This is a genomic window from Halomonas sp. 111 (genome assembly GCF_052379685.1).
Lineage (GTDB): Bacteria > Pseudomonadota > Gammaproteobacteria > Pseudomonadales > Halomonadaceae > Vreelandella > Vreelandella citrativorans.
Window position 1 is genome coordinate 57,313 of sequence record NZ_JBQSYV010000004.1, and the last position, 56,731, is coordinate 114,043.

General features: G+C 57.0%; 55 protein-coding genes and 2 pseudogenes (1 of these 57 cut by a window edge). 35 read left to right on the forward strand and 22 right to left on the reverse strand.

Annotated elements, in window-relative coordinates; genetic code table 11:
• Window positions 1–694 carry the 5' portion of an ethanolamine ammonia-lyase subunit EutB gene (locus ACT3T7_RS04285; RefSeq protein WP_444630180.1) on the reverse strand. Its footprint begins 722 nt before the window's first position, so the window shows 694 of its 1,416 coding nt (coding positions 1–694); its start codon is at window positions 692–694; the stop codon falls past the left edge of the window.
• Between the two features lie 270 nt (window positions 695–964).
• Between ACT3T7_RS04285 and zigA the strand changes: the two genes are divergently transcribed.
• The 6 genes and pseudogenes from zigA to ACT3T7_RS04315 form a co-directional block, all read left to right on the forward strand.
• On the forward strand, window positions 965–2,191 hold the full coding sequence (zigA, locus tag ACT3T7_RS04290) for a zinc metallochaperone GTPase ZigA (RefSeq protein ID WP_444630181.1): 1,227 nt from the start codon (window positions 965–967) through the stop codon (window positions 2,189–2,191).
• Window positions 2,192–2,342: 151 nt separating this feature from the next.
• Window positions 2,343–2,564 carry a helix-turn-helix domain-containing protein gene (locus tag ACT3T7_RS04295; RefSeq protein WP_444630182.1) on the forward strand — a complete coding sequence of 74 codons (222 nt, stop codon included), beginning with the start codon at window positions 2,343–2,345 and terminating at the stop codon, window positions 2,562–2,564.
• A 63-nt stretch (window positions 2,565–2,627) separates the two neighbouring features.
• On the forward strand, window positions 2,628–2,756 hold the full coding sequence (locus ACT3T7_RS04300) for a hypothetical protein (RefSeq protein ID WP_444630183.1): 129 nt from the start codon (window positions 2,628–2,630) through the stop codon (window positions 2,754–2,756).
• Window positions 2,757–2,955: 199 nt separating this feature from the next.
• Window positions 2,956–3,183: a hypothetical protein gene (locus tag ACT3T7_RS04305; protein ID WP_444630184.1), complete on the forward strand. Its 228-nt coding sequence runs from the start codon at window positions 2,956–2,958 to the stop codon at window positions 3,181–3,183.
• 429 nt (window positions 3,184–3,612) lie between these two features.
• Window positions 3,613–4,672, forward strand: a pseudogene (locus tag ACT3T7_RS04310) (IS110 family transposase).
• Between the two features lie 16 nt (window positions 4,673–4,688).
• Window positions 4,689–4,963 (forward strand): annotated as a pseudogene (locus tag ACT3T7_RS04315) (IS3 family transposase); the annotation flags it as partial.
• A 196-nt stretch (window positions 4,964–5,159) separates the two neighbouring features.
• Here ACT3T7_RS04315 and ACT3T7_RS04320 read toward each other — a convergent pair.
• On the reverse strand, window positions 5,160–5,861 hold the full coding sequence (locus tag ACT3T7_RS04320; RefSeq protein WP_444630185.1) for a GntR family transcriptional regulator: 702 nt from the start codon (window positions 5,859–5,861) through the stop codon (window positions 5,160–5,162).
• Between the two features lie 132 nt (window positions 5,862–5,993).
• On the opposite strand from ACT3T7_RS04320, the gene ACT3T7_RS04325 reads away from it, so the two are divergent.
• From ACT3T7_RS04325 to ACT3T7_RS04380, 12 genes are all read left to right on the forward strand, one after another.
• Entirely contained in the window at window positions 5,994–6,968 is a 975-nt protein-coding gene (locus tag ACT3T7_RS04325) for a Bug family tripartite tricarboxylate transporter substrate binding protein (RefSeq protein ID WP_444630186.1), read from the forward strand.
• Between the two features lie 34 nt (window positions 6,969–7,002).
• The gene (locus ACT3T7_RS04330; protein WP_444630187.1) at window positions 7,003–8,457 is read left to right on the forward strand and encodes a sulfatase-like hydrolase/transferase; all 1,455 of its coding nucleotides are present in this window, start codon (window positions 7,003–7,005) and stop codon (window positions 8,455–8,457) included.
• A gap of 30 nt (window positions 8,458–8,487) precedes the next feature.
• A complete protein-coding gene (locus tag ACT3T7_RS04335; protein WP_444630188.1) occupies window positions 8,488–8,961 on the forward strand; it encodes a tripartite tricarboxylate transporter TctB family protein in 474 nt (157 codons plus the stop codon).
• On the forward strand, window positions 8,961–10,484 hold the full coding sequence (locus ACT3T7_RS04340; protein WP_444630189.1) for a tripartite tricarboxylate transporter permease: 1,524 nt from the start codon (window positions 8,961–8,963) through the stop codon (window positions 10,482–10,484). The genes ACT3T7_RS04335 and ACT3T7_RS04340 overlap by 1 nt, the downstream gene beginning before the upstream one ends.
• A 34-nt stretch (window positions 10,485–10,518) precedes the next feature.
• Complete coding sequence (locus ACT3T7_RS04345) at window positions 10,519–11,484, forward strand: YncE family protein (protein ID WP_444630190.1); 966 nt, start codon at window positions 10,519–10,521, stop codon at window positions 11,482–11,484.
• Entirely contained in the window at window positions 11,477–12,472 is a 996-nt protein-coding gene (locus ACT3T7_RS04350; RefSeq protein ID WP_444630191.1) for a 4-hydroxythreonine-4-phosphate dehydrogenase PdxA, read from the forward strand. The genes ACT3T7_RS04345 and ACT3T7_RS04350 overlap by 8 nt, the downstream gene beginning before the upstream one ends.
• Before the next feature lie 133 nt (window positions 12,473–12,605).
• Window positions 12,606–13,664: an L-rhamnonate dehydratase gene (locus ACT3T7_RS04355; RefSeq protein ID WP_444630192.1), complete on the forward strand. Its 1,059-nt coding sequence runs from the start codon at window positions 12,606–12,608 to the stop codon at window positions 13,662–13,664.
• A complete protein-coding gene (locus ACT3T7_RS04360; RefSeq protein ID WP_444630193.1) occupies window positions 13,661–14,572 on the forward strand; it encodes a dihydrodipicolinate synthase family protein in 912 nt (303 codons plus the stop codon). Before ACT3T7_RS04355 ends, ACT3T7_RS04360 begins: the two co-directional genes overlap by 4 nt.
• A gap of 2 nt (window positions 14,573–14,574) precedes the next feature.
• The gene (locus ACT3T7_RS04365; protein WP_444630194.1) at window positions 14,575–16,080 is read left to right on the forward strand and encodes an aldehyde dehydrogenase (NADP(+)); all 1,506 of its coding nucleotides are present in this window, start codon (window positions 14,575–14,577) and stop codon (window positions 16,078–16,080) included.
• Between the two features lie 69 nt (window positions 16,081–16,149).
• On the forward strand, window positions 16,150–17,973 hold the full coding sequence (locus tag ACT3T7_RS04370; RefSeq protein WP_444630195.1) for a SulP family inorganic anion transporter: 1,824 nt from the start codon (window positions 16,150–16,152) through the stop codon (window positions 17,971–17,973).
• Between the two features lie 34 nt (window positions 17,974–18,007).
• Window positions 18,008–18,766: a cytochrome b561 domain-containing protein gene (locus tag ACT3T7_RS04375; RefSeq protein ID WP_444630196.1), complete on the forward strand. Its 759-nt coding sequence runs from the start codon at window positions 18,008–18,010 to the stop codon at window positions 18,764–18,766.
• The gene (locus ACT3T7_RS04380) at window positions 18,754–19,674 is read left to right on the forward strand and encodes an SMP-30/gluconolactonase/LRE family protein (protein WP_444630197.1); all 921 of its coding nucleotides are present in this window, start codon (window positions 18,754–18,756) and stop codon (window positions 19,672–19,674) included. The genes ACT3T7_RS04375 and ACT3T7_RS04380 overlap by 13 nt, the downstream gene beginning before the upstream one ends.
• A gap of 193 nt (window positions 19,675–19,867) precedes the next feature.
• Here ACT3T7_RS04380 and ACT3T7_RS04385 read toward each other — a convergent pair whose 3' ends face one another.
• The 3 genes from ACT3T7_RS04385 to ACT3T7_RS04395 all read right to left on the reverse strand — a co-directional run bounded on the left by ACT3T7_RS04385 (window position 19,868) and on the right by ACT3T7_RS04395 (window position 21,820).
• The gene (locus ACT3T7_RS04385) at window positions 19,868–20,095 is read right to left on the reverse strand and encodes a hypothetical protein (protein WP_444630198.1); all 228 of its coding nucleotides are present in this window, start codon (window positions 20,093–20,095) and stop codon (window positions 19,868–19,870) included.
• Entirely contained in the window at window positions 20,092–20,244 is a 153-nt protein-coding gene (locus tag ACT3T7_RS04390) for a helix-turn-helix domain-containing protein (protein WP_444630243.1), read from the reverse strand. Before ACT3T7_RS04390 ends, ACT3T7_RS04385 begins: the two co-directional genes overlap by 4 nt.
• Before the next feature lie 181 nt (window positions 20,245–20,425).
• Entirely contained in the window at window positions 20,426–21,820 is a 1,395-nt protein-coding gene (locus tag ACT3T7_RS04395; RefSeq protein ID WP_444630199.1) for a PepSY-associated TM helix domain-containing protein, read from the reverse strand.
• Between the two features lie 256 nt (window positions 21,821–22,076).
• On the opposite strand from ACT3T7_RS04395, the gene ACT3T7_RS04400 reads away from it, so the two are divergent.
• Complete coding sequence (locus tag ACT3T7_RS04400) at window positions 22,077–22,643, forward strand: DUF2946 domain-containing protein (protein ID WP_444630200.1); 567 nt, start codon at window positions 22,077–22,079, stop codon at window positions 22,641–22,643.
• Window positions 22,644–22,905: 262 nt separating this feature from the next.
• Here the strand turns inward: ACT3T7_RS04400 and ACT3T7_RS04405 are convergent, their stop codons facing one another.
• Window positions 22,906–23,964 carry an SDR family oxidoreductase gene (locus tag ACT3T7_RS04405; protein ID WP_444630201.1) on the reverse strand — a complete coding sequence of 353 codons (1,059 nt, stop codon included), beginning with the start codon at window positions 23,962–23,964 and terminating at the stop codon, window positions 22,906–22,908.
• A 173-nt stretch (window positions 23,965–24,137) separates the two neighbouring features.
• On the opposite strand from ACT3T7_RS04405, the gene ACT3T7_RS04410 reads away from it, so the two are divergent.
• Together ACT3T7_RS04410 and ACT3T7_RS04415 are read left to right on the forward strand one after the other, a co-directional pair.
• Window positions 24,138–25,088: a LysR family transcriptional regulator gene (locus tag ACT3T7_RS04410; protein ID WP_193055242.1), complete on the forward strand. Its 951-nt coding sequence runs from the start codon at window positions 24,138–24,140 to the stop codon at window positions 25,086–25,088.
• A gap of 148 nt (window positions 25,089–25,236) precedes the next feature.
• Complete coding sequence (locus ACT3T7_RS04415; protein ID WP_444630202.1) at window positions 25,237–26,352, forward strand: metallophosphoesterase; 1,116 nt, start codon at window positions 25,237–25,239, stop codon at window positions 26,350–26,352.
• On the opposite strand, the gene ACT3T7_RS04420 is transcribed toward ACT3T7_RS04415, so the two are convergent.
• The 4 genes from ACT3T7_RS04420 to ACT3T7_RS04435 form a co-directional block, all read right to left on the reverse strand.
• A complete protein-coding gene (locus ACT3T7_RS04420; RefSeq protein ID WP_444630203.1) occupies window positions 26,343–28,346 on the reverse strand; it encodes a RecQ family ATP-dependent DNA helicase in 2,004 nt (667 codons plus the stop codon). The genes ACT3T7_RS04415 and ACT3T7_RS04420 overlap by 10 nt on opposite strands.
• An 81-nt stretch (window positions 28,347–28,427) precedes the next feature.
• Entirely contained in the window at window positions 28,428–28,646 is a 219-nt protein-coding gene (locus ACT3T7_RS04425) for a DUF1653 domain-containing protein (RefSeq protein WP_172118579.1), read from the reverse strand.
• Window positions 28,643–29,536, reverse strand: coding sequence for a tRNA cyclic N6-threonylcarbamoyladenosine(37) synthase TcdA (gene tcdA, locus ACT3T7_RS04430; RefSeq protein WP_172118578.1), 894 nt, complete (start codon window positions 29,534–29,536; stop codon window positions 28,643–28,645). The genes ACT3T7_RS04425 and tcdA overlap by 4 nt, the downstream gene beginning before the upstream one ends.
• A gap of 12 nt (window positions 29,537–29,548) precedes the next feature.
• On the reverse strand, window positions 29,549–30,322 hold the full coding sequence (locus ACT3T7_RS04435) for a pseudouridine synthase (RefSeq protein WP_193056466.1): 774 nt from the start codon (window positions 30,320–30,322) through the stop codon (window positions 29,549–29,551).
• 171 nt (window positions 30,323–30,493) lie between these two features.
• On the opposite strand from ACT3T7_RS04435, the gene sodC reads away from it, so the two are divergent.
• The 6 genes from sodC (at window position 30,494) to ACT3T7_RS04465 (ending at window position 38,087) form a co-directional block, all read left to right on the forward strand.
• A complete protein-coding gene (gene sodC, locus ACT3T7_RS04440; RefSeq protein WP_172118576.1) occupies window positions 30,494–31,042 on the forward strand; it encodes a superoxide dismutase family protein in 549 nt (182 codons plus the stop codon).
• 201 nt (window positions 31,043–31,243) lie between these two features.
• On the forward strand, window positions 31,244–32,707 hold the full coding sequence (locus tag ACT3T7_RS04445; protein ID WP_172118575.1) for a carbon starvation CstA family protein: 1,464 nt from the start codon (window positions 31,244–31,246) through the stop codon (window positions 32,705–32,707).
• A gap of 240 nt (window positions 32,708–32,947) precedes the next feature.
• Window positions 32,948–33,787, forward strand: coding sequence for an ATP-binding cassette domain-containing protein (locus ACT3T7_RS04450; RefSeq protein WP_444630204.1), 840 nt, complete (start codon window positions 32,948–32,950; stop codon window positions 33,785–33,787).
• A complete protein-coding gene (locus ACT3T7_RS04455) occupies window positions 33,787–34,662 on the forward strand; it encodes an ABC transporter ATP-binding protein (protein ID WP_444630205.1) in 876 nt (291 codons plus the stop codon). The genes ACT3T7_RS04450 and ACT3T7_RS04455 overlap by 1 nt, the downstream gene beginning before the upstream one ends.
• A gap of 127 nt (window positions 34,663–34,789) precedes the next feature.
• Window positions 34,790–36,310: an ABC transporter substrate-binding protein gene (locus ACT3T7_RS04460; RefSeq protein WP_444630206.1), complete on the forward strand. Its 1,521-nt coding sequence runs from the start codon at window positions 34,790–34,792 to the stop codon at window positions 36,308–36,310.
• Between the two features lie 13 nt (window positions 36,311–36,323).
• Window positions 36,324–38,087, forward strand: a complete 1,764-nt coding sequence (locus ACT3T7_RS04465) for an ABC transporter permease subunit (protein ID WP_193056462.1) — start codon at window positions 36,324–36,326, stop codon at window positions 38,085–38,087.
• Window positions 38,088–38,176: 89 nt separating this feature from the next.
• On the opposite strand, the gene bfr is transcribed toward ACT3T7_RS04465, so the two are convergent.
• The 5 genes from bfr to lptF form a co-directional block, all read right to left on the reverse strand.
• Entirely contained in the window at window positions 38,177–38,662 is a 486-nt protein-coding gene (gene bfr / locus ACT3T7_RS04470) for a bacterioferritin (RefSeq protein ID WP_172118571.1), read from the reverse strand.
• 178 nt (window positions 38,663–38,840) lie between these two features.
• Entirely contained in the window at window positions 38,841–39,047 is a 207-nt protein-coding gene (locus ACT3T7_RS04475) for a bacterioferritin-associated ferredoxin (protein ID WP_087109929.1), read from the reverse strand.
• A gap of 164 nt (window positions 39,048–39,211) precedes the next feature.
• Window positions 39,212–39,661 carry an RDD family protein gene (locus ACT3T7_RS04480; RefSeq protein ID WP_172118570.1) on the reverse strand — a complete coding sequence of 150 codons (450 nt, stop codon included), beginning with the start codon at window positions 39,659–39,661 and terminating at the stop codon, window positions 39,212–39,214.
• Entirely contained in the window at window positions 39,654–40,718 is a 1,065-nt protein-coding gene (gene lptG / locus ACT3T7_RS04485; RefSeq protein WP_087109933.1) for an LPS export ABC transporter permease LptG, read from the reverse strand. Before lptG ends, ACT3T7_RS04480 begins: the two co-directional genes overlap by 8 nt.
• A complete protein-coding gene (gene lptF, locus ACT3T7_RS04490; protein ID WP_444630207.1) occupies window positions 40,718–41,791 on the reverse strand; it encodes an LPS export ABC transporter permease LptF in 1,074 nt (357 codons plus the stop codon). The genes lptG and lptF overlap by 1 nt, the downstream gene beginning before the upstream one ends.
• A gap of 122 nt (window positions 41,792–41,913) precedes the next feature.
• Between lptF and ACT3T7_RS04495 the strand changes: the two genes are divergently transcribed.
• The 6 genes from ACT3T7_RS04495 (at window position 41,914) to ACT3T7_RS04520 (ending at window position 50,465) form a co-directional block, all read left to right on the forward strand.
• A complete protein-coding gene (locus ACT3T7_RS04495) occupies window positions 41,914–43,431 on the forward strand; it encodes a leucyl aminopeptidase (RefSeq protein WP_172118568.1) in 1,518 nt (505 codons plus the stop codon).
• A 153-nt stretch (window positions 43,432–43,584) separates the two neighbouring features.
• Complete coding sequence (locus ACT3T7_RS04500; RefSeq protein ID WP_172118567.1) at window positions 43,585–44,694, forward strand: branched-chain amino acid aminotransferase; 1,110 nt, start codon at window positions 43,585–43,587, stop codon at window positions 44,692–44,694.
• A gap of 69 nt (window positions 44,695–44,763) precedes the next feature.
• Window positions 44,764–45,195 (forward strand): DNA polymerase III subunit chi, encoded by a 432-nt coding sequence (locus ACT3T7_RS04505; RefSeq protein ID WP_444630208.1) that lies wholly within the window; start codon window positions 44,764–44,766, stop codon window positions 45,193–45,195.
• An 81-nt stretch (window positions 45,196–45,276) separates the two neighbouring features.
• Window positions 45,277–46,314 carry a PDDEXK nuclease domain-containing protein gene (locus ACT3T7_RS04510; protein WP_444630209.1) on the forward strand — a complete coding sequence of 346 codons (1,038 nt, stop codon included), beginning with the start codon at window positions 45,277–45,279 and terminating at the stop codon, window positions 46,312–46,314.
• Between the two features lie 53 nt (window positions 46,315–46,367).
• A complete protein-coding gene (locus tag ACT3T7_RS04515; protein ID WP_444630210.1) occupies window positions 46,368–47,558 on the forward strand; it encodes an MFS transporter in 1,191 nt (396 codons plus the stop codon).
• A gap of 63 nt (window positions 47,559–47,621) precedes the next feature.
• Complete coding sequence (locus tag ACT3T7_RS04520; protein WP_444630211.1) at window positions 47,622–50,465, forward strand: valine--tRNA ligase; 2,844 nt, start codon at window positions 47,622–47,624, stop codon at window positions 50,463–50,465.
• 152 nt (window positions 50,466–50,617) lie between these two features.
• Here ACT3T7_RS04520 and ACT3T7_RS04525 read toward each other — a convergent pair whose 3' ends face one another.
• On the reverse strand, window positions 50,618–51,088 hold the full coding sequence (locus ACT3T7_RS04525) for an META domain-containing protein (RefSeq protein ID WP_444630212.1): 471 nt from the start codon (window positions 51,086–51,088) through the stop codon (window positions 50,618–50,620).
• 19 nt (window positions 51,089–51,107) lie between these two features.
• A complete protein-coding gene (gloA, locus tag ACT3T7_RS04530) occupies window positions 51,108–51,548 on the reverse strand; it encodes a lactoylglutathione lyase (protein WP_087109952.1) in 441 nt (146 codons plus the stop codon).
• Between the two features lie 276 nt (window positions 51,549–51,824).
• Here gloA and ACT3T7_RS04535 point away from each other — a divergent pair, with 276 nt between their 5' ends.
• The gene (locus tag ACT3T7_RS04535) at window positions 51,825–52,895 is read left to right on the forward strand and encodes a metal-dependent hydrolase (RefSeq protein WP_172118561.1); all 1,071 of its coding nucleotides are present in this window, start codon (window positions 51,825–51,827) and stop codon (window positions 52,893–52,895) included.
• A 54-nt stretch (window positions 52,896–52,949) separates the two neighbouring features.
• On the opposite strand, the gene ACT3T7_RS04540 is transcribed toward ACT3T7_RS04535, so the two are convergent.
• From ACT3T7_RS04540 to ACT3T7_RS04555, 4 genes are all read right to left on the reverse strand, one after another.
• The gene (locus tag ACT3T7_RS04540; RefSeq protein ID WP_444627619.1) at window positions 52,950–53,675 is read right to left on the reverse strand and encodes an MliC family protein; all 726 of its coding nucleotides are present in this window, start codon (window positions 53,673–53,675) and stop codon (window positions 52,950–52,952) included.
• 41 nt (window positions 53,676–53,716) lie between these two features.
• A complete protein-coding gene (locus ACT3T7_RS04545; RefSeq protein WP_444630213.1) occupies window positions 53,717–54,229 on the reverse strand; it encodes a DUF3087 family protein in 513 nt (170 codons plus the stop codon).
• Between the two features lie 69 nt (window positions 54,230–54,298).
• Complete coding sequence (locus ACT3T7_RS04550) at window positions 54,299–55,384, reverse strand: 3-deoxy-7-phosphoheptulonate synthase (protein WP_444630244.1); 1,086 nt, start codon at window positions 55,382–55,384, stop codon at window positions 54,299–54,301.
• Between the two features lie 2 nt (window positions 55,385–55,386).
• Window positions 55,387–55,542, reverse strand: a complete 156-nt coding sequence (locus tag ACT3T7_RS04555; RefSeq protein ID WP_172118479.1) for a hypothetical protein — start codon at window positions 55,540–55,542, stop codon at window positions 55,387–55,389.
• 244 nt (window positions 55,543–55,786) lie between these two features.
• Here ACT3T7_RS04555 and ACT3T7_RS04560 point away from each other — a divergent pair, with 244 nt between their 5' ends.
• Window positions 55,787–55,930 carry a hypothetical protein gene (locus ACT3T7_RS04560; RefSeq protein ID WP_193055219.1) on the forward strand — a complete coding sequence of 48 codons (144 nt, stop codon included), beginning with the start codon at window positions 55,787–55,789 and terminating at the stop codon, window positions 55,928–55,930.
• A 12-nt stretch (window positions 55,931–55,942) separates the two neighbouring features.
• On the opposite strand, the gene ACT3T7_RS04565 is transcribed toward ACT3T7_RS04560, so the two are convergent.
• Window positions 55,943–56,680: an NAD(P)H-flavin reductase gene (locus tag ACT3T7_RS04565; RefSeq protein ID WP_193055218.1), complete on the reverse strand. Its 738-nt coding sequence runs from the start codon at window positions 56,678–56,680 to the stop codon at window positions 55,943–55,945.
• Between the last annotated feature and the right edge of the window lie 51 nt (window positions 56,681–56,731).

Genomic DNA, 56,731 nt, shown 5'->3' on the forward strand with positions numbered 1-56,731 from the left:
TGGTGACGTGGGTCAGTACACAAGACTGGGTGGGAATCTGGTACTTCTGAATCACGTCATCCATTAAGCGCATCAGCTTCACGCTTTGAGCCACGTTATCGGTGGCCGGATTAATCCCGATGACCGCGTCGCCGCTGCCATAGAGCAGGCCATCCAGAATACTCGCCGCAATGCCGGTGACATCGTCCGTCGGGTGGTTGGGCTGTAGCCGGGTAGAAAGCCGCCCGGGCAGGCCGATGGTATTACGAAAAGCCGTGGTAACTCGGCACTTTCTGCCCACCAGAATCAGATCCTGATTGCGCATCAGTTTGCTGACCGCCGCGGCCATTTCCGGCGTAATACCAGCGCGAACGGCGGTGAGCACTTCTGAGGTTGCCTGATCCGAGAGCAGCCAGTTACGAAAATCCCCTACCGTTAAATGCCGAAGGGGCGCAAAGGCCTCGGCGTCATGCTCATCGATAATCAGCCGGGTGATTTCATCGTCTTCGTAGGGGATCAGTGCGTCGTTCAAGAAAGTAGTCAACGGCAGTTCCGCCAACACCATCTGTGCCACCACACGCTCCTCAGCGCTTTCGGCGATCACACCCGCTAAACGATCGCCCGAGCGCGCGGGGGTCGCTTTGGCCATCAGTTCGGTCAGGCTTTTAAAGCGGTAGTGGCGGCTACCTACCGTCGTTTGAAAGGTCTGGGCCATGGTGTTTACCTGCCGCGCGTTGGATGTTCTGAATTCACCATAGCGCTTTTGAGATCGTTACGCCCAATGCATTCCCCCCTTCTTCCGCCTTCAAGGTAATAACTAACTGCTCCAAACAGCGTGCCTTAAACGCCAAATGGGCTGCGCAGCTACTGCGTCTACTCAATACAAGCGCTGAAATTTTTCCTGGCTGAATTAATGCACGCTTTCTAATCGCCTTCATATTGTTATATTATCACATAACATAAACCATTTAGAGGTGTGCTAGTAATGACTGCGTTTTCTCCCCTGCCCGTTACCGTGCTGTCGGGCTTTCTGGGTGCTGGTAAAACCACCGTGCTCAATCATATCCTCACCAACCGTGAAGGCCTTCGTGTGGCGGTGATTGTGAACGATATGAGCGAGGTGAACATTGACGCCGCGCTGGTGCGCGGTGGCCCAAGCGAGCCAACGCTTGAGAGCGAAGTAGCGCTTAATCGCTCAGAAGAACGCCTTGTTGAGATGAGCAATGGGTGCATTTGCTGCACGCTGCGCGAAGACCTGCTTATCGAGGTCAACCAGTTGGCAAAGGAAGGAAAATTCGATTATCTGGTTATTGAGTCGACCGGTATTTCCGAACCCTTGCCAGTGGCTGAAACGTTTACCTTTGAGGATGAGGACGGCCAAAGCCTTTCCCATATCGCCCGGCTGGATACGCTGGTAACGGTCGTTGATGGTACCAACTTTCTTGCCCAATACCGTGAAGCGCAAAGCCTGGCGGAAGCAGGAGAAAGTCTCGGCGAAGAGGATGAACGTAACGTTGCCGACCTGCTGGTGGATCAGATCGAGTTCTGCGATGTATTGCTGATTAGTAAAACGGATTTAATTAGCGAAAAAGAGCTGGAGGCACTAAAAGCCATTTTGCACTCCCTCAACCCCGATGCCGAGCTGGTGCCTATTCGTCAAGGCGGCGTGCCGCTTAATAAAGTGCTAAATACTGGCAGGTTTGACTTTGAGCGCGCTCAGCAGGCGCCGGGCTGGTTAAAAGAGATGCGTGGCGAGCACGCACCCGAAACTGAAGAGTACGGCATCGGAAGCTTTGCTTATCACGCCCGTCGCCCATTTCACCCGGCCAAATTTCACGACCTGCTGCATTCCGAGTGGTTTGGCGAGGGTTTATTGCGCTCGAAAGGTTTTTTCTGGCTGGCCACCCGCCCCCAGTGGGCCGGGCAGTGGAGCCAGGCAGGCGGCATCGCCCATCACGGCATGGCCGGTATGTTCTGGAAGTCGGTTCCTGAAGAGCGCTGGCCAACTGACCCGGAGTACCGCCAGTTCATCACCGAGAAGTGGGAAGAGCCGTTTGGGGATATGCGCCAGGAACTGGTGTTTATCGGCCAAGGGCTGGATAAAGCCCGCATGCGTGAAGCGCTGGATGCCTGCTTACTCAACGAAGGCGAGCTACTGGAAGGCATGGAGATGTGGAAAACGCTGCCTGACCCCTTCCCCGCGTGGGAATAAATCTGCTTGCAAGCGCCAAGGCCTCAGGTATCTGAACTGCACCCCAAAAGTTGGACACCCAATCCCAACTTCGGGGTGCTCTATGAGCAATCGAAACGATGAGGGATTCGAGCTTCTGGTGCTACAGTAGTGTTTGCACAATGCCACCAGCTTGAGGGAGGTAGCTCGCCAGCATGGCCTAGACTATTCCTTGGTACGGAAATGGCGGGACAACTACCATCAGCATGGCGTGATGGGGCTACGCAAGAAATATACCCACCGCAGCGTGGCTTTCAAGCTGGAGGCCCTTGAGACGATGTGGCGAGAAGGCTTGTCGCGTCATCAGACGGAAGTCCTGTTCGATATTCGTGAGTGCGGCGTCATTGGCAGATGAGAGCGTCAGTACCATAGTGGTGGTCTGGCTGGATTAGAGCCAAAGCGCAAGGGACGCCGCCCGATGGCCAAGAAGCCACCTTCCCCACTCCCCTCTCCTGATGATGAGCACCATTATGAAGATCTGCTCGAAGAGTTGGTGTATCTGCGTGCCGAGAATGCCTACCTAAAAAAGCTCCATGCCTTGGTCTGAAAGAAGAGAGCCGCGACGCGGGGCAAAAGCCCGGGGCGTCCCAGGATTAAGGTATGGACCTCCGCTAGCTCTGCTGCTGCGTGCGGCCGAGCTGCCGCGCAGCACGTTCCACTATCAGATCAAGGTTCTGGGTGCTGGTGACCGGTGCGTGTCCCTGAAAGCGTCTATCCAGGCAATCTAAAATCCCACAAGGGCCGCTATGGCTACCGCCGCCCTTCGGCAGGCAGGTGAGACGATCAACCACAAGACCGTGCAGTGGTTGATACAACAGTCAGGCTTGAAGTCCCTGGTTCGCCCTAAGCGGTATCGTGCCTACCGAAGCGCGGAAGGCTACGCCGCCCCGCATACGTTGCAGCATCGATTTCAGGCCCAGCGTCCCCATCAGCGGTGGGTGGCGGACATCACCGAATTCCAGGTCAACCTGTAACCAGTCATGGATCTGTATAAAGGGAGATCTCTGCCTTCCAGACTGGGCCTCGCCCGGTGTTCGATCTGATGAAGGGTGTGTTGAAGAAAGCATTTGGCAGGCTGACCCCGGGGGATCGGCCGCTGCTCCATTCGGATAGTAAGACTACAAGGTGCCAGGTGTTTCTGGGTGATCCGGCACTTATAGTAATCGATCTATTCTGAAGACCTGGTGCCGTGAGGGCTCCCGGGTCTCCTGACCCACACTCCGATCGACCCCGGTAGTGTGTCTTTCCCTGGACCTGTCGGTGACCCGGGAGCACTAGTGGCGAGGTTTCGCCTCGTCGAAGCATGTGATTCAAGAAGGGCCTGACAGCCTGTCTCATTACTGTCGTGTCCAGGCTATCGAACTCGGTGAAGCCATCCTGAATCAATAGCTTGGAGATCCACCATGAGTCAGCAACCCAGTGATCGCTCCGTCATTATCGGCGGTGTTGATACCCACAAAGAGCTGCATGTGGCCGCCGTCGTGGATGCCCATGACCGTGTGCTTGGCACCGCCAGCTTTCCTACCACCCGGCATGGCTACAAGACTATGCTGACCTAGATGCGCTCCTTCGGCGAGCTCAGCCGGGTGGGGATCGAATGCACCGGCACCTATGGAGCTGGCCTGCTGCGCTACTTACAGCGCGCAGGCATCACTATCCTGGAAGTCACGACACCCGATAAGACCGTACGGCGCAAGCGCGGCAAGGATGACGCAATCGATGCAGAGAATGCCGCTCATGCGGATATTCGCACTGTCACCCCGAAGACACGTGACGGGATGATCGAGTCCTTGCGTGTCCTGAAGGTTTGCCGAAAAACTGCGGTCGCGGCTCGCCGTGCGGCCCTCCAGATGATCCAGACTCAAGTGGTCTCGGCGCCAGAGGAACTGCGCGATCTGTTGAGGAACATGACGCGAATGCAGTTGCTTCGGACACTGGCGGCATGGCGACCCGATTTGAACGGGTACCGGGATGTCACGATGGCTTACCGCATCGCCCTGAAATCCCTCGCGCGCCGCTACCTGGAACTGCACGACGAGATTGCCAATTTGGACGTCATGATCAAGGCTATCGTCGATGAGCTGGCACCAAAGTTGGTGTCGCGAACGGCAGTAGGCTACGAGACGGCCGCACAGCTACTGATCACGGCAGGCGACAATCCGGATCGCCTTGGCTCAGAAGCCAGCTTTGCGGCGCTATGTGGCGTTAGTCCTATTCCTGCCTCGTCAGCGGCACCGGCTCAACCGGGGTGGCGATCGCGCCGCCAATAGTGCGCTGCATATCATCGCCATCGGGCGGCTACGTCTGGATGCCGATACTCAGGCATACATTGCCCGGCGGGTGGGAGAGGGCCACTCCAAACTGGAAGCTATCCGATGCCTGAAACGCTATATTGCCCGGGAGCTCTATTATGTGCTGCGCAGCCGTCATCGGGAGGTCAATCAGACGCAAATCGCCACTTGACACTTAGAAGGGCGTCCAGGGCTGGCATTATCGCCACCCTCGCTATCGCTGCCTGGTGGTGGAGAAGCGGATACTCCACAGCATGTCACGGAAATGGACAATACTGCGATGGAGAGCTTTTTCGGCACCCTGAAGGCTGAATACTTCCATTTGAATTGGTTCGACACTATTGAGTAGCTGCAGCAAGGGATCGACCAGTACACCCATTACTACAACCACGAACGCATCAGGCTGAAACTAAAAGGCCTGAGCCCTGTGCAGTACAGGACTCAGGCCTTGAGTGCCGACTGAATGAACCGTCCAACTATTGGGAGGTGCAGTTCAGCGGCGGATCCTATTTGTGCCATGCAAGCTACTGCGAACGCTATCAAGTGCATTCGCGCTCTCAGAACGACTTGGACAGTTCAACCTCAAGCAGTGGGTTCCGCGTTGCGGCCGAGGCCGCTGGTTAAACGCAGGCGCCTCTGACGAGGCGGCTCAAAGGGTGTCAGGGCAGGATGGGTATGTATTCGTCGATGGCCAGCGAAGCCGCAGAAAGATGATCAGACATACTCTTTGCCGCTGCCTCTGGGTCGCCCAGTTCCAAGGCTGCAATGACCTCCAGATGTTCGGCTTGGGAGTCTGCGCGTCGGGCGGCTGAGCGGAACGGCAGCCTCTGGAACGGGGCGATGCGTAGGCGGCAGAACTCCACCGCCTCGGCCAAGTCTTTGTTGTGCGTCGCGTCGATGATCGCGCTGTGGAACTTGCGGTTCTCGCCAGCGTAGCCATCGGCATCGTCTTGTTCGTGAAAGCTTTCACAGGCAGCATAGATCTTTTTCAGGCGGGCAATCTCGACGGCTGAGATGCGCGTTGCCGCGAGCCGGGCGCATAGGGATTCAAGCAGCACCATCGCCTCGCACAAAGAGGCGACGCGAGCTGGCTCAGCGCCTTTCACAACAGTTCCCGAACGGGGTTTGCTTACCGCCAGCCCGGTGAGCACGAGTTGCTGCAGGGCTTCTCGGACAGGTGTCCGCGATACTCCAAAATGTTCAGCGAGTGCCCGCTCCTCAAGGCGCATGCCAGGGGCGTACAGTCCCGAGAGGATATCGTCCGCCAGTCGCCGTCGTAGCACGTTTGCTAGCCTATCCCCTTTCTCGACATGTCCCCCCTCGACGGGGTCTTTCTCAGTCATAACGCTGTCCACTGTCATATTGCCACCCCTCTTCTCGTATACAAAAATTATCTCAAGTTGCCGTCGGTATTGCAATGCGGTCTCTGGTATGCCTAAAATTGAAAGTGCATACCAGAAAGAAGTTAACTAATAACAAATAGGAGCAAAACAATGACTACCTGCAGATTCGCCGTGAAGGTGCTTGGATTGGCGACCATATCCCTGGCCCTACCCGCTTCGAGCTATGCGCAAGGCTTTCCGGACAAGCCTGTCACCGTCATAGTCGGGTCCGGCCCGGGATCAGCCCCGGACACGATTACGCGCATCGTGGCGGACGGAATGAGCCAGATCCTCGGCCAGCCCGTCGTGGTCGAGAACCGTCCCGGAGCAGCTGGCAATATCGGCGCCAGTGCGGCGGCCAAGGCCGATGCCGATGGCTACACATTGATGATGATGACGGCAGTTCACTCTATCTCGCCCAGTCTGCAGACCAACTTGAACTACAGCTTTACAGACGATTTTATCCCCGTCGGAATGGTTGCCGAGGTGCCGCTTATGATGGTTGTGAACAACGACCTGGGTGTGTCCGACATGCCCGGCTTCATCGAGCGCGCCAAGGAAAGCGACATTTTCTATTCGACCCCAGGCGTCGGCACACTGCAGCACCTGTCGACTGAAGAGTTCGCCCGAATGAACGACATCGAAATGATGATGATTCCTTACAAGGGGGGCGGCGCGGCGACACAGGCGGTGATCTCGAACGAAGTCGAGATGTTCTACGCAGGTATGCCGCCAGCTCTGCCGCAGGTGACGGCCGGTGCGTTAACGGCGCTTGGTGTCTCATCTCAGGAACGGTCGCCCGCAGTGCCCGATGTGCCGACCTTCATCGAGCTCGGCTACGACGACTACACGGTAGACAACTGGCACGCAATCTATGCTCCCGATGGCACTCCGGACGAGGTCATCGAGACTCTCTCTTCGGCGCTGAACGAGGTGCTTGAACGCGAGGAAACGGCCGAGCAGTTCCTCAACGTCGGTGCCATGCCCCATCCCAACACACCGGACGAGCAGAAATCCTTCGGCGAAAGCGAGTTCGCCCGCTGGGCGAGGGTGATCAAGGACAACGGCATCACGCTCGAGCAATGAACTACGACATCCGAAAACTGAATGAAAGGTGCTCATGAAACCGAAGAACCTACTGATCGTTATGGTCGACCAGATGGCTGCCAAAGCGGTCGGATGCTATGGGCATCCGACCGTCCAGACTCCTCATATCGACCGCCTTGCCGAGCGTGGCGTGCGCTTCACCAATGCCTATGCGACGTCGCCAATCTGTATTCCTGCGCGTGCCTCGATGGCGACGGGGCGATACCCGCACGATACGCGCTACTGGGACAATGTCTTTGCCTACGACGGTAAAATTCCCGGATGGGGGCATCGGCTCCAAGCCACAGGTCACCGCCATACGACCATCGGTAAGCTTCATTACGAGGATGAATCCTGTCCCACGGGCATCGACGAGCAAATCTACCCGATGCATGTTTATGGCGGCGGCGACATCTTCGGTCTCGAACGTGAGAATCCTCCAGCCCGTCCGCAAAGTGCTTCGGTGGCGCGCGAGGTGTTGGTGGGTGACAGTCAGTACACACGTTATGACGAAAAGATTACCGATATGACTGAGGGCTGGTTCGCCGGTTTGAAATCCCCCGCAAATGGCAAGCCTTGGGTGACCTTCACCTCGTTCATCGCGCCGCATTTTCCACTGACCGTGCCTCAGCGCTACATAGATCTCTACGACCAGTTCGATATCGAGCTGTATGACAAGGCACTAAACGCCGATGGTCCCTTGGCGGAATGGTGGAAGCTGTTCAAGTACGGCTATAACTTCGACAGCTACTTCGACAATGACGACCATCGTCGCAAGGCCCTGCTGCACTATTTCGCTCTGTGTTCCTTCGCAGACGAGAACGTGGGCCGGGTGATAGCTGCGCTGGAGAGCAGCGGTCAAGCCGAGGATACGATGGTGCTGTTCCTGTCGGATCACGGCGACCACATGGGCGCGCGGGGGCTGTGGGGGAAATCGACGATGTTCGAGGAATCCGCCAACGTACCGATGATCCTCGTAGGAGAAGGCCTGTCGGGCGGGACCGTCTGCGAGACGCCCGTCTCCCTGATTGATGTCTACCCGACCGTGCTTGATACGGTTGGTGAGCCACTCACCAAAGAGGAGCACAATTTGCCAGGGAAGTCGCTGCTTCAAATCGCATCCGCGCCCTACGATCCAGAGCGTGCAGTGTTCTGCGAGTACCATGCGTCCTGCGCGCCGACCGGCCTGATGATGCTGCGCAAGGGTCGATACAAGTACATCCACTATACCCATCACGGTGCGCAGCTTTTCGACCTGGTGGCGGATCCCGAAGAGACCTGTGACCTTGCGGCTGATTCAGCGCATGCCGGGGTACTGTCGCAACTCGAGGCCGAACTGCGTGAGCTTGCCGATCCGGAGGCCGTGGATGCCGCTGCGAAAGAGGATCAGCGCCGCAGGTTAAACGAGCTCGGCGGAATCGACGCCATCGTGGCGCAGGGTGGCGTAACGCACACGCCACCGCCCGGCGAGTCCGCTAGCGTAATCTGAACACACGCTTACTCCTGGGGAGGAGGAAACATGCAGCATAAAAAAACAGAAACGCGCGAACCTTCTCTGAGTCATCGCAACCGGATCACCGCTTGCGTGATCATGCTCACCGGTGCCTATGTCATCTGGGAATCCATGAACTACGGCATAGGTAGCCCCGTCAGGCTGGGACCAGGGGCGCTTCCGCTAGCGCTCGGAGTGCTGTTCTTGATCCTCGGGCTGGTCATAGCGCTCGTGGACGAAGACGGAGAAAAAAGTGTGGTCCCGATGGTCTGGCGCCCGATGGTGCTTGTGCTGGTCTCGATCCTAGCCTTTGCCTTGCTGATTGAAAGTGCCGGCCTTGTGGCTGCAACTGCAGCGCTTGTGCTGATCTCCGGGCTGGCTGACCCCTCCCACACTTGGAAAAGTCTGCTCGGCCTCTACGTGGGGCTCTTGCTTGCGGTCTACGTGGTATTCAAAAGTCTGCTTGGCATTCCCTTTGAACTGATCGCGGGGGTGGTCTGATGGAAGTGCTTTCCAACCTAGCCCTCGGTTTCGGCGAAGTACTGTCGCTGCAAACGTTGTTCTACTGCTTCGTCGGTGTGTCTGTAGGCATGCTGATAGGCGTGTTACCGGGTATTGGCGCGATGGCCGCCATCTCAATGCTGATGCCGGTAACCTTCTACCTCGAGCCAGGGCAAGCCGTGATCATGCTTGCCGGGATCTATTACGGCGCACAGTATGGCAATTCCATTGCCTCGATCTTACTGAACACGCCGGGCACTCCATCGAGCGCCGTGACCGCGCTGGACGGCTACCCGATGTCGCTTCAGGGCAAGGCGGGGCCTGCCATCTTCATTACTACCATCTCGTCGTTCGCTGGCAGCTGCTTTGCAATCGTGTGCCTCGCTGCTTTCACGCCGCCAATTGCCGCCTTCGCGATGAAATTCGGCTCGGCCGAGTACTTTGCCATTATGGTCTTCGGACTGATTGCTGCCTCAGCACTCTCTCAGGGTTCGCAGCTCAAGGGGCTGGCGATGGTTGTGCTGGGCCTAATACTGGGTCTTGTCGGGACTGATGTAACGTCAGGCGCGTTCCGCTTCACTTTCGGCATCCTTGATCTGGGAGATGGGCTGAACCTGGTTGCCGTGGCCATGGGCTTATTCGGCACTGCCGAGGTAATCAACAACCTCAGCCGAAAAACCGAAGAGCGAGCTACCAAAGCCAAGCTGACGATGCGCGAGCTGATGCCAAGCCGTGAGGATATGCGTCTGACCGTGAAGCCAATGATGCGGGCCGCACCGATCGGGACATTCTTGGGTATCCTGCCCGGCGCGGGAGCGACGATTTCCGCCTTCGTCGCCTATGGGCTCGAAGCTCGCGTTGCTAGAGACCCCAGCCGCTTCGGGAAAGGCGCGATCGAGGGGGTCTCCGCCCCTGAAACCGCCAACAACGCCGCCGCACAAAGCGGATTCATTCCCACTCTGGCCCTTGGAATCCCGGGCGACGCGGTCATGGCGCTGATGTTGGGCGCCCTGCTGATCCACGGGGTCAGCCCCGGTCCGCAACTTATCACCGATCACCCCGATATCTTCTGGGGGCTGCTGGCCAGCTTCTGGATTGGCAACCTGATGCTGCTGGTGATGAATATCCCGATGATCGGGCTTTGGGTAAAAATCCTCGCGATACCCTACAAATATCTCTACCCGGGTGTCCTGATGCTGATCTGCGTGGGCGTCTACAGCGTTTCCAACAATGCTTTCGACCTGCTGGTGGTCTTCGTTTTCTCGGTGATCGGTTACGGCATGTCGTTGGCCCGCCTGTCGCCAGCACCCATGCTGTTGGGGATCGTCCTAGGCCCGATGATGGAAGAGAACTTCCGCCGCGCCCTGCTACTTTCGCGGGGCGATTACACAGTGTTCCTGCAAAAACCTATCAGCGCGACGCTATTGGCCCTAGCGGTGCTTCTTCTACTTTGGCCGCTGATCCGTCGGGCGCTTCATCTTGCCCAACACGGACGGCGCAACTGCTCTGGCGGGACCGAGTGACGCCGGTCTGCCCTATAAACCAAGGAGACAGACAATGTCGCAATCGATGATGATCGTTGAGAAATGCAGCCATTGCATGAGCTGGTACGACGTCGCGACCGGCACCCTTCAGGGTCGGCTCGATCTTCCCGAATTCCCCCATGAATTCGTCGTCGATGCCGAGAACCGCTATGCCTATGTCGGACAGTACGGGGTGCAGAACTCTGGCATTGATGGAACAGAGGGCCGCTCGGTCGTGGTCGTGGATATCCACCGTCAGAAAGTGGCGCATGTCTATGATCTTGGCGAGCATGCCCGGCCACACGGCATGGCGATGGATGCGCAGGGATGCCTTTACGTACTGTCGGAGTGGACAGGGCATCTGTTGGTGAAGGAGAACCCTCGTGCTTTCGACCAATGCTGGGACCACGTCACGCCAGTAGGCGGTGAGAAGCCGCACCTCTTCGCGCTGACCCGCGATGGGCGAACGGCCTATTCGATGAACCTTGTCTCGGGCGATGTGACAGTGTTCGACCCCTACGATCCGGCAGTGATACCGGTTGCCATCCGTACCGGCAAGAAGCCCGAGGGACGCTGCCTCCGGGAGGAGGCGGGCCTCCTCTACACTACGCAGCGCCTCTCCAATACCGTCGCGGTGATCGATACCGCCACACTCGAGATCCTGCGCAGTTTTCCGACGCCGGACGATCCCTGTCGGATCTACTACGACGGCAAGCGCAACAGGCTGATCACGATGAACCACTTGGGCGGCAGCTTTTCGGTCTTCGACGAAGCGACCGGAGAGATGCTGCACGAGCAGAAGACGCCCGCGAACCCCCTGGCTCTGTGCATCGACCAGAGCGAGGACTTTGCTTACGTCGCCATCGACTGCGAACAGGTACAGCGCGTGTCACTGGACACCTTCGAGGTCGTGCAGGTCTTCGCGACAGGGCAGGAGCCCGATGTCATGCACATCCTGCCCGACGGATTTTCCGAACATTGGGAGACGAAAGATGACTGATAAACCCCGCATTGCCATCGTGCCAGGTGACCCCTCCGGCATTGGGCCGGAGCTGATCGCCCGCCTTCTGAGCGAAGAGGGGGTCCGCGACGCTGCCAACATTATGCTGGTGGGCGACCGCCACCTTTGGGAACAGGGCGCGGCGCAGTCCGGCTGCCCCGTTCCATTGAGTGAGGAGGGTGTGCAGGGCGTGTCGTGGCTGTCGATGGACACCATCGGCGAAGACGAGGTTCGCCTTGCCAAGGTCACCGTTGCCGGCGGCCGCAGCAGCCTGCGCTGTCTGGACCGCGCGCTTGACCTTGCGATCGCGGGACAGGTCGACGGTGTCCTTTTCGGGCCGTTTAACAAGGCCGCGATGACCTCGGCAGGGTTGAACGCCGAGGACGAGCATCGCTACATGGCCCGCTACCTCGGGTTCAGCGGCTACCATGGTGAGATCAACGTCCTGGACGATCTAATGACAACCCGCGTGACCAGCCATATCGGCCTGCGCGAGGTCGCCGAGGCGATCACGCCGGAGGCGGTACAGGAGGCCGTAAATCTAGCTGAAGACACGCTACGCCGGGCTGGCAATGAGCGGCCCCGCATCGCCGTCGCGGCGCTCAACCCGCACGCGGGCGACAACGGCAAGTTCGGACGCGAGGAGATCGCAATTCTTGAACCGCTTGTGCGCCGCAACCAAGAACGACAGCGCGATGTGAGCGGCCCGTGGCCCTCAGACACGGTGTTTCTCAAGGCTATGCGGGGCGAGTTCGACGCGGTGGTGACGATGTACCACGACCAAGGCCAGATCGCGATCAAGCTGATGGGCTTCGAGCGCGGCGTCACGGTAGCCGGCGGCTTGCCGATCCCGGTGGTGACACCCGCCCATGGCACTGCCTTCGATATCGCCGGCAAAGGGAGGGCAAATGTCGGAGCGACATTGCAGGCCTTCCAACTGCTGGTCCGCATGGCCCAGACCCACCGAGCCGCCTACAGCGCGATCTAAACAGGAAAAATAGACGATGACCAAAATCAAATCTGTTCGTACCCGGATCTGGAACTGGACTGGACCAACTGTTCCACCCTCGGGGAACTTCTGCACCAACGCCTCGGATGCCCTATGGACAAAGGGTGACACAATGGCGTCCTTCCGTTTTCACCAGTGGTTGACCTGCGAGGTCGAATGCGAGGACGGGACAATCGGCATCGGCAACGCCGCACTGGCGCCGACGGTGGTCAAAAAGGCCATCGACGACTGGTATGCACCGTTGGTGATTGGCGAGGATCCCTTCGACTACGCCTATCTATGGGAAAAGATGTACCGCCGCAGCCACGCTTGGGGACGCAAGGGCATTGGCATGACCGCGATCTCAGCCATCGACATCGCGATCTGGGATCTGATGGGCAAGCTGACCGGTAAGCCGGTGTTCAAGCTTCTGGGCGGACGCACGAAGGAGAAGATTCCGGTCTACTATTCCAAGCTTTACGCAGGTCCGATCGAGGACATGCAGCGTGAGGCGGAAGAGGCAATGAAAGGCGGTTACACCGGATTCAAGTCGCGCTTCGGCTACGGTCCGAAGGACGGTATGCCCGGCATGCGCGAGAACCTCAAGCGGGTCGAGGCGGTGCGCGAGGTGATCGGCTACGACAACGATCTCATGCTGGAATGCTACATGGGCTGGAACGTCGACTACGCCAAGCGGATGTTGCCCAAACTCGAAAAGTACGAGCCGCGCTGGCTGGAAGAGCCGGTGATCGCCGATGACGTGGCGGGCTACGCCGAGCTGAACGCGATGAACATCGTGCCGATCTCAGGCGGTGAGCACGAGTTCAGCGTCATCGGCTGTGCAGAGCTGATCAACCGTAAAGCTGTCTCTGTGTTGCAGTACGACACCAACCGCGTGGGCGGCATCACTGCGGCCCAGAAGATCAACGCCATCGCAGAGGCTGCGCAGATACCGGTGATCCCGCATGCAGGTCAGATGCACAACTATCATTTGACAATGGCAAACGTGAACTGCTCGATCAGCGAGTACTTCCCGGTCAGCGACGTCGAGGTCGGCAACGAGCTGTTCTACTACATCTTTGAGGGTGATCCCGTGGCAGTGGACGGGTTCCTTCAACTTGACGACAACCTGCCCGGTCTGGGTATTTCGATCACCGACAAACATCTCAAACATTTCGAGATACAAGAATGATTATCTATTCTGGAATCTGGCCCGTCGCGCCCACGCCGTTCAACGATGACGGCACGCTCGACCTTGAGGGTATGAAGCGCGCGCTGGACTGCCTTATCGACCAGGGTGCGGACGGCATTTGCATCCTGGCCAACTACTCCGAGCAGTTTCTGCTCTCGGATAACGAGCGGGAAGTGCTGATGCGGCTCAGCATTGAACATGTGGCGGGCCGGGTGCCCGTCATCGCGACCATAAGCCATTATGCCACGCGTATCGCGGTCGAGCGGGCAAGTCTGGCCAAGGCGCTGGGCGCGCACAGCGTGATGATGATGCCGCCCTATCATGGGGCGACTCTGAAGGGCACGCCGACGCAAACCTTTGAACAGTTCCGTGCGGTCGGCGAAGTAGGCATCCCAATCATGGTGCAGGACGCACCGTTGTCCGGGGTTGACCTGCCGGTGTCACTGTTGGTGCGCATGGCGCGAGAGATCGAGATGGTGAAGCTGTTCAAGATCGAATGTCCTCAAGCCGCCAACAAGTTGCGCCTACTGATCGCCGAAGGTGGCGACGCCATCGAGGGCCCGTTCGATGGCGAAGAAGGGATTACCCTGCTCGCCGACCTTGATGCCGGGGCGACCGGGACCATGACCTCGGGCATGATCGTCGACTGTATCAAGCCAGTTCTCGAGTTGCACCGTAGTGGCGACCTTGCCGGGGCGACCGAAGCCTATAGCCGCGTCGCCATGGCTATCAATCACGAGAATCGGCAAGGTGGCTGGCGCTCGTGTAAGGCTGCGATGGTGGAGGGGGGCGTCATCGCTTCGGAATTCTGCCGTCACCCGATCGAACCGCTGCACCCGGCCATCCGGTCGCGGTTGATCGATCTGCTGAAACCGCTGGACCCACTGGTCCTGCGCTGGGGGAAATAACCATGCTAACGGGCAAGAATCTCATCGCCGGACAATGGGCCGGATCCAACCAGATGGTGCCGAGCGCGGACCCTGATGGTATCGCGTTCGCACAGGCCACAGAGGCGCAAGTAGACGAGGCCTGCCGGGCCGCCAGGAGCGCATTTCGCGAGTATGCCGCGCTTCAGCGCACCAAGCGTGCCAAATTTCTACGCGCCATCGCCGAAGAGATCGACGCGCAAGCTGATACGATCAATGAGATCGGCCCACAGGAGACTGGCCTCCCGGTTGGCCGATTTGAAGGCGAGCGGGGCCGGACCATGGGCCAGTTGCGCATGTTCGCAGATTTGATCGAAGAAGACGCTTTTCTCAACGTTCGACACGACGAGGCGTTGCCGGAACGCCAGCCGTTGCCTCGCCCGGACCTGCGGCTCACCCACCGGCCGATCGGCCCGGTCGTGGTTTTCGGTGCCTCGAACTTCCCATTGGCCTTCTCGACGGCTGGCGGTGACACAGCCTCGGCGCTCGCCGCAGGCTGCCCGGTTATAGTCAAGGGCCACCAAGCACATGCTGGTGTTGCCGAGATCGTGGGCCAAGCGGTGCAGCGTGCGGCTGAACGGACCGGTATGCCAACCGGCACCTTCCAGATTTTACAGGGCTCAGGTCGGGTAGTCGGACAGGCGCTAGTTCGACACCCGGAAATTCGGGCCGTCGGGTTCACAGGTTCGCTGGCTGGTGGGCGCGCCCTATATGATCTGTGCCATATGCGCCCGCAGCCGATCCCGTTCTACGGTGAGCTAGGATCAGTCAATCCCGTGTTCCTTCTGCCCGGAGCCATGGCGACAAGGGCGGATGAACTGGGCCGCACCTGGGCCGAATCCTTGACCATGGGGGCAGGTCAGTTTTGCACCAATCCCGGCATCGTCATCGCCCTGCGCGGACCCGAGCTTGATGCCTTCTGCGCGGCAGCGGCCACAGCGCTGAGCGAGGTGCCCGAACAGAAGATGCTGACCGATGGCATCCACACTGCGTTCGTCTCGGGCGTCGGCAAGCTAGCCGATGCAATCGACAAAATCGGCGGCTACGATACGTCCGGCACACCACGTATGGCCGGGCCGTCCGTCTTCGTCACCGACACTGCGACCTGGCTGGCAAAGCCGGAACTGCACGAAGAAGTATTCGGCCCGTCTGGGATCGTGATTTCCTGCGCTGACGTGGATGAGTTCGAGACACTGGCAGAGGCGCTCGACGGTCAACTGACCGTCACTCTGCAACTTGACGACGACGACCATGCGCTGGCCGCACGCCTGCTGCCTATCCTTGAGGAGAAGGCAGGTCGCATCTTGTGTAACGGCTTCCCAACTGGGGTGGAGGTATCGTCAGCAATGATGCACGGGGGGCCCTATCCTGCCAGCACTGACGTGCGCGCGACCTCGGTAGGCACTCTTGCCATCATGCGCTGGCTGCGCCCGGTGTCGTACCAGAATGTCCCTGAGACCCTGCTACTTCACCCCGAGCTGCAAGTCTAAGCCCGGTCCTGCACCCTGTCCGTGCGCCGTCCCGAACGGCGCGCGGATCCCGTCTCCAGAGGCAGATACATGCGCAATACCTACCAGAGCATCGTGCGAACGATTTCACCTGTCCGACCTTGGATGAGCCAGGTGACGGCAGGAACGGCTCGGTCGGATGCCTTGGCCGGGTTTACCAACGCGGCCATCGTTCTACCGCAGGGGGTAGCTTTCGCGGTTATCGCGGGGCTGCCGCCGGAATACGGTCTGTTCACGGCGATGATCGCCCCGGTCATTGCTGGGATCTGGGGGGCGTCCATGGTCATGGTCTCCGGACCGACCGTGGCAATTTCGGCGGTCGTCTTCGCCTCGCTGTCGCCTCTGGCAGAACCGGGAACCGCCGAATACGTTTCGCTGGCTCTAATCCTGACAATCGCAGCGGGACTCTTTCAACTGCTCGCAGGTGGCCTTCGGCTTGGCGCACTGATCGCTTTCATATCCCCATCGGTTATGGTGGGATTTACCACTGCGGCGGCGCTGATGATCGGCGTCTCGCAACTAGGCAGCGCCCTCGGGGTCGAGACCTCGAGCGGCGGCATCATCCTCCAATTGCAAAGCCTTGCCGCAAACATCGGCCAGTTCAAACCGCTGGCGCTGGCGATTTCGGCCGTAACGATCACATCGCTCGTGCTGGCGCAGATAATCAGCAAACGCATTCCAGCTTATTTCGTCGCGCTGGTCATCGGGGGGCTCGCCGGAGCTGTCTTCGAGGCGCGCGAGGCCGGAATCGAGATGTTCTCGACGCTGTCCTCGGTCGTTCCGCGTTTCGATCCTCCGGCATTCAATACACTGCAGATCTCGGAAGTGATTCCAGGGGCCGCGACAGTGGCCTTTGTCGGGCTCATGTCGGCGATCAGCATCGGTCGCTCGTTCGCCATGCGTCGACACGAGCGCTACGATGCCAACCAGGAAATCGTGGGACAGGGGCTGGCCAACTCGATCGGCGGGCTTTTCCAGTCCTTCGCGGCGTCGGGGTCGTTCACCCGTTCGGCGCTCAATGCGGATTCGGGCGCTCTTACTCCGCTGTCCGCGATCTTCTCGTCAGGCTTTCTGATGGCGCTGTTGTTAGTGATCGCGCCGCTGATGAACCGCATCCCGGTTCCGGCGATGGCTGGTATCATCATTTACGTTGCGTGGCGGCTGGTGGATCTGGGCGAGATCCGCCACATCATGCGAAATGCCTCTAGCGAGACGCTGATCCTGTCGCTCACTTTTTTCTCGAGTATCCTGACCAAATTGGATATCGGGATCGTCGTCGGGGTTGTCGTGTCACTAGTGATTTTCCTTAGGCGCAGCGCGCACCCGCACCTCGCAGTAATGACGCCAGCCATCTACAAGGGCCAGAAGTCGATGCGCGGCGCCCTGTATTACGGCCTGCAATCGTGCCCACAAATCAATTTTCTTAGACTCGAGGGGCCACTGTTCTTCGCTTCCATCGAACATGTCGAGCGCGAGTTCCGACGAACTGAAAAGCAGTTTCCGGGCCGCAAGTTTCGGATTCTATCCCTCAAGGGGATGGGCCGGATGGACCTCGCGGGCGCCGACCTTCTAGCACAGGAGATCCATAATACCCGCGCAGCAGGGGGAGACTTTCATATCGTCGCGGCACATTTCACCATCGTCCGGGCGCTGAAAGCCATGTATTTGGGCCGCCAACTGGGATTCGATAACCTGCACCCCTCGAAGGGGCACGCCATCGCAGCGACGGTGGCGCAGGTCGATCCAGAGATTTGCCGCACCTGCAAGGTTCGCGCCTTCACCGAGTGCGCGGGCAAGCCCGCGCCCAAAGGCGTGGCCCCGGACTGCGAGGCGCCCATTGTTAAGGATGTCTACATCGAAAGGAGCGACTGGTGACCCATAATAACGCACCATACGCGGAGGCGACACAATGGACAGCCTGATCGCGTGGATACTGCAGGTTGTAGACCCCTCGCGGGCCCACGAGGTCGGCCCGATGCTGTCCTGGCATGCACGGCTTATGACGCTCTCCTGGGGCTTTCTTGCTCCGTCTGCAGTGCTGGTAGCGCGGTATTTCAAGATCCTTCCAGGGCAGGATTGGCCACGCAAGCTCGACAGCCCCGTCTGGTGGCAGCTGCACCGAGGCATGCAAATCGCGGCGGGGGTGCTTTCCCTGCTGGCGCTGGGGCTTGTCCTGTGGGCGCCACGTGGGCTGCACGATGCGTATTGGCACAGTGTGTTCGGCTGGCTTGTCCTGTGCGGCTGCGTTGCGCAGATCCTGTCTGGTGTCCTGCGCGGCAGCAAGGGCGGCCCGACAGCCCGAGCCCCCGACGGTACGCCGCGTGGCGATCATTATGACATGACCCGGCACCGGCTGCTGTTCGAGGCTCTGCACAAGATCGTAGGATATGGCCTACTGCTCGCCGCCGTGGTGTGCATTGCCCTGGGCCTGTGGTCCTCTAATGCGCCGCGCTGGATGTGGATCGTCATTGTCAGCTGGTGGATGCTGCTGACCCTTGCCGCTGTAGTGCTGCAGCGACGAGGGCGTGCCTACGATACTTATCAGGCCATCTGGGGCCCGGATCCCGCGCACCCAGGAAACCGCATAAGAAAGCAGGGTTTTGCCATGACACGCCCGGGCGACGTACCGGAACGTTGGAAAAAAGGAGATGAGACATGTTCGGAGTGATCGAAGGAACTGGGTACGAGATTCTGGATGACGAGTTCGGCGCGTGCATTATCGGCCATGCTAGGGTCGAGCGCCTCTGGTCCGGCGCACGTTGGTCCGAGGGGCCGGCGTGGTTCCCGGCTGGACGCTATCTTGTTTGGTCGGACATCCCGGAAAACCGTCTGATGCGCTGGGACGAAACTGACGGCTCGGTTTCGGTTTTTCGTCAGCCGTCGAACAATACCAACGGCAACACGGTAGACGGACAGGGCCGACTGGTCAGTTGCGAGCACCTGTCTCGTCGTGTCACCCGCACTGAACACGACGGTACCGTACAGGTGATCGCCTCGGATTGGGAGGGCAAGCGCCTAAACTCACCCAACGACGTGGTGGTGAAGTCCGACGGATCAGTCTGGTTCTCGGATCCCAGCTACGGGATCATGATGGACTATGAAGGCAATCGCGCCAAAAGCGAGATCGGCGCTTGCCATCTCTTTCGAGCTGATCCCGAGAGCGGCCTCGTTGAGGCGATGGCGACGGATCTGGTCAAGCCCAATGGACTTGCATTCTCGGCTGATGAGCGAACTCTTTTCGTTTCCGATACCGGCGTGACCCATACGCCGGGCGGGCCGGCGCATATCCGCAGGTTCGCCGTTGCGCCCGACGGCACGCTGGGGGCGGACGAGGTCTTCGCGGAGTGTAGCTCGGGTGTGTTTGACGGCTTCCGGCTGGATACCGGAGGCCGAATCTGGAGCTCAGCTGCCGACGGCGTGCATTGCCTTGCACCGGACGGGCGCCTGATCGGAAAGATCCACATTCCTGAGATCGTAGCCAACGTCTGTTTCGGCGGAGCAAAGCTGAACCGCCTGTTTATCTGCGGAACGACGTCACTATATTCAGTGTACTTAAACGTGAACGGGCTACGCTGAACCAGCGGGGGGCGTAGATGTGTAAACCCGCCAAGTTGTTCGCGGGAAGCCTCCGTCGGCTGACTGGAGGGTGATAGTCCAAACTGACATGTGTACGTTGCCAATTGTACTGGTGCAGCTAGGTCGGGATGCTGGCCTCGCTGCTCCAAACTCTCTTAAACGCGCGCATACGCTCACTCGCGCAGTGCGGTTTTTATGAACCGATGCGCTTTACCGCCGGTGCGAGGGCTGTACGCTGGGTCCGACGGGGTTCAGCCTCAGACGCTGGCACAGGCGCTGGAAGCGACCGAACCGCCAGACGATTCAGTCCCTCTCGCTTGAGAAGGCGCGCCACCGTGCTCTGGCCAATTCCCCGCGCTTGGGCAATCTGGCGATAGGTCTGCAGCTGCTGACGACGCGTGACAACCTGTTCTACGATCACGGAGTGTGCCGCGAAGGGGCTTCGAGTGGGGCGCCCGTGTCCTCGCGGAAGCGATATAGCCACTTGTAAACCGTCCTCACACTGACACCCAAGACTTGAGCCACCTCTTTTGGTCGCAGCCCTTCATCAATGATACAGGCTATCAGCAGGGCTCGACCAGTATATCCACTACTACAACTACGAACATATCAGTCTATAACCAAAAGGCCTGAGCCCCGTAAAATACAGGATTCAGGCCATGGCCGCAGGCTGAGAGAACCAACCGTCCAACAAATGGGGTCAGGTTCAACCTACCTGAGGCCTTTTCTATTGTGCTTATTATCAGCGTTTTTACACGCTTCGGGGCTTTCTGGAAGCCGCCCAGCGCAGCGCATCAATAATCGCAATAATGATCAAGCTGCCGCCCAATACCGGTAAGGCGAACCCTAAAAGCGTTAGGATGGCGAGCAGGCCCAACTGAGCGGGCAAGCCCAGCATGATAAACAGCGCGGTCATGGTTTGTGCCTTATTCACCGTGGTGTTTTTAACGCGCTGCCACCACATCCGATAACCCCACACAATAAGAAACACCAGGGCCGCTGCAAATAGCGCCAGCACCAGCTGGTTAAGCAGGCCAAACAGTACGCCCATATGTAAATCAATACCCCAGCGCGTTAGCTTTGCCGCCAAGGGAAACGTTGAAAAATCCGTTTGCTCAAGAATACGCATATCGCTTGGGTTCAGTGCGACTTGGTCTACCTGAGTAGGCCAGCGGCGGTCAATTTCAGTCACACGCCACGCTCGGCCTTCGCTGGCAGGCGGTTCTAGCTGAATTCTACCTGCCAATAGTCCTGCGCCCCTGGCTGCCGCAAGCGCTTGGTCGAACCCTTCCGGGCTTACAAAATCTCCGGCTTCGGGGGCGCTGCTCACACCATGGTCGGCATGCATGTCGTGATGGGCATGGGAATCATGGCTCACTGCATCCCCTAGCGCGGGAAGCACGGTCGATACACTCGGCGTACCCCAGCCCCACGCCTGTCTTAATTCGCCAATATTGCCACCGGCCCATTGCGACCAGGTAAGCCCCGTGGCTGAAAAAAACAGCAGCCCGACGAGCGCAAAAACACCTACGGTTGCGTGCAAGCGCCGTGCCGCCATACGCGGGCTTGGGCTTTTAAGCGTTTTACGTCGCGCTAACCAAAGCACCAGGCCCAGCAGCGCAATGATCCATAACCATGACGCCGCTAGTTCGCTGTACAAACGCCCTATATCACCTAACAGCAAACCACGGTGAAACTGATCAAGCGCCGTGCGAAACGGCAATATGCCGCTGGTGCCGTACACCGTCATGTCGCCTTTTACGTCAAGCGTTGCCGGGTCTATAAAAATAGCCCGATGCTCGGAGGGTCCAAGCGCTGGGTCAGCAAACATAACACGCGTGGTACTGTGCGCATCCGGTGCGGGGCGAACCGCGGCGGGTAGCGTGTCCTGGCCTACCACCCACTGCGCCGTTTCAATTTGCCGTGCCAGCGGCTGCGGTGCATCTTGGGTACTTACTGTTAAGGCATCACGGTAAAGCCACGATTCCACCGAAGGTGTTAAAACGTAGACAATACCACTTAAGGCGGCCACCAGAATAAAGGGACCTACCAAAAGCCCCACATAAAAGTGCATTCGCATTAATAGCGCAAAGAGAATTTTTCCATTTCGCCGGGGCAGCGTTGGATCGGTTTTTTTTGAGGACATGCTTATCATTTCCCAAGAGATATTAAACAACGTGCTTTATCGACATGACGTATATGCAAAGGATTATTAATCTTTAAAAAGCTAACGATTAAAACGCTACAAACATCTTCTTAAATCATTCATATAAAGAGAGCGACCATAGGACGCATAAGGCTTAGCGATTTAAGGAATCTACCGTTAACGGATAATTTTATGGTTACACAGTACCGGGCTGGTACAATCACGCTTCTTGTTAACCCCGTGAGGGCTGAATTTGATGCCACTGTCTCGCTCAGCACGCTTACCCTACTATCGCGTTACATTAGCGATGGCGTGGGTAGCCATGTGCCTGTTATTTGCGGGGCCGCTCATTTCTCAGTTCCAGGCCAGTCATCACGACCATGGCCACCATGCTCACAGCCAGCTCCACAACCACAGCAGCAGCCATCACCACAATGCGGATGCTGAGCATCACCACCCTACGGATGAACACGCCGAGCACCCTGTAGCACACTCCCCCCCACCCGATACGGCTACTGCCCGCGCGCTTTCCAGCACGTTGTCAGACTGGCACAACCAGTGTGGCTACTGTGAGCTGTGGCAACACAGCCCGTCGCTCTCTATTGCATTACCCGCCCTTGCCCACGAAGCCTTCGTTGCGCTGGGCGGCGCATTTCTAACGCTCCAGACCGGTGCGTTTTTTCAGTATAACTATCCGCATGCGTTAACTCGCGGACCGCCCTCTTTGATCTTCGAGCATTTAAAAACATCGACGCGAACAGTGTTAATAGTAACGCGTAAAAGTAAAAAAGAAACAGGGTTGTTAGGCTTTTTAAGAGCATAACAAGGCCCGGATTTAGTGCGCTTTACTGTTTTAAAAAAATACGACAAATATCTTTTAAGCTCATCCCTTAACAACAAACCAAAGCAATGCTTACTGCTATACATTAGAATCATTAATAGCTTTTCCACTCTTTTAACCAAGATCCGGTTAACTCATTTTTTTGTCACCGCACTTGAGCCATTACATCCAAGAAGGCGCTCAGGAACGCAAAATGGGGTGCCATTAGGCACCCCGGTGGCGATTTTTCTGAAAGCGGTATGACTCAAGGAATAATGCGTTCTGCGCGTAAGCGGGTGAACAGATCAAAGAACGCGCCGCGGGTTTCGCGGAAGTGGTCAAAGCCGAAATCGCGTGACTTGGTCACATCGTTAACGCACTCAAGCTCACGACCAAGGTCGGCATCGGAGTGCCACCAGGAAGCTAGCCTGGTCACATCGGCTTCAACAAGGTCATGCTTTTCAGCAATGTCAGCCCAGATTGGCGCGCTATCGGCCATTTGTGTTTCCAGCGGCAGCGGCGTTTCCGAGCAATCGGTCACCTCCAGTTCGAAGAACTCGCCTATTTCACGCCACATCCGGCGCCAGCGGAAAACGTCACCGTTAACGGTGTTGAACGCTTCGTTGTGCGCCCCCGGGGTAGTGGCCGCCCACTCCAACTGGCGCGCCAGCACCAACGCATCGGTCAGGTCGGTCAGTGAATTCCACTGAGTCTGCGAGCCTGGAAAGGTAAACGGCTTGCCGGTTGCTTTGCAGATAGACGCGTAAACCGCCAGCGTCACGCCCATGTTCATGGCGTTACCCAAGGCATAGCCGATCACGGTATGCGGGCGGTGCACGTTCCAGCTGAAGCCGTCACGCTCGGCGGCGGCGAACAGGGTGTCTTCAAGGGCGTAGTAGAAGTTATCACCCGGTACGCGCGGCGCGGATTCGCGAAATGGCGTTTCGGTCTTGCCGCTTCCGTAGCTCTCAAAAGAGCCCAGGTACTGCTTGGTGCCGGTTACCAGCGAGACATGCTTGATTTTCGCGCCCTGCAAGGCATCCAACAGGTTCTGCATCATCGCGCCGTTGGCCTCGACATTGGCCTTTTCGCTATCGCGCTTGATCCAGGTGCAGTAGAACACGTGCGTGATGGGTAAATCGGTCAGAGCTTTCTCGGTCGCTTCGCGATCCAGCAGATCAACGGCAACAGGGATAACACCGGTCTGGGTAGTGGAGCGGCGTGATAAACCATAAACAGTCCAGCCGCTAGCATTAAGATAGCTTGCCAGGTTACCGCCAGTGATTCCTGTCGCGCCTACGACAAGCGCGTTGCCTTTACGCATTATTGACTCCTTATCCAAATGAGATAACTCGCATCAATCCAGCAAGTGTTGACAAAGTGAGTTCTAAAATCGACGAACGCTGGGCTCGTATCGGTTGAGGCTTATTCTGGACAGCAGCCAAAGTTGCTACAATTGGAAAAACCGCAAATCTTTATTGCTGTAGGCGCAACTCAATGGATCTCAATGCATTACGCGTTTTCGAGCGCGTTGCCGCGACCGGCAGCTTTACCGCCACGGCTCGTCATTTTCATCGCGCGGTGTCGTCTATCTCGCGCCAAATTGCGTCTCTAGAGGAGTCGTTGGGTCAGCAACTGCTCTACCGGCACACGCGGGCAGTGACGCTGACCGAAGCCGGTGAGCGCTACTATCAAGACGTGCGAGGCATCCTTGAACAGCTCGACCTAGCGACCGAAGCGCTGACAGCGCCAAATGCTGAGCCTTCCGGTGTGCTGCGCTTAAACGCGCCGGTCGCCTTTGGTCAGCGTCAAATCATGCCAATTCTGCATCGCTTTCAGCAGCGCTACCCGGCGGTCAACGTCGAGTTAATGCTGACCGATCAACTCACTGACCCAGTACGCGAGGGCATCGATATCACCTTTCGCGTAGGTGAGCTTGCTGACACTACGCTGGTGGCACGCCGCTTGGCCCCGATGAATTACGTGGTGGCCGCCGCGCCGAGCTATTTACACAATGCAGGCACGCCGAATACGCCTGATGACCTGGCTCAGCACAGCTGCCTACTTTACCAAGGTGAAATGGGTCGCCAGCGCTGGTACTTCCACCACCCCGAACAGCGCCAACCGCTGACCTGCAAGGTGGATGGTCCGCTTTGTAGCAATGATGCCGAAAGCCTGGTACAAGCAGCGCTCATGGGGCACGGGCTTGTCATGTTTCCGACTTGGCTAATCGCCGATGAATTGGCCTCGGGAAAACTGCTACCCGTGCTTGAAGCGTGGCGCTGCGAGGTGGCCCCCGGCAGGCGCGATATTCATGTACTGTACGCACAGCGTCGCCTGCATACGCGAAAGGTAAGCGCCTTTTTGGATCATCTGTTTGACATGGTGGGTCCAGCTCCCGCGTGGGATAACTGGCGCGAAAGACGCCTGCCCGATGAACGTACTTAGCGAAAGTACGTATCGAAAGTACGTATCGAAAGTACTTTGCGAATGCACGTAGCGTTGAACCAAGCGATTTTTACACTTTTTTGATGAATAGCTAATTTAGTCATTTATCTATATAACTACGCCCACTCTCTTATACGAGTCCCCTTTGATGTTTCACTTCATCGTTGCCATACCCTGCCTGATGGTTATTGCCCGTTTCCTGGCACCGCTGCGTTGGCCGTTATGGGTCAAGATTGCCCTTAGCGCGTTACTGCTGCTCGTGTCACAGCACCACCTGCTGACGTTTTTGGCCTTTGGCAGCATGTTCTCCCCCGAGGTACCCAGAAGTATGGTGCTGATGATCAACTGGCTGTTCGGCACCGTTCTTTTCCTGGCGGCGTTACAACTCATCGTTGATGCGGTAACACTTCTTTTAATGGCAGCAAAAAGGCGGCGACTCAAAATCCCTGCCTCGTTACGTTATGCGATCGGGGTCATCGCGCTGGCAATCGCAGCCTTTGGGGTCAATCAGGCAGTACGCGTACCGCCCATGAAGGAGGTTGAAGTAACCATTACTGGGCTGCCCACGCAGTTTGACGGGTATCAAATAATTCATTTAACCGACCTGCATATCAGCCGGTTATTTGAGGCGCCATGGGTTAACGCAGTGGTCACCAAAACCAACGCCTTGGCGCCTGATTTAATCGTGATTACCGGCGACCTGATCGATGGCGACCTTGAAACCCGAAGGTTGGATGTAGCACCGCTTCAAGCGCTTTCGGCGCCAGATGGCGTTTATGCAAGCCCCGGCAACCACGAATATTACTTTGGGTACGAGCAGTGGATGGCACATTACCAATCACTTGGTATGCAGACGCTGGCCAATCAACATGCTGTGATCACGCGTGACGACGCCCAGCTGGTACTTGCTGGCATCACCGATTTAAGGGCGCCACGCACCGGCTGGCCCGCGCCAGATGTAGACGAAGCAATCGCTGGCGCCCCCGATAGCGCGCCGATTATCCTGCTCGACCACCAGCCTTTTGATGCCGCCAGGGCAGCTGCCGCCGGGGTTGATGTGCAGCTTTCCGGCCACACCCACGGCGGCATGATTTGGGGGTTTGATCGTATTGTGGCCTTGGCCAATAACGGTTTTGTCTCGGGCTTTTACGATGTTGACGGAATGACGCTTTACGTCAATAACGGCACCGGGCTCTGGCCTGGCTTTGCACTGCGCTTAGGCAAGCCTTCAGAGCTCACCCGTATTACGCTGCGTCAGGGGTAAGCGCCAAGGGTAAGACACCGCTCGGCCCACTGCCGTACTTCAGGGTAGGCGCGCTGTTCAAATACACCAAAGCCATCAAGGCTTCGCGCCTTGAGCGGTGTAAACACCGGCATACTCAGGCCGCACAAAAAATGGGCTAGCCGCTGCCTGTTAGGAGGCTGGCCTGTTTGCGCCGTATGGCGCTCGATAAAGGGCACGGCGTAACGGCTGAAATCGGCGTCTGTCAGTGCCGGTAAAGACGACGCGGCGGGCAACTGAACGCGATGCCCATAGCAGACCGAGCAGTGCCCGCACCGGCTGTCGTCGCTTGCGCTTAACGTGGTGTCGCCAAAGTGCTCGGTTAAACGCCGAGTCAGGCATGTATCGGACTCAAAGAGCGCCAGCATGGCCTGCAGTCGCTCAATCTCGCTTTGCTCGCGCACTAAGCACTCGTCATATAGCTGGTTCGCCAGCCTCTCAAGGCTGAATGCCGGCTGACGGACGTCATACACGTCGGTCATTCGTTTGCCTTCCAGCGTTAGCCAGCCTTTGTCCTGAAAGTACTCAAGAGCGGTGATTACACGGGCGCGGGAGGCATCAATCTGCTGCGCCTGCCCAGCCGCATGTAGCCGTTCAAAATCCACGCTCCCCCAAGTGCGGGCGATGGGGATGTTGTCGACCAGCAGGCGGACAAAGGTCGCCCGTTCGTCTTGAAAGCGCGCGACCAGCGCCTCTGGTTCAGTGTGATAACGCAGCCGGTACTCCGCCAGAAAGGCAAAGCGCGGTGCAATAATGCCGTGCATTTCCAGCCGTACCAGCAGGGTTTTCAATGGCAGCAGGCGAATATTGGTATCGCGCGACAACACATTGAGCAGCACTTCCCATTGCCGCTCGGGCGTGGCACCGGCAGCGGCGATCTCTTCAAGCAAGCGCACAATGCCCACATATTCCGGCGTATCGCCATACACAAAGTTTTCCAGCACACGCAGGCCATCGCGCCCTGCCATGGTCAGGCAAGTGGAAGGTAAGCCATCGCGCCCTGCCCGGCCGATCTCCTGGCTATAGTTCTCGATGGATTTGGGCAGGTCAAAGTGCACGACGTTGCGAATATTGCCTTTATCGATGCCCATGCCAAACGCAATAGTAGCCACGATGCACGGCGACTCCCCGCTCATAAACTGGCGCTGAATCTCGTCTCGTCGCGATGAATCCAGCCCCGCGTGATACGCCTGAGCGTTGATTCCCTGGGCAGCCAAGGCGCTGGCTACCTGTTCAGCAGTTTGCTGCAAGGTGACATAAATGATGCTGGGCGCTTCATTGCCCGGCTGCATTTGGGGTTTTAGCCAATCAATCAGATGCTGCTGGCGGTTACCTGCCACTGGGTGCACCAGTAATTCAAGGTTGGGCCGATAGAAGCCGGTGGTAATCACATTGTTTGGATCAATGGAAAACTTCTCACCCATGTCGGCGATCACCGCAGGCGTGGCCGTGGCGGTCAGCAGCAACACTTGAGGGATTGCGAACTCGTGCTGGTACTCGGGTAACTTGAGATAGTCCGGGCGAAAGTTATGCCCCCATTCAGACAAGCAGTGGGCTTCATCGACCACTAACAGCGAAATATTCACCTGGCGTAGAAAATTCCGGAAACGCTCGTTCTTGAGCCGCTCCACCGACACCATGAGAATCTTCAACTCGCCGCTTCTGGCGCGCTCCATCACATCACGCACGGTGTCGCGGTCCTGGGTAGAATCAATAGTGGCCGCCGCCACGCCATGCCGGGTTAAAAAGGCCAGCTGGTCCTGCATCAGCGCTAAAAGCGGTGACACCACTAACGTTAAATGGGGTAGATGCAGCGCAGGCAACTGATAACACAGTGACTTCCCCGCACCGGTGGCGAAGATAGCCGCCGTGGAGTGGCCCTTTAACACCCGGGAGACCACGGCCTGCTGGCCGCCGCGAAAGTCATCAAAACCGAATACGTCTTTCAGCGTTTGTTGCGGCGTCGGTGAGGACATATAGCTTCCTGATGGTAACGTACTGGAATATGCGGCGATTTTTCAGCCTGAATTAGCCATCTGACCTGCTCAAAAAGTGCACTAAAATGCCTTTTCAAGCGCAAAGCGCGGTTGGGTCTGGCCCTCTTTATTTACTGTCTCCATAAACATTTCAAGCGGGCGCACCCACAGCCCGTACTCCCCATAAAGGGCGCGGTAGATCACCAGTGGCTCTTCGGTTTCACTGTGGTGGGCAGTGCCAACCACTTCATAAAGTGCGCCTTTATAGTGGCGGTAAATACCGGGAACGGGGGCGGTCATTGGCTTTCCTTCTGAGTGGCTGGCTGGTTGGCTTTTTTAGCCAGGCGTTCGAGCACTTTGGAGGCTGCGACAAAGCCGAACGTGCCGGTGACGAACGTGGCGGCGCCAAAACCCGAGGCGCAGTCCAGCCGGGTGGCGTCACCGCTGCCGGGCTTTTGCAGGCACACTTCACCGTCGCTACCGGGATACACCAGCTGCTCGTCGGAGTAGACACACTCGACCGAGAAGCGCCGCTTGGGGTTGCGCGAGAAGTTGTAATCCCGGCGCAGACGCGAGCGCACTTTGGATAACAGCGGGTCGTGCTCGGTACGGGTTAAGTCGGCCACTTGAATACGTGTGGGGTCGGTTTGCCCGCCGGCGGCACCGGTCACGGTAATCGGGATTTTACGCCGCTTGCACCAGGCAATCAGCGCGGCCTTGGCGATAACGCTGTCGATGGCATCCACTACATGGTCGGCGTCCTCGGGAATGCGCTCGGCCAGGTTCGTGGGCGTGACAAATGCCGTGTCAGCGACGATGTCGATGTCAGGCGCAATCAGGCGACAGCGTTCCGCCAGCACGTCCACTTTTGGTTTACCGATAGTGCCATCCAACGCGTGCAGTTGACGGTTGACGTTGGAGACACACACATCGTCCAGGTCGATCAAGGTAAGCTTACCGATACCTGAGCGCGCCAGCGCCTCCACTGTCCAGCTACCTACGCCACCTACGCCCACCACCACCACATGCGCATGGCGAAACGCGGTAGCCGCACGCTGCCCGTAAAGGCGCCGAATACCGCCAAAACGGAATTCATAGTCGTTAGAAACATGGTCGTTAGAAGCCGTGCCAGCAGAGGCTGGCTCAGCACTTGCCGGGGTAACCGGTGGAAGTGAAGGCGTAGTAGACATGGCAAGCTCTTTTTAAAGCGTTTGAAGGGCAGAGGGCGCTGTCAGCGGCGGTGTCCGCACGCTGTCCAACGGCAGGTGGCCTGCCCAGCCTAAATGATGGAACAAGGCGGTCATGGTGTCATCCAGGGCACAGGTTAGCGCAACCCGTTTAGCCAGCACGGGGTGATCAAAGGCTAAATGCGTAGCCGCCAACAACAAGCGTGGCGCATTCAGTTGGTCGGCAAAAAAGCGATTGTGGACGCTTTTACCGTGCTTGGCATCACCAATGATGGGGTAACCGCGCCGGGATAAATGGCGGCGAATTTGATGGCGGCGCCCGGTAAGCGGGCGCGCCTCCATAAGCGAATAACGGGCTACTGGGTAGCGGTCGACCTGAACGGGAAGCTCAACACTGTCCAGGCGGCGTATATCGGTCATGGCGGGCATCGCAGGCATTTCTGCTTTAGGCCGCGAGCCATCCTCTTCACGTAGCGGATAGTCCAGACGCGCCTCATCAGGTGCTTTGCCACGCACCACCGCCAGGTAGCGCTTTTCGACCTGGCGTTCACTAAACGCTTCGCTTAAAAGCCCGGCGACAGTCGAGGAGAGGGCAAACACAATAACGCCCGACGTCGGCCGGTCCAGCCGGTGCACAGGATAAACGCGTTTGCCTATCTGATCACGCAGCTGCTGCAACAAAAACTGCGTTTCACCCCGTGCCAGCGCCGAGCGGTGTACTAAAAGCCCGGCGGGCTTATGCACGGCGACAAGGTGCTCATCCTGATAGAGGATTCTAAGCGGCAACATAGCACTTCCTGGGTAAAAACGAGGCGCTATTGTCGCGGCTGAGCAGGCTGATGTCATCCGTAACGTTAGGTTAAAGCTAGCCAACCAGCGTTGGCAACATGGGGACTCGGCAACTACCTTGTAAAGGCACCCCTTCGGGGGCTTCCACGGAACAGGAAAGGAGAACGAACCATGCGTTATTCAGCTCCGCTCACCGGTATCGCCGCAGCCCTGCTACTGGCCACTACCGCTAGTGCTCAAACCAATGAGAGCGAATCGCTTGAAGTGAATATGCACGAGGTAACGTCCGAAGGTGTAAACGATGCGCTCGGTACCGTGACGATTGAAAGCTCCGAACTCGGAGGTGTGTTACTGACGCCCTCCATCACCGGTCTAGAGCCAGGTATTTATGGTTTCCACCTGCACCAGAACCCCAGCTGCGAACCGGCCGAAAACGATGACGGCGAAATGACCGCTGCCCAGGCCGCCGGCGGCCACTACGACCCGGACAATACCGATACTCATCAGGGTCCTTATGGCGAAGGCCACTTGGGTGACCTGCCGGTACTGACCGTCAACGACGATGGGGAAGCGAACCTGCCCGTGCTGGCACCTCGGCTGAGCATGGACGACATAACAGACCGCGCCCTGATTATTCATGAGGGCGGCGACACGTATGAAGACGAGCCACACTTGGGTGGCGGTGGTGCGCGCATGCTCTGCGGTGTGACACCTTCATAACGCGCTTACGTTACGCAAGAAGATGACCGGGCAGCCTAAGGCTGCCCGTTTTCATATTGATGTGTGTCATTACGCTCAGTGGGCCACTAAAGTCTTAAAGCGGTTTGCTTAACGACACTGTACATTCTGCCAACTAATCAGCGCCCTAGCTGATTTTTCATCTGTCGTCTTTCACTATCCCCTGACCACTGAGTGCCCAACATGATTACCTTTATCGTCTCGATACTGCTGTTAATCGTGGGTTATTTTACCTACGGTAAATTCGTTGAACGGGTCTTTGTCACTGATCGCAAGCGTCAAACGCCTGCCTATAGTATGCGTGACAACATCGACTACGTACCGATGAACACAACGCGTAACTCGCTTATCCAACTACTTAATATTGCCGGTGTCGGGCCCATTTTTGGCCCTATTCTTGGCGCACTTTACGGTCCGGTCGCCTTCGTCTGGATCGTGGTTGGGTGTATTTTCGCCGGTGCGGTGCATGATTATCTAACGGGCATGATCTCGATTCGCAACCACGGCGCTCACCTGCCTCAACTGGCGGGCAAGTTCCTGGGTAAAGTCATGAAGCACGTGGTTAACGGCTTTGCGATTTTACTACTGTTGCTGGTGGGTACCGTATTTGTCACCTCCCCCGCCGCGCTGCTGGACAATATGACGCCGATATCACTTACCCTGATTATTATGGCGATTTTTGTCTACTACCTGATTGCGACACTGCTACCGATTGATAAGGTGATCGGCCGCATCTACCCCTACTTTGGTGCACTGTTATTGTTCAGCGCAGCGGGTATCGGCATTGGCATGATCGTGACGGGCGCGCCGATCCCTGAGCTTTCGTTCCAGAATATGCATCCGGAAGGCGCACCTATCTTCCCGCTACTGTTTTTAACGATTTCTTGCGGTGCGCTGTCTGGTTTTCATGCCACCCAAACGCCCATTATTTCGCGCACCACTCAGAACGAAACCAGCGGGCGCAAAATCTTTTACGGCATGATGATCACCGAAGGCATTATCGCCATGATCTGGGCAGCAGCAGCCATGAGCCTGTTCCACGGTGACCAAAGCCTTTCTGACGTGTTGGCAGCGGGCGGTCCTGCGGCCGTGGTAAGCGAAGTATCCACCACCATGCTTGGCGCCGTCGGCGGCACGCTGGCGGTACTGGGCGTTATCGTTCTTCCGATCACCTCTGGCGACACCGCGTTTCGTAGCGCACGCATGATCATTGCCGACTACCTGAAAATTGATCAGCGCCCGATCGTTAAGCGTCTGCTAATCGCCGTACCTCTGTTTGTTGTGTCGTACGCACTCACCCACATGGACTTCACGCTACTGTGGCGTTACTTCTCTTGGGCAAACCAGACCACCGCCGTGATCGCGCTATGGGTCGCCACGATGTATCTGGTGCTATCGCGCAAACCGTACCTGATTACGTCAATTCCGGCGGTCTTCATGACCATGGCCACCTTTACCTATATCGCCTACGCGCCGATTGGTTTTGGCCTGCCACTGCAGGTGAGCTATGTGGTGGCGGCACTGGGTACGCTGGTGTGTATCGCCCTGTTTATGAAGCGTGTACGTCGTTTAAGCCGCGCGACCTTTACGGTCGATGAGCCTGCCACGAACTTTAGCGAAGACGTTCTCGCGACCTCCTCCAAATAAATCCATCCCCCGGGCAGCCTGCTGCCCGGTATGCATTAAGCGCTGCACCGTCAGCGCTTTTTTATGCCTATCCTTTTGTCATCTCTGCTACGTTTTTCATCACTCCCACGCCTGCTCTTTCTATTACTCTCTTTCTATTACTCTCTTCCTCTGCCCCCGGATTTTATTACGGCATATTGTCGACCTCATAGAAAACGTTATATCATAACCATTGATAGCGATTTAATGGCCTGATTTGAGATGTTGGCAATGTGCAGCGACCCCGTTTTATCCGTGCGTAATCTGCGCATTCAAATTGATCAACAGCCGGTGGTTGATGGCCTCTCCTTTGACGTGATGGCCGATGAGCGCGTATGCCTATTGGGCGCATCGGGGTCAGGGAAATCATTTACCGCGAAAGCGGTGCTAGGGCTTTTACCGCCTAATGCACAAGCACAGGGAAGCATTCGCCTTCTTGGCCAGGACGTTATTCACACTCCTGCAGCACAACGGCGCAATGAAACCCGCGTATCCATGGTGTTTCAGGATTCGCTTTCGGCGCTCAACCCGCTGGTGACTATCGGCTCCCAGCTGCGCGAGCCCTTCACGCGCCACCACGGCTTATCGCGTAAAGCGGCCATGCAGGCCGTTATTGCGTTACTGGAAGCCATGGGGCTTCCTGACCCGCAGCGGTTGATAAAACGCACGCCTGCCGAGCTTTCCGGTGGCCAGCGCCAGCGCGTGTGTATCGCGCTTGCCATGGCCTGTAAAACCTCGTTGCTCGTTGCTGATGAGCCTACGACCGCACTGGATGTCGTCACCCAAGCGCAGGTACTCCGCGCCCTGCGCGAACATACCGGCAAAACGGCCACGTCTCTGCTGTTTATCACTCACGACCTTCACGCCGCCGCTCAGCTGTGCCAACGCGCGGTGGTTATCGAGCGCGGCGTCATGATTGAAAGCGGTGAGCTGGATACGCTGATTACCGCCCCACAACACCACTTTACTCAAGAGTTAGTGGACGCGGCACACAGCGTACAGCCAGCCGAGTTCACGAGCGTGGCCGAACCTCTATCCGTTGATTACTTAAAGAGCGCCTGATGCAAAGCCCCCTACCGTTTAGTCGTCAGGAAGCACTCGTGGGTAGAGAAGCATTTATATCGGCACGCGGGCTTAATAAAAGCGTCACGCTGCCACGTGAGGTGTTTTGGCGAGCAGGTGAGCGTAAGCACATCATCAACAATGTTGACCTTACACTTTACCCCGGCGAACGCGTGGGGCTGGTGGGCTTGTCCGGCTCGGGTAAAACCACCCTACTACGCTCGCTGCTGGCGATTGAAGCGCCTGATAGTGGGTCAATTACCTGCCAACATAAAGTAGTGCGCCCCGCGTCCACGGCCCGCCTGCGCTGGTACCGCCAGGCGGTTCAGTATATTCCCCAGGACCCGGCTTCTTCGCTTGACCCGCGAATGAGCGTGCGCGCACTGGTTGCTGAGCCGCTGATTCGCCTCCAGGTGAAGTGCGACCCGATTGAGCGCGCCCAGGAAGCGCTTGAGCACGTGGGGTTGGGCACTTCATTTCTGGACCGCAAACCCCATGAGCTTTCCGGCGGCCAGGCGCAGCGGGTAGCCATTGCCCGAGCCATCGCTACCCGTCCGCGCTTTTTACTGGCCGACGAGCCGCTTAGCGGGCTTGACCTGCCGGTGCGCGCCCAGGTGATTAACGTGCTGAAGCGGCTTTGCGATGAGAACGGCACAGGCCTGCTGATGGTGTCCCACGATTTATCCGTGGTCGCCAACCTTTGCAAGCGCACCCTGGTAATGGACGACGGCAGGATTGTTGAAGACCGCCCTACCACTGAGCTTTGGCGCGCCCCCCGCCATCCCATCACGCTTGATTTGATCAAGGCCGTCTCCCAACTGCCTACCTGCGCTTACCCGCACTGTCGTCCGACGGACGTGGGGGCGCTTGTATAGCGGGCTTATAAATAACCTATCCGCGACGAATAATCCGTTTCGCCAACATGGCGTCCAAGCGTTTGCTTACGAACGTTTGGCGGCTGTTGTTAACGTCTACTTCTGTTCCTGACATGGAGACTCCCCAATGCTACGCCACACACTTCGCCTATCGTTACCCGCTGTCCTGGCCGCGCCTTTTCTACTCGCTGGCTGCTTTGATAACCAGCGTGATGAAACCTCTGCCTCACCAGACGCCGACGAGCGAATTAGCGTCGCGATGCTTCAGCCGCCGCGTTCAGGGTTGAGTCCGTTATCCGACGACGCGTTTAAACTATCGCGCTGGAGTAACGCTGAAACTCTGGTTCGTCTGGATACCAACAGTGACCCGCAGCCGTTCCTGGCGACCGAGTGGGAGCAGGTGGACGATCAAACGTGGCGCTTTGTGATTCGTGACGGTGTGGTTTTCCACGACGGTACCGAGCTGACCGCCAACGACGTCGTGAACTCCCTGACAGCCGCCACTCAAGCGGCCCCCAAGCCGCGTATTCTGGACGGCGTTAACATGACCATTGAAGCCGATGGCGACAATGCTGTGTTGGTACGTACCGAGAAAGCCGACCCGCTGATTGCCAACCGGCTTTCCAGCCCGCAGTTGGCGATTCTAGCCGCTAGCGCCTATGGCGACGATGGCCGGGTGAATCCCATCGAAGCAGGCACCGGCCCTTTTGTTTTGAAAGAGATCAATGGCACCACCAGCGCCACGCTCGACCGGTTTGATGATTACTGGGGCGAGCCCGCCGCCATTGCTGGTATCGATGCGGATTATGTCTCCGACGGTACGGCGCGCGCCGCTGCCCTGAGAACCGGCACCGCCGATGTGGTAGAAGCCATTCCGGTATCGCAAGTGGCGCTGCTGGACCAGGCGCTGGTGCACGAAGTGCCCATGCCGCGCACCAACACGCTGTATTTGAACACCCAATCAGGCCCCATGGCGGACCCCGGCCTGCGAGCGGCCGCGCGTGAAGCGATTGATCGCTCGGCCATTGTGAAGACCGTTTACGAAGGTCGTGCCGATATTGCCGAAGGTCTGCTGGGTCCGGCACTGGCCTGGGCAAGCGACTACCGCACCTCAATAGACGACCGTACCGCGCCTGCCGCACCAGAGGGCATCGAAATCACTCTGGCGACCTTTACTGATCGCGCTGAGCTGCCGGAAGTCGCCGTCCTGCTTGAGCAGCAGTTGACCCAGGCCGGCTTCAAGGTGACGCAGGAAGTACGCGAGTACGCGCATATTGAATCCGACGCGTTAGCCGGTGAGTTTGATGCCTTTATCCTGTCGCGTGCCACTGTGCTGGATTCTGGCGACCCGGTGGCCTACATGTACAGCGACTTCGCCTGCGAAGGCTCTTTCAATATCGCCCAGCTTTGCGACCCGGCCGTTGATGAGGCGCTTGCCAACGCTTCACAGCAGCCCACCGGTGAAGCACGCCGCCAAGCGATTATCGACGCTGAAGCCGCTATTCTGCGCACCGATGCGGCGATCCCGATGCTCCACGAGCGGGTCATTCAGGGGGAATCAGCACGGGTTAGCAACGCCGAACGCGACCCGCGTGAACGCATGCTGATCACCGAAAAAACCGCTATCGATACTGATAGCGAGTCCTGAAGGCGCGCCACGCATGATTAACGCAACATCACAGCCCCTGTGGCGCCGCTTACGCATCGAGCCGTTTATTCCCCTGTTGTCACGCCTAGTGACGCTGGCAGGCGTTGTGGTTCTGGTGGGGCTACTGCCTTGGCTTTCAGGCCGCGACCCGGCGCTCAGCATCTTGCGGGCGCGTTCTGCCGAACAGGAGGCAACACCAGAAGCACTGGCGGCCATTCGTGCTCAGTTGGGCCTGGAATCCGGGCCGCTGGAGATGCTGAAGCACTGGCTGCTGGGGCTTTTGCAGGGTGATGCAGGTAACTCATGGATTTCAGGCGCGCCGGTGCTGCCCGGCCTGCTAAAAAGCGCACAGGTATCCTTGCTGCTAATGAGCTTTGCCATGCTGGTGGCGGTGGTTACCGCAACGCTTATTTGCCTGCCAGTGGTGCGGCAAGGTTTGCGTGGCCAGATTAGCCGCTCGCCTGGCACCGTGGGCGCGGCATTAACGGCCCTGCCGGAGTTTCTACTCGCCTCGTTGCTTCTGGTAGTGTTTGCCGCCTGGCTTAACTGGCTGCCGCCCTATGGCTGGCGCGGCTTGAGCTACGCGGTGCTTCCCGCATTGGCGCTGGGGCTTCCCGCAGGCGGCTTGCTGGGCCGCTTGTTCAGCGATGGCCTCTCGGCCACCTTTACCGAGCGTTGGGTGGCCACCTGGAGTGTGGCGGGCTTCTCTCATCGCCGTATTACGCTCTCCGTTCTGCGCCGTACGCTGCCAAGCCTTATGCCCCAGGTGGGTATGGTCATGGTCGGCCTAACCGGCGGTGCGATAGCCGTTGAGCAGGTGTTTTCGATTCCGGGCCTTGGCCGGGCAACGCTGGGAGCGGCATCGGCCCAGGACATGCCTGCACTGCAAACCGGCATTCTTATTCTGCTGGTGATTGCGATTGTGCTGGGCAGCCTTGCCAATATTGGCCGCGCGCTGCTGCTCGGCCGGGCATTTAGGCTGGGCGCACTGCCCGTGACCCACACCGAGCAAAGCGTATCGCGGCGAGCGTGGATCGTCCCGAGCGTCGCGGTTCTTCTGCTGTGTGTGCTAGTGATTGCAGGCATTACCCGAGATCCGTTTAGTTCGGCCTTTATGCGCTTGGAAACACCCAGTCTTGGCTTGCCGCTAGGGGCGGACGGCACTGGGCGCGATATTCTGGCCCGCGTGGCCCATGGTGCGCTCTCCACGATTGGCATGGCGGTTGCGGTAGTATTTTTCACGCTGATTCTAGGGCTCTTGATTGGCCTGGCACCCAAGCTTGCCACCGGCCCCATAGAGATTACCAAGGCAACGCCGCCCACCATTGCGGGTCTTATCGTGGCCGGTTTGATGGGACCCAGCACCAGCGGCGCCGTTATTGCGGTTACCGCGGTGGCCTGGGCACCCCTAGCGGCGCATACAGCAGCGCTGGTCGCCGAGGCAAAAGCCCAGCCCCACGTGCGCATCACGCCCCTTCTAGGAGTGGGGCAACTGCGCTTGATGGGCCGCTATATTCTTCCTGCGGTGATTGGCCCGGTATTTCGCCACGCCATGCTGCGCTTGCCAGGGGTTGCGCTGGCGCTTGCGGCACTGGGCTTTTTGGGTCTGGGGCCACGGCCACCTTCGCCAGAGTGGGGGTTAGTACTGGCAGAAGGTATGCCGTACATTGAGCGTGCGCCCTGGGCGGTGCTGATTCCTGCGCTGGCGCTGGTGCTGCTCTCGGTCCTGGCGGTATCGCTTTCAAGTTTTGTGGGGTCAAGCAAGCCCGCCCGTTAGGCAATAGCACTCATGACAGGCAAAAAAATGCCCCCGACAGTGTCGGGGGCATTTTTGTGAGCGGTCGTCAATAAGTGCTGGGCTAGCGCTTACTCGTGGTCGCCCGCCAGCTGCATTTGGCGCAGCATGTAGTTCTGAATACCGACCTGCTCAATCAACTTCAATTCGGTTTCGATATGGTCAATGTGCTCTTCTTCATCGGCGAGCAGATCGCGCAGCAAATCACGTGAAACGTAGTCTTTAACGCTTTCACAATACGTGATGGCTTCGATGTAGTCGTTACGGCCGTCATGCTCAATACGCAGATCACTTTCGAGCATCTCTTTAACGTTTTCGCCAATGTGCAGCTTGCCCAAGTCCTGAAGGTTAGGAATACCTTCCAGGAACAGGATGCGCTCAATTAGCTTATCGGCGTGCTGCATCTCTTCAATGGACTCGTCATATTCCCATTTGGCGAGTGCTTTTAGACCCCAATCCTTGTACATCTTGGCGTGCAAGAAGTACTGATTGATAGCGATAAGCTCGTTGCCTAACGCTTTGTTGAGATGCTGAATTACCTGGGGATCACCTTTCATGACGTCACCTTTTCGTTGTAATGCTGAGAGTTTCTAAGCAATCAAACAGTTACGTTAACAAAGGAGTATAGGCCACGCAAAGGCATACTCCCAGTTTTCTGAGAGTATAAAGAAGAGATCAAAAAATTCAAACAAATCAGTTATTTGCTAACGATAACTCTAACAAGAGTGATTCGCGTCATACGGCGTAAGCGAGACTCATATCGGCTTCCAAACGGGCATTTTGTACCGCTTCACGCGTTAGCGATTTAGCCATACAAGCGCACTTTCCACACTGGGTCGCACAGCCGGTGGCTTCACGTACTTCTCGCCAGCTGCGCGCTCCGTCGCTCACTTGCTGACGTATCTGATGATCGGTTACTCCCTTGCACACACAAACGTACATGGCGACACCTCATTAATCACATGAGGTGAATGTAAATGATTCGCATACATCTTTGCAAGTAAAAACAGATGCTCTTTAGCAGTGATTGCCCTTAGCATCTAGCTTTTATTATTCAATTCAGCTTGTTAGTTATTTAGTTGCGAAGAAACTAATGTTTTTTTGTCCTAGCGTTTTTGCACTACCACCGTACAGGTATGGGAGGCGATATCTGGCCAGCTGCGCCGCTGCTTATCGACAAGCACCCACCCATAGCCCGTGCCCAGCGCCGCCAGCGAGAGCCAAGCCGTGACACAGCGAACAAGGCCTTGCTTAAGGGTGATTTTTTGCCCGTTCGGTGCTTGCACGCGCAGGTGCCATGCCTGCATACCCAGCGTCATGCCGCTACGAGACCAGAAAAAGCAGAAGAAAAAAGTGACGGAGACCAGTAACAGCGCGCGCAGGCTCCAAACCGATAGCGCAGAAGCCCCCACGGCTTCAACGGGCTGCCCCAACACCAGTCGAAAAAAAGCCAGATGGACAATGGTTACAATCAGCCAAAGCGCCACCACCAACACGCTGTCGTAGAGCAGAGCGCCTAGGCGGCGACCTAAACCAGCGCCCATGACGTCAGCCATTACGGCGCAGGAAGTAAACCCCAACAGCAGCGCAGGCGAGTGTTGGCACCAGCACTGCCCATACGGGCGAAAACCCAAAGATCGTCGACGCAGGCGCAAGCAGATCCTGCATATATTTAAATGACAGCCCGGTCACGACGCCATAAAAGACGCGAGTCCCTGCCGCCACAGTACGCAGCGGGCCAAACACGAAGGACGCCGCTATCAATACCAGCGATCCCATGGTGAGGGGCATTAAGACTTTTTGCCAAAAGTACAACAGCGGTTGATCCGCCGTTAAGCCTTGCTCTTGCAGGTAGCGTGCATACGCCCATAGCTCGCTGGGTGCCTGACTATCGACCGAGCGCAGCAGCCGCTCTAACTGCACCGGCGTAATCTGTGTTTCCCAAACAGCACTGGCCTGATAGTCGGATTCAGTGCGGTCATCATAGATACGTGTCGTGGTGATGTTTGCAAGCCGCCAGGCGCCCTCTTCCCAGTGCGCCCGGTCAGCGTGGGTGGCTTCCACCAAGCGGCGCCCATCAAACCGGTAGCGGGTTAAATCAAGCACGACCTCATCGGCCCGTATGGCACCAAATCGGTAAACGCTGTCGCCTTCAAACTGCCAGCCGCTACGGCTGGCGGGTTGAGCACTTTCCCCTTGGCGCTGCTCAAGCCGCCACGCTTCGGCAAACTGCTCGGTACGCGGGCTTACAAACTCAGCAACCAGTAGCACGGCCACAACCACCAGCAACACCGGTTTCATCACACCCCAGACGATGCGCGCCAGCGAACGACCTGAAGCACGCATCACGGTCAACTCGTTGCTGGAAGCCATACTTCCCAAGCCAATGAGCGCGCCTATCAGTACCGCTACGGGCGCGTATTGATAAAACCGCCAAGGCACGCGCATCAGCAGATAGAGAAACACATCAAGCGCGGTAAAATTCCCTTGTACATCGCTCAGGTCGCCAATGTAGGCAATGGTGATATCCAGCCCCAGCAGGACGAACTGCACAACGATAATTGCCCCCAGCACGTTGCGAGCGATGTAACGATCCAGACGATCAGCCAGCATTAGCGCATCCCCTTACGTTGTGAGCGCCACAAAAGCAGCAAGCCGAGGCCTAAAAACAAGAGATGCACGGGCCAAACGCCAACCAATGGCGAGAGCTTTCCACTGCCAATCGCATCGACCGCTGCAAGCAGTAAGCTCAAATAAGCCACATACAAAAATACCGCCGGTAGTAGCTTGGCAAACCGGCCCTGGCGTGGGTTCACCCGAGAAAGCGGCTGGGCGATAAGCGCTAATACAAAGACCATGAACGGCAAACCGGTACGCCACTGAAACTGCGCCTGGGCACGTGGGTTAGGGTCATCCCAAAGCGCCGCGGTGGTAGCGTACTCAATAGAATCAAACTCCTGAAGGCCGCGACTTAACCCCAGGCGCATCGTATAGCGTTCAAACGTTAGCCGTTGAGCATCCTGCTGGCCCGGCACCACACCGTAACGCTCGCCATTTTCCAATATTAAAAAGCGGCTGCCCGTTTCAACGCGCGTTTCCTGATACCCCGAACCGGCCCGAGTAACAAAGCTATGTGGGCTCTCTGTATTAGGCCGTTCATGAACCAACACCTCTTGCATCTCGGTGCCGTCGCTGCTGAAATCGCTGATATAAGCGGTACGCCCACCACCGAAATCCTGGAATCGCCCGGGCGCCAGTACCGATACATCCAACCGGCTGCGCTGCTCTTCAAGCGTCGCTGCCGTTTGCAACGCCCCGGCGGGGGTTAGCCACAAGCTACAAAAGCCCACCAGCACCGCCACTACCGAGGCGGGCAGCAACGTTACTCGCAACAGCCGCAGAGGGCTCATGCCACAGGCCACCATTACGGTGATTTCGCTGTTCATATACATTTGGCCATAGGCCAGCAGGATGCCTAGAAAAAACGCAAGCGGAAGCACCAGTTCCATAAAGCCGGGTAGATGAAACATCATCAAGCTACCCAGAATGGTAACGGGGATATCTCCCTCCGCCGCGTCAGAGAAGTAACGAATAAAACGACTGCCCATAATGACCAGCAGTAAGATCCCTGCCACAGCCGACATGGTGAGTAACACTTCGCGAGTTAAGTACCGAAATAAAATCAATGCCCTCTCCGGCTAATCGTGCAGGATGCCATGCAATGCGCCCATGGCTTGGGTACACTAACCCAACACCCAGTACGGGGCATTATCCCGAATCCCTCGATGCTTGTCTTGTTGGAGACGTTATGGAATTTTCCGTTCAGACCGCCAATCCGGCCAAAACCGAAACGGCTTGTCTCGTCATCCCCATGTTTAAAGGTAGCGACTTGTTGCCCACGGCCGCCAGCCTGGACGACGCCAGTGAACGTTTAATCGGTCAGTTGCTTGAGCGCGGCGATTTCGATCCAGCTCTTGGCAACGTACAGATGATTCCTTTCGCGCCGGGGCTTTGCGCAGAACGGCTTTTGTTAGTAGGCCTCGGAGAGCGCGAAAAGTGCCAGGAAGGCGCCTTTTTAAAAGCGCTGGACGCAGCCATGGTGGCACTGACCAAGCTGCCCGTCGATGAAGCAAGCATCGCGTTTAATGATGTTCCTCTTGAAAGCCGCGACAGCAGTTGGAAAGCGCGTAAGGTGCTGGAGGCCGCAGAACGCGCGGTTTACCGCTTTGACCAGTTTAAGTCTCAGCCAGCACCTTTAGCACGCCTTAACGCACTCACGCTGTTTAGCGAGCCTGAAAACGCGACGCTAACCCAACAAGGCGCCCAGATTGGCGCAGCGATTGGCCAAGGCATCAACTACGCCCGCACGTTGGGCAATTTACCGGGCAATGTGTGCACGCCAAGCTACCTGGCCCAACAGGCCGAGCAGTTGGGCAAGACGTCCAACGGCGCGTTAGAGGTGGATATTCTCGACGAAGAGGCGCTGGATGCCCTCGGCGCTGGCTCACTACTGTCGGTTGGCCGAGGCAGCCACGAGCCTACGCGCTTGATTGTCATGAAGTACAACGGTGCGACGGAGAGTGAAGAAGCCCCCCACGTCCTGGTAGGCAAAGGGATCACGTTTGACACCGGCGGCATTTCGCTGAAACCCGGCGAAGGCATGGACGAAATGAAATTCGACATGTGCGGCGCCGCCAGCGTATTCGGCACCGTGAAGACCATGCTTGCGCTCAAGCCCAAGCTCAACCTGGTATTTATTGTCGCCGCCGCAGAAAACATGCCCGATGGCCTTGCCACCAAGCCTGGCGATATTATTAAAACGCTGAAAGGTCTAACGGTTGAAGTGCTTAATACTGATGCCGAGGGCCGCCTGGTACTGTGCGACGCACTGACCTACGCCGAGCGCTTTAAACCAGCAAGCGTTGTCGATATCGCCACGCTAACAGGCGCGGTAATTGTTGGCCTAGGCCACCACGCGACGGGCCTGCTCTCCAACGATGACGACCTGGCGCTCGATTTGCTGGAAGCCGGTGAAGCCTCCTGGGACCGCGCCTGGCATTTACCCTTGTGGGATGAGTACCAGGAGCAGTTGGAATCCAACTTTGCCGACCTGGCCAATATTGGCGGGCGCCCAGCAGGTACGATTACCGCCGCGTGCTTTTTATCGCGCTTTGCCGATCATTTCCCATGGGCGCACCTGGATATCGCCGGTACCGCTTGGCACTCGGGCAAACAGAAAGGCGCCACCGGCCGCCCGGTTGGCCTGCTTTCCCAGTACCTGCTAGACCGTGAAGCCGACGGCCAGGTAGAAATCAGCGCCAACTAATCGCACAGATCGTGCGCTCAATGGTTGCCTTTGAGTGCCACAACCGTTAAATCTGGAAGTATTAGCGTGTGCTCTATCGTTTATGGCACGCGCTACGCTAACGACACGCTTATATCGCCCTTCGGGGCCTGGCTCTAGCGGAGAAAACACGCCGTGCCCACTAGCTCTACGACTCGTTTTGAAATCCTGCCGTCCAATCAGCCAACGGCCGACAGCATTCGTGACAACATCCTGACCAACCCAGGTTTTGGCAAGCACTTCACCGACCACATGGTCAATATCCGCTGGACGGTCGATGCCGACTGGCACGGCCATCAGGTGCGCCCTTACGGCCCGCTGACGCTCGACCCGGCCGCATCGGTCCTGCATTACGGCCAGGAAATTTTTGAAGGCATCAAAGCCTACCGCCATGCCGATGGCTCGGTCTGGACCTTCCGCCCGGAGAAAAACGCCGAGCGTTTTCGCCGCAGCGCCCGCCGCCTGGCACTGCCGGAACTCTCCGATGAAGACTTCATTGGCTCCATCAAGGCGCTGCTGGCTCAGGACACGACCTGGGTGCCCACGCCGTCAAGCGATGCCGACGAATGCAGCCTTTACCTCCGCCCGTTCATGATCGCCTCGGAAGCTTTCCTGGGCGTGCGCCCGGCCCATGAAGTGGACTACTACGTGATCGCATCCCCGGCGGCGTCCTACTTCAAGGGCGGCATCAGCCCGGTTTCCATTTGGCTCTCCTCGCACTACAAACGGGCAGCCCCGGGCGGCACCGGCTTTGCCAAGTGCGGCGGTAACTACGCAGCCTCGTTGGCCGCGCAAAAAGAGGCCGAAGCTCACGGCTGTGGCCAAGTGGCCTTCCTTGACGCTGAGGAAAGCAAATGGGTTGAAGAGCTGGGCGGCATGAATCTGTTCTTTGTTTTCAAGGATGGACGCTTGGTGACGCCACGCTTAACCGACACCATTCTGGAAGGCGTTACCCGCAACTCGGTGCTCACGCTTGCGAAAGACGAAGGTTTAACCCCCGAAGAGCGCCCCATCAGCATTGACGAGTGGCGCGAAGGCGCGGCGTCCGGCGAGATTAGCGAAGTGTTCGCCTGCGGAACCGCGGCGGTCATCACTCCGGTGGGCGAGCTGGTGACGGAAAATGAGCGTATTCGCCTGAACGGCGACGGTGGCAACGAAGTGGCCATGCGCATTCGTAAAAAGCTGCTCGACGTGCAGTACGGGCGCAGTGAAGACAAGCACGGCTGGCTCACCCGGTTGGTGTAATGCCTCCCTCCGCCGCCAGCCCTGGCGGCGGCACTGTTTTAAACGTGTTTTGAAAGAGCTGGAGCCGCTATGGCGCGCATCGATTTTTATATCCTCCCGGATACCACCCTGGAAGCGCGTTTGGCATTCGCCTGTAAGCTGGCCGAAACCATTTGGCGTAAGGGGTACTGGCTACACCTTCACTGCGAAGACAAGGCCTTGGCCGAGCAGGCTGACGCGGCCCTGTGGAGTTTTCGCGAAGACGCCTACCTGCCCCACGCGCTTGAAGACAGTGAAATGGCGGCCAGCGTACCGATAACGCTGGGCTGGCAAACCCTGCCTACGCCCAAAGCAGAAACCGCGCTTCTCAATCTGCACCCCGATATTCCTGATGGCGTTGAGCGCTATGCGCGCGTTGCCGAAATTATCAACCAGCATCAACACGTTCTGGTCGCCAAACGCGCCTGCTGGCAGCGCTATAAAGAGCTTGGGCATGAAGTGGTGCCGCATAAGCTTGGGTAATGCCAGAGCAATCAGCGAAAGCGCCCAATCAACCCCCGAAGAACATAATTCAGGTCTTGTTGATCGAAAGGATCAAACGATATGAGCCAGCCCTCAACTCAGGATTCAATACTCCTGCCTGAGCTTCGCCAATTAATCGACATAGCAAGAGAGCGGGCAGCAATATCCGTCAATGCTGAATTAACGCTTCTCTATTGGCAATTAGGCAACCGCATTCATCGGGAAATTCTGAGGCAAGAGCGGGCCGGTTATGGTGAGCAAATTGTCTCTTCACTGGGGAGACAATTAACGAGTGAGTACGGCCGTGGATTTTCGGCAAAGAATCTACGCCATATGATCCGCTTCGCCGAGACATTTCCTGAAGAGAAGAAAGTCTCCGCACTGCGGAGACAGTTAAGCTGGACCCATATAAAAAGCCTGATTTATCTCGACGATTCGCTCAAGCGCGATTTTTATATCGAGCTATCTCAGCTTGAAGGCTGGTCGTCCCGTCAGTTACAGCAGCGCATCCAATCAATGTTATTTGAGCGAACCGCTATTTCCCGCAAGCCGGATGAAACCATTCATCATGAGTTACAAAACCTGCGCAACGCTGGCCAACCCTCACCACAGCTACTGTTGAAAGATCCTTATGTGCTGGATTTTCTCGGCTTAAATGATCGTTACCTGGAGCGAGATCTGGAAGACGCTATTCTTCGCGAGATTGAGCAGTTTCTTCTGGAGCTGGGCGCAGGATTTACGTTTGTGGCGCGCCAAAAGCGCATTCAGATTGATGACGAGGATTTCTACATTGATTTGCTGTTTTACAACCGCAAGCTTAAGCGGTTGGTAGCGATCGACCTTAAACTGGGGCGCTTCAAGGCTGAATTTAAAGGCCAGATGGAGCTTTATCTGCGCTGGCTGGCTAAACATGAGCAAGAAACTGATGAAAATCCGCCGCTAGGAATCATTCTCTGTGCCGGTAAGCAACAGGAACAGATTGAACTGCTGGAGCTAGATAACAGCGGTATTCACGTGGCGGAATACCTGACCGTCCTACCATCCCGCGAGGCCTTGCAGGCCAAACTGCATCAATCCATTGAAAGCGCTCGAGCTCGCTTATCGAGCGAACAGGAGTAGTTCTTTTTGGATACTCAGTTTTAACAACAATAACTCAACACACGAGAGTACTAATGCAGACCTCCTCCAAGCTAACCCGCTATCCATTGGCAGTTATCGTCCTCGCTCAGCTGTTTGGCACCTCGCTGTGGTTTAGCGTTAATGGCGTTGGCTTGGCATTGCAGGAGGCGGTGGGTCTTAGTGAAGGTGATCTCGGTTTACTGACCATCGCGGTGCAGGCCGGGTTTATCACCGGTACGCTACTAATCGCCATTACCGGCCTTGCCGACCGCATGCGAGCAAGCCATCTGTTTGCGCTGTCAGCGGTGCTCGGTGCGCTTATCAACGCGGCATTTATTGGCGTTGCCGACAGCATAACGCTGGCGGCAGTGGCACGCTTTGCCACCGGCCTATGCCTGGCAGGCATCTACCCGTTGGGCATGAAGCTGGTGGTGAGTTGGACACCTTCGCATGCGGGCGCGGCCCTGGGCTGGCTTGTCGGCATGTTAACGCTAGGCATCGCCTCGCCCCATTTACTGCGCGGATTAACGTTGCACCTGCCTTGGCAATGGCCACTGCTATTGGCATCGCTGTTGGCGCTGGTCGCGGCATGGATGGTTTTCCGGCTAGGTGTTGGCCCCCACCTACCCGCCAAAGCCGGAAGCGGGCGCCCCTGGGCCGGGCTTGGTGCGTTCAAGCAGCGCCCGTTTCGCAAGGCCGCACTGGGCTACTTCGGCCACTGTTGGGAGCTTTATGCATTCTGGGCGCTGGTGCCCTTTTTGGTTAGCCGCGAGCTTGAGCGGCTCAATGCGTCAGCAAGCCTGCAGCCGTGGCTAAGCTTTGCCGTTATTGCCCTTGGCCTGCCTGGTTGCGTGTGGGCAGGCCGGTGGAGCCGGAAAGCGGGTAGCGCCCACGTTGCTTTTGTGGCGCTATTAACATCGGGCGTACTTTGCCTGGTTTACCCGCTATTGGGCAGCCTTTCACCCTGGTTACTGCTGGCGCTGCTGGGCGTTTGGGGCGTTAGCGTGATTGCCGATTCAGCGCAGTTTTCAGCGCTGGCATCAGCCCACGCGCCAGCCGAACGGCTGGGCGCGGCCCTGGCCATGATGAACGCTATCGGCTTTGGTTTGACCATCCCCTCCATTGCCTTGGTAACCGCCCTTTGGGCAAGCCAGAGCGTGGCGGTTATCTGGTGGTTGTTGCCAGGCCCTGTGTTAGGTTTAATCGCGATGCGTGGGTTACATCTCCCCTCGGCAAAGGCCTGACGCTCTGCCTCTTATCGCGCTATACTTGTCACCATTTTTTTGCACGTTGTGAGCCGACTCCCCATGGAAAAGACCTACCAACCCGAACAGATTGAAACCCGCTGGTATCAGCGCTGGGAAGCCGATAACCGCTTTGCCCCTTCGGGTAAGGGCGCGCCTTTCTCCATCATGATTCCGCCGCCCAACGTCACCGGCAGCCTGCACATGGGCCACGCGTTCCAGGACACCATCATGGACACCCTGACGCGCTGGAAGCGAATGCAGGGTAACAATACGCTGTGGCAGGTAGGTACCGACCACGCCGGTATCGCCACGCAAATGCTGGTTGAACGCAAGATCGCGGCAGAAGAGGGCAAAACGCGCCACGACCTGGGCCGCGATGCGTTTATTGATAAAGTTTGGGAGTGGAAGGAAGAGTCTGGCGGGCACATTACCCGCCAGCTGCGCCGCATGGGCGCCAGCGTTGATTGGAGTCGCGAGCGCTTCACCATGGATGACGGCTTCTATAAAGCCGTTCAGGAAGTCTTCGTGCGCCTGCATGAAGAGAAACTGGTTTATCGTGGCAAGCGGCTGGTCAACTGGGACCCGACGCTGCACACGGCGATTTCCGACCTGGAAGTGGAGAACAAGGAGCAGCAAGGCAGCTTCTGGCACTTCCGTTATCCGCTGGCCGACGGCGTTAAAACCGCCGATGGCAAGGATTATGTCGTGGTGGCCACTACTCGCCCCGAAACTCTGCTGGGCGATACCGGCGTTGCGGTTAATCCAGAAGATGCGCGATACGCCTCGCTGGTGGGCAAATTTATTGAGCTACCGCTGGTGGGCCGCCGCATCCCTGTAGTGACCGACGAACACGCCGATATGGAGAAAGGTTCGGGTTGTGTGAAAATCACCCCGGCCCACGACTTCAATGACTATGAAGTCGGCAAGCGCCAAAACCACCTGCTGATCAACGTCTTTTCCAAAGACGCCACGATTCTTGAGCAGGCGGAAATCTTCAACCTTAAAGGCCAGCCCCAGCCGGAAGAAGACGCTAGCCTGCCCGCCAAGTACGCAGGCCTTGACCGCTTTGAAGCACGTAAGCAAATTGTTGCCGATATGGACGCACTTGGCCTACTGGAGCAAGTGGAAGCCGTCAACAACACCCTGCCCTATGGCGACCGCTCGGGTGATGTGATTGAGCCGCTGCTGACTGACCAGTGGTTCGTGGCAGTCGAAGACCTTGCCAAGCCCGCTATCGAGGCGGTGGAAAAAGGCGACATCCAGTTCGTGCCCAAGAACTACGAAAACATGTATTTTGCATGGATGCGCGACCTGCAGGATTGGTGTATTTCCCGCCAGCTATGGTGGGGCCACCGTATTCCGGCATGGTATGACGCCGAAGGTAACGTCTACGTTGCCCGCACCGAGGCCGAAGCCCGAGAGAAGCACGGCCTGAGCGCTGATATAGCGCTGACTCAGGACGAAGACGTGCTGGACACCTGGTTCAGCTCAGGTTTATGGACCTTTGGCACGCTTGGCTGGCCAGAAAAAACCCCGGAACTTGAAACCTTCCACCCCACCAGCGTGTTGGTGACAGGCTTTGACATCATCTTCTTCTGGGTAGCCCGGATGATTATGATGACCCTAAAGTTCACCGGCCAGGTGCCCTTCAAAACCGTGTATGTCCACGGCCTGGTACGTGATGGGCAGGGCCAGAAGATGTCCAAATCCAAGGGCAACGTACTCGACCCGATTGATCTTATCGACGGCATTACGCTGGATGCACTGCTTGAAAAGCGCACCGGCAACATGATGCAGCCGCAAAAAGCCAAGACGATTGCCAAAGCGACCAAAGACGAATTTAAAGACGGCATTGAAGCCCATGGCACCGATGCGCTGCGCTTTACGTTCCTCTCGCAGGCCACCACTGGGCGCGATATTAAATTTGATATGAACCGCTTGGAAGGTTACCGCAACTTCTGCAACAAGCTGTGGAATGCCTCGCGTTACGTGCTCATGAATGCCGAAGGCGAGGATTGCGGCACCGACGGCAGCGAGGTTGAGCTGTCGCTGGCCGACCGCTGGATCATTTCCGAGCTGCAGAAGACAGAAGCCCAGGTGACCAAGGCGATGGACGAATACCGCTTTGACCACGCCTCGCAAGCGCTCTACGAATTTGTCTGGAATGAGTATTGCGACTGGTATCTCGAGCTTTCCAAACCAGTGCTGTGGGACGAAAATGCCTCCGCTGAAGCCAAGCGCGGCACACGGCGTACCTTGGTGCGCGTGCTGGAAACCATTCTACGCTTGGCGCATCCGATGATGCCTTATATTACGGAAGAGATCTGGCAGCGCGTGTCACCCTTGGCGGGCACGTTGGGCGAAGGCGCCTCGTTGATGCTTCAGGCATGGCCGGAAGCTGACGAGAGCAAGATCGACGAGCAGGCCACCCGCGATATCGAGTGGCTAAAAGGCGTCATTATCGCTGTGCGTAACATTCGCGCCGAGATGAATATAGCCCCCGGCAAGCCGCTGGACGTGCTGTTAACCAAAGGCAAGCCGGAAGACGCCAAGCGCCTGGAAAGTAACCGCCATTTCCTGGCCAAACTGGCCAAACTGGAAAGCGCGAGCTGGCTTGAAAACCCCAACGATGCCCCGCTTTCAGCAACGCAATTAGTGGGCGATATGGAAGTTCTGGTGCCGATGGCCGATCTAATCGACAAAGACACCGAGCTTGCTCGATTGAATAAAGAGATCGAAAAGCAGGACAAGCTAATGGTTGGCATTGAGAAAAAACTGGGCAACCCCGGGTTTATGTCTAAAGCCCCCGATGCAGTCGTCGAAAAAGAGCGCGGCAAGCTTGCCGAGTTCCAGTCGGCTAAAAAACTGCTGCAAGAACAGAAAACCAAGATTGAAGCGCTGTAAACCGCGGACGTAACTCGTTCAGCCTAAAACGCCCGGCTCTTAATGGAGCCGAGCGTTTTTTTATAGTTTATCTATAACTCTACGTATACGCCGAAGCTATGGCAGGTGGTAGGCTTCGTCAATCACACTTCCCACGCGCTGTTGCGATGATGCTAGCTTCCCTCACGCCAGCCGCCAAGTACTCGGCTATCTGGGCCAAAAAAGACCAGTCGGTCATGGTCAATGAGGTAGCGATAAGCACCTTCCAGCATATTCGTTACCTGCTGGGCATCCTCCATATTAGGACAAGCCATGCGCGTGCTGGCAAGCTGCTTAACATCGAAACGGTGCCCTTCCCCCAGACTTACCTGCCCCGAAAAGCGGTTGCAGCCGTCATAACCAGAGATCGTTCCATCGGGAGAGATTTCAAAAAACGGCGTTTCATTAAACGCTAACTTCTCGTCTGTTCCGATCAACAGAAGATCCCAGCGCTGATCCACTATCGCTCCTGAAAGCTCCGCACTGCTCGGCGCTTCATGACTCTCTTGAGGCGCGGGCGAACTGCTGCACGCGCTCAAAAGAAAAGCCGCCGATACACACAAGGGCAGCAAGCAATGACGCAGCGTTAACGTCTTCATGGACATAATTATCACCTTATAGGTTTTACCAGTTGCCGCTGTTTTCCATGGAAGCCCATGGCTCTTGAGGTGCTAGCGTGTCGCCCTTTTGCAGTAGCTCGATGGAGATACCGTCAGGCGATTTAACAAATGCCATGTGTCCATCCCGTGGAGGACGGTTAATAGTAACACCGGCGTCCTGGAGCTTTTGACAAAGCGCGTAAATATCGTCTACTCGATAGGCCAGGTGACCAAAATTACGCCCGCCAGTGTAAGTTTCAGGGTCCCAGTTATACGTCAATTCAAGTTCGGGAGCGGAGAGCTGCGCTGAGCGTTCTTCGTCTTCGGGGGCGGCAAGAAAGATCAGCGTAAAGCGGCCTTTTTCATTCTCTTTACGGCGTACTTCTTTAAGGCCCAGCAGGTCACAGTAAAAGTGAAGCGATGCATCCAGATCGCTGATACGTACCATCGTGTGTAAAAACTGCATGTTATTTCCTTTTCATTAAGGCCGGTAAATGAATGTTAACGCGGATATCCATTATATGGATGGAAACAGAATAGGTCTTAACCAGCAAATCTTATGCATATCAGGTAGCGTATGCCCAAATGCTCGTCAAAGCTCATTATTCAGCCCGACCTGCACCACTATCGGTTTAAATGACGGCCTGCTTTAACTAACCATTAGACAGATTTATTATACAAGGTCGAATTCAAAGAAAAATCTGTATAGTGCTATTTGAGGGCTATCTCAAAGGAGACGTTAGTGGACTCAATCACACAGGCGGCGTTGGGCGCTGCGATTGGCGGTGCGGTGCTGGGTCGGCGCTTGGGCCGTAAAGCCATTCTCATAGGGGCACTATTGGGCACGCTGCCCGACCTCGACGTAGCGCTGGACTATGGCGATGCGATCGCTAATGTGACCGAGCACCGCGGGTTTAGCCACTCGTTATTTGTACTGACCGGACTCGCGACGTTATTAGCCCTGCTTAGCAACCGTTTTGCCCCTGCACGAGATATTTCCTTTATCCACTGGTGGTGTTTTTTTACACTCACGCTAATCACGCATCCACTGCTTGATGCTCTGACCACCTATGGCACGCAGCTCTTCTGGCCGCTAGAAACATCACCGGTCGCCTGGCCGATTGTATTTATCATTGACCCGCTCTACACCCTGCCTCTTCTAATTGGTTTAATCGTAGGCATCACGTCAAAACAGGTACAAAAGTACGCTACGGCCGCGCTGGCTGTCTCAAGTGTTTACTTATTGCTAGCAGCCGGAGCGAAGCTGAACATTGAGCACCGGCTGGCAACGGTTCTTGCCGAGATGGGGCTAGAGGAGGCGCCTTTACTGGTTCAACCAACCCCTTTTAACACGGTGCTATGGCGAGCTACCGTGGTCAATGAAGATCGCTATTATGAAGGTCTGATTAGCGTATTTGATGGCAAGCGTCAGCCACGTTTGGAACCGCTATACCGCAATATAGCGCTTGAAGAGAGTGCGTTGGCGGGCCCGCTTGGCCAGCGGCTAATGTGGTTTACTGGCCCTTTTTTGCGCTATGACACCATCAATATTGAGGGACATGAAACATTAATTGCTACCGATCTTCGGCTGGGCTATCCCGGCTTTCACCCGTTCAGCTTCACCCTCGCAGCGCTGCAGGATGACACATGGATACCCGTGGATGTAAGCGAGCAGATCGAGACCGCACGTGGGCTGCAGCTAAATATGCTGTCGCGTCTCGCAGCAAGGGCCGCTGGAGATGCCATGGCACTTTGTGCAAGCGACTTTATCTCGCCTGATTGGCGCGCTGACCCGCTTCAATATCACTGCTAAGCGGTGGCCACCGCACCGCTAGCAGTGATGGCTGATAGGCGCTGAAATAAAAGCTTAGGGGGCGATTCCCTGCCCACAACCACTGAACTGCTCACCGCCGTAGCTGAGCGTTACCCGCGCAGGAAAGGGAAAACCGCTCATATTGTCAAAGCAAGCGCCCGCTTCAATACGCACCCGAAAGAAAGGCTCAACGCGGGCGTTTTCAAGCACCACCCGGCCCGCTTCGTTGTCCATCACGCTCACCATATAGGGTAGCTCAATACGCTCCTCGCCGTAGTTAAGCTCCAGGGTTAACGTGGGGGAATCGTGTGCGAGCGCGACCACCCAGCCTGGCTCATTGCCATGTCCAAAAAACATAACGCCTGGCCGCTCTGCACGAGTAAGGACTTTACGCTCTTCGCCAAGGGTGCACTGCAGTTGGCCACGCGGTGTTTCCACCATGGCCTGGTTACCTCGGTTCCAAAAACTGATACTGCCATCCTGGTAGCGAGCCCCGTTAGCGACGACCGCTTGAGGCAGCAGCCAGGCGCCGTGCAGCGACCAAAGCCGTAGGTCATTAGTATTTGTCGCTGTCACTAAATTCTGGTCAGCGGGCTGGCAGTGCCAGCCCTGGTACTGCTCGGCGTTTCCAGCAAAAAGTACCGAGGGCAACAACGGGGCACTGCTGTTAACGGTCATTGTGCCAGACTCGTCTGCTGGTGAAGACGTAGAGGCACAGCCGGTGAGTGCCATCAAACAAGCACCCACAGCGGCTAATCGAAGGGGGGTAAAAAACGTCATCTATCAAGGCTCCCTGCGCGCGTGATTTATTGTGTAATGCACTAGCTTCGCTTAAAGGCGTGTAGATCCTGTGGATCAAAGGTATCAAACTTGGGCGGCAATCCCAATGCTGCCCGCTTTTCCGCCAAGTGACGCTTCTCGGCCAGCCACGTAGGGTCTTGAGAGGGCTCACGACCGTTTAGCTCGGCTAGCTGCGTTATCCCTTGATGGTAAAAGGTCACGATATTAAGCGCGGCTTGATTATCATCTTCAAGTGCACGCCTAAGCGTAGGTAAATACCCCCTGATTTGCGACAGGTGTTGCTTTAACTGCCATACGTAGCGCATCTCGGTCATCCAGGGCCGTTCGCGCAGCACCGCAAAGAGTGCGCTGGTGGCTAGAAGTCCCAGGAAGATACCCAGCGCGTAGAGCCATAGGCTGCTGCCCAAGGCAGAGGTCAGCAGCATGGAAAACAGCATTCCAAAAATGACCAGTTGACCCGCCATCGCAAAGCTAATCATGCGCGCCTTACGACGGTAGCGTTGTACATCATGCGGCTCAAGGGTAAAAACCATGGCCAACCTCGCAATCCAAATGAGTGCTCTATGATACGGGGCTGACCAACGCAAACAAGCCTGAGTCGCTTAATGTGCGCTTAATCGTTCTGCGGCCATTTTTAACAACCGCTCGGTCGCCTCCCAGCCAACACAGGCATCGGTTACCGAGACACCGTAACGCAGTGCACCAGGGTTTAACGGCTGTTTGCCCTCAAACAGGTGGCTTTCAAGCATCAAGGCGACCAGATTGGCGTTGCCCGCCTGCCGCTGGGCCAGCACATCCAGCATTACTTCATTCTGACGGCGATGATCTTTACGTGCATTGGCGTGGCTACAGTCGACCATTAAACGTGGGTTCTGACCTGCCTCATGCAGCGCCTTGATAGCTGCCTGAACGTGCGCTGCCTGATAGTTCGGCTCGCCATGCCCACCGCGAAGCACAACATGCGTATGAGGGTTACCGGCTGTTTGCTGCATGATGGGGCGCCCATGACTGTCTTGAGCAAAGCGCTGGTGCCCATGAGCGGCAGCTTGTATGGCGTCAATCGCGACCTGCACATCACCGCTGGTGGCATTTTTGAACCCAACCGCCGCGGCCAGGTCACTGGCCAGCTCACGGTGCAGCTGCGACTCTGTAGTGCGCGCGCCAATCGCGACCCAACTTAAAAGGTCATCCAGGTAAGGCGCGAGCATGGGCTGAAGCAGCTCGGTGGCCACCGGTAGGCCTCGGGCGGCAACGGCATGCATCAATTCACGAGAGAGGGTAATGCCCTTGGGCATATCGCCACGACCATCTAAATCAGGGTCATAGGCCAGCCCTTTCCAGCCAACCGTCGTACGCGGCTTTTCAACGTAAACCCGCATTACCGGTAAAATCTGCTCATCCACCTGCTCACTTAGCACCGCCAAACGGTCAGCGTACTCAAGCGCTGCGTCCGGGTCATGGATAGAACAGGGGCCTACCACCACCAATAATCTTTTATCCTGGCCACTTAATATTTTCTGAACCGCTTCTCGCTGTTGAGAAATTTGCTGGCCTAACCGAGCATCAACGGCAACGCTTTGGCGTAACTCGGCGGGTGTCGGTAAGTGATTAACAGGGCTGGGCGTACTGTCGCCAGGGGGTTTGGCGTTGGCATTCTTGATCGGGGCTAGGCTTGCCTGGGCATTCATCATTAACTCTCCGGTATCACATGACATCGTTGATTGGCGTTACCACCCAAACGGGCACGGTCGGAGGTGGCAGCTTGCACCGACCGCGCGTCGCTAAATCGCCAGCCATAGCCCACATAGCCGGTAGCAATAGTGACGTTATAAGCGCGATACATCATGGTGAAGCTCCTTAATGAAATTCCTATGGCAAAAGCCGTTAAACGCAAAAAGCCCCGGCGGGGTTACCAACCGGGGCTTGAAGATTCGGCAGGCAACCTGGAGGGTGTGCCTGGTAGCGCGACGTTAACCGTCGGCCGCGGGCACACCGTGGCTAAACCAATATCCAAAATAGGCCACAACGCTCATGCACACACTAACCGCCATAAAAGGCAGACTGTTAGCAGTGTGGAAAGGCGCTTGTGTGTGCATATTTTTCCTGATGATTGGCAAGCCAAGGGGCCGCAAAAAATCGTTTTAAAAAATGTATATCTTTATCCTGCCTTTAAGCTTGGCAAATGGCAACTGTTGATTAACAAACAGCGCCATAGCCAAAAAGTGACAGGCTAACGCGTGGGTCAATCACCCACGCGGCGCATAAGCAAATACGTCGGAAAAAACCCGCTCACTCACCACGCCTTTGGCTTCCAACACATCCAGGCAGGCGTATACCATGCCGGGCGAGCCGGAGAGATACACGTCATAATCGCTGAACGTCAGCGCCGCTTTCTCCAGTACAAGATCAACCCGGCCCTGATGGTGATGAATACGCTCGCCGCTTGCCAAAGGCTCAGTTAGCGGAAATTCGGTGACCGCTTTAAACGTTACATTGGGATAGCGCTGCGCCCACTCAGTCGCCAGGCTTTCAGCGTAAAGGTCGCGATGCTCACGGGCAGCCCACCAGAGTGAGATTGGCCGCTCAGGCTGGTCACGCAGGGTGGCCTCAACAATCGCTTTCATTTGTGAAAACCCTGTACCAGCAGCAATCAGCAGCAGCGGACGCTCGCTTTGCGCGTCAACCACACATTCACCGCCGGGCAAGCGCAGCGTTAGCTGATTGGCCACCTGGAGCAGATTTCGAAGTCGTACTGAATTATCGCGCTCAGGCCAGTGCTGAATATGCAGTTCAATGACGCCATCGCCCTGCTCGGCACTGGCAATTGAAAAAGGCACCCAGGTGTTGTCATCCAATTTAAGTTCTAGATACTGCCCAGGCGCATGCTGCATTGATTCTGCGCGCCCTTTTAGCGTCACGCCAAATACGTCAGGATTTAAATCCTCAACGGCCGTTACCTGGCAGGTTAACGTCCTTGCGCTCATGAAAACCTCTATGTGAAAAATCGATCAACGTGCGCCGCTAAACTTAACTGC

Bases quoted from the DNA above. Each gene is read 5' to 3' on its own strand.
- gloA (WP_087109952.1), bottom strand. From the start codon at position 51,548: ATGCAGTTTTTACACACGATGGTACGTATCAGCGATCTGGATGCATCG.
- ACT3T7_RS04445 (WP_172118575.1), top strand. From the start codon at position 31,244: ATGATTACCTTTATCGTCTCGATACTGCTGTTAATCGTGGGTTATTTT.
- zigA (WP_444630181.1), top strand. From the start codon at position 965: ATGACTGCGTTTTCTCCCCTGCCCGTTACCGTGCTGTCGGGCTTTCTG.
- ACT3T7_RS04475 (WP_087109929.1), bottom strand. From the start codon at position 39,047: ATGTACGTTTGTGTGTGCAAGGGAGTAACCGATCATCAGATACGTCAG.
- ACT3T7_RS04355 (WP_444630192.1), top strand. From the start codon at position 12,606: ATGGCGTCCTTCCGTTTTCACCAGTGGTTGACCTGCGAGGTCGAATGC.
- bfr (WP_172118571.1), bottom strand. From the start codon at position 38,662: ATGAAAGGTGATCCCCAGGTAATTCAGCATCTCAACAAAGCGTTAGGC.
- ACT3T7_RS04345 (WP_444630190.1), top strand. From the start codon at position 10,519: ATGTCGCAATCGATGATGATCGTTGAGAAATGCAGCCATTGCATGAGC.
- ACT3T7_RS04370 (WP_444630195.1), top strand. From the start codon at position 16,150: ATGCGCAATACCTACCAGAGCATCGTGCGAACGATTTCACCTGTCCGA.
- ACT3T7_RS04320 (WP_444630185.1), bottom strand. From the start codon at position 5,861: ATGACAGTGGACAGCGTTATGACTGAGAAAGACCCCGTCGAGGGGGGA.
- ACT3T7_RS04520 (WP_444630211.1), top strand. From the start codon at position 47,622: ATGGAAAAGACCTACCAACCCGAACAGATTGAAACCCGCTGGTATCAG.
- ACT3T7_RS04545 (WP_444630213.1), bottom strand. From the start codon at position 54,229: ATGGTTTTTACCCTTGAGCCGCATGATGTACAACGCTACCGTCGTAAG.
- ACT3T7_RS04455 (WP_444630205.1), top strand. From the start codon at position 33,787: ATGCAAAGCCCCCTACCGTTTAGTCGTCAGGAAGCACTCGTGGGTAGA.
- ACT3T7_RS04380 (WP_444630197.1), top strand. From the start codon at position 18,754: ATGTTCGGAGTGATCGAAGGAACTGGGTACGAGATTCTGGATGACGAG.
- ACT3T7_RS04340 (WP_444630189.1), top strand. From the start codon at position 8,961: ATGGAAGTGCTTTCCAACCTAGCCCTCGGTTTCGGCGAAGTACTGTCG.
- lptG (WP_087109933.1), bottom strand. From the start codon at position 40,718: ATGCTGGCTGATCGTCTGGATCGTTACATCGCTCGCAACGTGCTGGGG.
- ACT3T7_RS04540 (WP_444627619.1), bottom strand. From the start codon at position 53,675: ATGACGTTTTTTACCCCCCTTCGATTAGCCGCTGTGGGTGCTTGTTTG.
- ACT3T7_RS04410 (WP_193055242.1), top strand. From the start codon at position 24,138: ATGGATCTCAATGCATTACGCGTTTTCGAGCGCGTTGCCGCGACCGGC.
- ACT3T7_RS04350 (WP_444630191.1), top strand. From the start codon at position 11,477: ATGACTGATAAACCCCGCATTGCCATCGTGCCAGGTGACCCCTCCGGC.
- ACT3T7_RS04395 (WP_444630199.1), bottom strand. From the start codon at position 21,820: ATGTCCTCAAAAAAAACCGATCCAACGCTGCCCCGGCGAAATGGAAAA.
- ACT3T7_RS04505 (WP_444630208.1), top strand. From the start codon at position 44,764: ATGGCGCGCATCGATTTTTATATCCTCCCGGATACCACCCTGGAAGCG.
- tcdA (WP_172118578.1), bottom strand. From the start codon at position 29,536: ATGTCTACTACGCCTTCACTTCCACCGGTTACCCCGGCAAGTGCTGAG.
- ACT3T7_RS04460 (WP_444630206.1), top strand. From the start codon at position 34,790: ATGCTACGCCACACACTTCGCCTATCGTTACCCGCTGTCCTGGCCGCG.
- ACT3T7_RS04415 (WP_444630202.1), top strand. From the start codon at position 25,237: ATGTTTCACTTCATCGTTGCCATACCCTGCCTGATGGTTATTGCCCGT.
- ACT3T7_RS04405 (WP_444630201.1), bottom strand. From the start codon at position 23,964: ATGCGTAAAGGCAACGCGCTTGTCGTAGGCGCGACAGGAATCACTGGC.
- ACT3T7_RS04360 (WP_444630193.1), top strand. From the start codon at position 13,661: ATGATTATCTATTCTGGAATCTGGCCCGTCGCGCCCACGCCGTTCAAC.
- ACT3T7_RS04335 (WP_444630188.1), top strand. From the start codon at position 8,488: ATGCAGCATAAAAAAACAGAAACGCGCGAACCTTCTCTGAGTCATCGC.
- ACT3T7_RS04565 (WP_193055218.1), bottom strand. From the start codon at position 56,680: ATGAGCGCAAGGACGTTAACCTGCCAGGTAACGGCCGTTGAGGATTTA.
- ACT3T7_RS04365 (WP_444630194.1), top strand. From the start codon at position 14,575: ATGCTAACGGGCAAGAATCTCATCGCCGGACAATGGGCCGGATCCAAC.
- ACT3T7_RS04425 (WP_172118579.1), bottom strand. From the start codon at position 28,646: ATGACCGCCCCCGTTCCCGGTATTTACCGCCACTATAAAGGCGCACTT.
- ACT3T7_RS04525 (WP_444630212.1), bottom strand. From the start codon at position 51,088: ATGTCCATGAAGACGTTAACGCTGCGTCATTGCTTGCTGCCCTTGTGT.
- ACT3T7_RS04375 (WP_444630196.1), top strand. From the start codon at position 18,008: ATGGACAGCCTGATCGCGTGGATACTGCAGGTTGTAGACCCCTCGCGG.
- ACT3T7_RS04420 (WP_444630203.1), bottom strand. From the start codon at position 28,346: ATGTCCTCACCGACGCCGCAACAAACGCTGAAAGACGTATTCGGTTTT.
- ACT3T7_RS04465 (WP_193056462.1), top strand. From the start codon at position 36,324: ATGATTAACGCAACATCACAGCCCCTGTGGCGCCGCTTACGCATCGAG.
- ACT3T7_RS04510 (WP_444630209.1), top strand. From the start codon at position 45,277: ATGAGCCAGCCCTCAACTCAGGATTCAATACTCCTGCCTGAGCTTCGC.
- ACT3T7_RS04435 (WP_193056466.1), bottom strand. From the start codon at position 30,322: ATGTTGCCGCTTAGAATCCTCTATCAGGATGAGCACCTTGTCGCCGTG.
- ACT3T7_RS04450 (WP_444630204.1), top strand. From the start codon at position 32,948: ATGTTGGCAATGTGCAGCGACCCCGTTTTATCCGTGCGTAATCTGCGC.
- ACT3T7_RS04400 (WP_444630200.1), top strand. From the start codon at position 22,077: ATGCCACTGTCTCGCTCAGCACGCTTACCCTACTATCGCGTTACATTA.
- ACT3T7_RS04480 (WP_172118570.1), bottom strand. From the start codon at position 39,661: ATGGCTGACGTCATGGGCGCTGGTTTAGGTCGCCGCCTAGGCGCTCTG.
- ACT3T7_RS04550 (WP_444630244.1), bottom strand. From the start codon at position 55,384: ATGAATGCCCAGGCAAGCCTAGCCCCGATCAAGAATGCCAACGCCAAA.
- ACT3T7_RS04325 (WP_444630186.1), top strand. From the start codon at position 5,994: ATGACTACCTGCAGATTCGCCGTGAAGGTGCTTGGATTGGCGACCATA.
- ACT3T7_RS04300 (WP_444630183.1), top strand. From the start codon at position 2,628: ATGGCCAAGAAGCCACCTTCCCCACTCCCCTCTCCTGATGATGAGCAC.
- ACT3T7_RS04495 (WP_172118568.1), top strand. From the start codon at position 41,914: ATGGAATTTTCCGTTCAGACCGCCAATCCGGCCAAAACCGAAACGGCT.
- ACT3T7_RS04305 (WP_444630184.1), top strand. From the start codon at position 2,956: ATGGCTACCGCCGCCCTTCGGCAGGCAGGTGAGACGATCAACCACAAG.
- ACT3T7_RS04555 (WP_172118479.1), bottom strand. From the start codon at position 55,542: ATGATGTATCGCGCTTATAACGTCACTATTGCTACCGGCTATGTGGGC.
- ACT3T7_RS04515 (WP_444630210.1), top strand. From the start codon at position 46,368: ATGCAGACCTCCTCCAAGCTAACCCGCTATCCATTGGCAGTTATCGTC.
- ACT3T7_RS04330 (WP_444630187.1), top strand. From the start codon at position 7,003: ATGAAACCGAAGAACCTACTGATCGTTATGGTCGACCAGATGGCTGCC.
- sodC (WP_172118576.1), top strand. From the start codon at position 30,494: ATGCGTTATTCAGCTCCGCTCACCGGTATCGCCGCAGCCCTGCTACTG.